At 44.5% G+C, this 57,671-nt stretch carries 51 protein-coding genes and 1 other RNA gene (1 of these 52 only partly in view); 19 read left to right on the top strand and 33 right to left on the bottom strand.

What is annotated here, in order from left to right:
* Nucleotides 1-283 precede the first annotated feature (283 nt).
* Both nagA and E5672_RS09955 read right to left on the bottom strand, forming a co-directional pair.
* On the bottom strand, nucleotides 284-1,420 hold the full coding sequence (gene nagA / locus E5672_RS09960; protein ID WP_136782279.1) for an N-acetylglucosamine-6-phosphate deacetylase: 1,137 nt from the start codon (nucleotides 1,418-1,420) through the stop codon (nucleotides 284-286).
* Nucleotides 1,421-1,556: 136 nt separating this feature from the next.
* The gene (locus E5672_RS09955; RefSeq protein ID WP_136782050.1) at nucleotides 1,557-2,471 is read right to left on the bottom strand and encodes a glucosamine kinase nucleotide-binding domain-containing protein; all 915 of its coding nucleotides are present in this window, start codon (nucleotides 2,469-2,471) and stop codon (nucleotides 1,557-1,559) included.
* 428 nt (nucleotides 2,472-2,899) lie between these two features.
* On the opposite strand from E5672_RS09955, the gene E5672_RS09950 reads away from it, so the two are divergent.
* Nucleotides 2,900-3,748, top strand: a complete 849-nt coding sequence (locus E5672_RS09950) for a LysR family transcriptional regulator (protein ID WP_131136860.1) — start codon at nucleotides 2,900-2,902, stop codon at nucleotides 3,746-3,748.
* An 89-nt stretch (nucleotides 3,749-3,837) separates the two neighbouring features.
* On the opposite strand, the gene E5672_RS09945 is transcribed toward E5672_RS09950, so the two are convergent.
* From E5672_RS09945 to E5672_RS09910, 8 genes are all read right to left on the bottom strand, one after another.
* The gene (locus tag E5672_RS09945; protein WP_136782049.1) at nucleotides 3,838-4,770 is read right to left on the bottom strand and encodes a DHH family phosphoesterase; all 933 of its coding nucleotides are present in this window, start codon (nucleotides 4,768-4,770) and stop codon (nucleotides 3,838-3,840) included.
* A gap of 165 nt (nucleotides 4,771-4,935) precedes the next feature.
* The gene (locus E5672_RS09940) at nucleotides 4,936-5,979 is read right to left on the bottom strand and encodes an MBL fold metallo-hydrolase (protein ID WP_240692204.1); all 1,044 of its coding nucleotides are present in this window, start codon (nucleotides 5,977-5,979) and stop codon (nucleotides 4,936-4,938) included.
* Between the two features lie 74 nt (nucleotides 5,980-6,053).
* The gene (locus E5672_RS09935; protein ID WP_136782047.1) at nucleotides 6,054-6,929 is read right to left on the bottom strand and encodes a DMT family transporter; all 876 of its coding nucleotides are present in this window, start codon (nucleotides 6,927-6,929) and stop codon (nucleotides 6,054-6,056) included.
* A gap of 52 nt (nucleotides 6,930-6,981) precedes the next feature.
* Nucleotides 6,982-8,532 carry a M28 family metallopeptidase gene (locus tag E5672_RS09930; protein WP_136782278.1) on the bottom strand — a complete coding sequence of 517 codons (1,551 nt, stop codon included), beginning with the start codon at nucleotides 8,530-8,532 and terminating at the stop codon, nucleotides 6,982-6,984.
* Nucleotides 8,533-8,920: 388 nt separating this feature from the next.
* The gene (locus E5672_RS09925; protein WP_136782046.1) at nucleotides 8,921-10,093 is read right to left on the bottom strand and encodes an FAD-dependent monooxygenase; all 1,173 of its coding nucleotides are present in this window, start codon (nucleotides 10,091-10,093) and stop codon (nucleotides 8,921-8,923) included.
* Nucleotides 10,080-11,510: an FAD-dependent monooxygenase gene (locus tag E5672_RS09920; RefSeq protein ID WP_136782045.1), complete on the bottom strand. Its 1,431-nt coding sequence runs from the start codon at nucleotides 11,508-11,510 to the stop codon at nucleotides 10,080-10,082. The genes E5672_RS09925 and E5672_RS09920 overlap by 14 nt, the downstream gene beginning before the upstream one ends.
* A gap of 166 nt (nucleotides 11,511-11,676) precedes the next feature.
* Nucleotides 11,677-12,996, bottom strand: a complete 1,320-nt coding sequence (pepP, locus tag E5672_RS09915) for a Xaa-Pro aminopeptidase (protein ID WP_136782044.1) — start codon at nucleotides 12,994-12,996, stop codon at nucleotides 11,677-11,679.
* A gap of 74 nt (nucleotides 12,997-13,070) precedes the next feature.
* Nucleotides 13,071-13,637, bottom strand: a complete 567-nt coding sequence (locus E5672_RS09910; RefSeq protein ID WP_136782043.1) for a UPF0149 family protein — start codon at nucleotides 13,635-13,637, stop codon at nucleotides 13,071-13,073.
* 615 nt (nucleotides 13,638-14,252) lie between these two features.
* Between E5672_RS09910 and ssrS the strand changes: the two genes are divergently transcribed.
* The 7 genes from ssrS to serA all read left to right on the top strand — a co-directional run bounded on the left by ssrS (nucleotide 14,253) and on the right by serA (nucleotide 21,021).
* Nucleotides 14,253-14,435, top strand: a non-coding RNA gene (ssrS, locus tag E5672_RS09905) — 6S RNA.
* A 21-nt stretch (nucleotides 14,436-14,456) separates the two neighbouring features.
* The gene (locus E5672_RS09900; RefSeq protein ID WP_136782042.1) at nucleotides 14,457-15,353 is read left to right on the top strand and encodes a ribokinase; all 897 of its coding nucleotides are present in this window, start codon (nucleotides 14,457-14,459) and stop codon (nucleotides 15,351-15,353) included.
* Nucleotides 15,354-15,375: 22 nt separating this feature from the next.
* Complete coding sequence (locus tag E5672_RS09895; RefSeq protein WP_014980008.1) at nucleotides 15,376-16,317, top strand: nucleoside hydrolase; 942 nt, start codon at nucleotides 15,376-15,378, stop codon at nucleotides 16,315-16,317.
* Nucleotides 16,318-16,376: 59 nt separating this feature from the next.
* A complete protein-coding gene (locus E5672_RS09890) occupies nucleotides 16,377-18,005 on the top strand; it encodes an ATP-binding protein (protein ID WP_136782041.1) in 1,629 nt (542 codons plus the stop codon).
* 33 nt (nucleotides 18,006-18,038) lie between these two features.
* Nucleotides 18,039-18,686, top strand: a complete 648-nt coding sequence (locus tag E5672_RS09885; RefSeq protein WP_240692203.1) for a 5-formyltetrahydrofolate cyclo-ligase — start codon at nucleotides 18,039-18,041, stop codon at nucleotides 18,684-18,686.
* A gap of 90 nt (nucleotides 18,687-18,776) precedes the next feature.
* On the top strand, nucleotides 18,777-19,433 hold the full coding sequence (gene rpiA, locus E5672_RS09880; RefSeq protein ID WP_136782040.1) for a ribose-5-phosphate isomerase RpiA: 657 nt from the start codon (nucleotides 18,777-18,779) through the stop codon (nucleotides 19,431-19,433).
* 358 nt (nucleotides 19,434-19,791) lie between these two features.
* Complete coding sequence (gene serA, locus E5672_RS09875; protein ID WP_136782039.1) at nucleotides 19,792-21,021, top strand: phosphoglycerate dehydrogenase; 1,230 nt, start codon at nucleotides 19,792-19,794, stop codon at nucleotides 21,019-21,021.
* A gap of 207 nt (nucleotides 21,022-21,228) precedes the next feature.
* On the opposite strand, the gene E5672_RS09870 is transcribed toward serA, so the two are convergent.
* The 6 genes from E5672_RS09870 to E5672_RS09845 form a co-directional block, all read right to left on the bottom strand.
* Nucleotides 21,229-21,975 (bottom strand): DUF481 domain-containing protein, encoded by a 747-nt coding sequence (locus tag E5672_RS09870; RefSeq protein ID WP_136782038.1) that lies wholly within the window; start codon nucleotides 21,973-21,975, stop codon nucleotides 21,229-21,231.
* A 213-nt stretch (nucleotides 21,976-22,188) separates the two neighbouring features.
* Entirely contained in the window at nucleotides 22,189-22,992 is an 804-nt protein-coding gene (locus E5672_RS09865) for a DUF481 domain-containing protein (protein ID WP_136782037.1), read from the bottom strand.
* Nucleotides 22,993-23,126: 134 nt separating this feature from the next.
* A complete protein-coding gene (locus E5672_RS09860) occupies nucleotides 23,127-23,951 on the bottom strand; it encodes an HDOD domain-containing protein (protein WP_136782036.1) in 825 nt (274 codons plus the stop codon).
* A 21-nt stretch (nucleotides 23,952-23,972) separates the two neighbouring features.
* Nucleotides 23,973-24,263 carry a DUF1289 domain-containing protein gene (locus E5672_RS09855; RefSeq protein ID WP_136782035.1) on the bottom strand — a complete coding sequence of 97 codons (291 nt, stop codon included), beginning with the start codon at nucleotides 24,261-24,263 and terminating at the stop codon, nucleotides 23,973-23,975.
* Between the two features lie 278 nt (nucleotides 24,264-24,541).
* Nucleotides 24,542-27,664 carry an efflux RND transporter permease subunit gene (locus E5672_RS09850; protein ID WP_136782034.1) on the bottom strand — a complete coding sequence of 1,041 codons (3,123 nt, stop codon included), beginning with the start codon at nucleotides 27,662-27,664 and terminating at the stop codon, nucleotides 24,542-24,544.
* On the bottom strand, nucleotides 27,664-28,941 hold the full coding sequence (locus E5672_RS09845; protein WP_136782033.1) for an efflux RND transporter periplasmic adaptor subunit: 1,278 nt from the start codon (nucleotides 28,939-28,941) through the stop codon (nucleotides 27,664-27,666). Before E5672_RS09845 ends, E5672_RS09850 begins: the two co-directional genes overlap by 1 nt.
* Before the next feature lie 216 nt (nucleotides 28,942-29,157).
* On the opposite strand from E5672_RS09845, the gene E5672_RS09840 reads away from it, so the two are divergent.
* Complete coding sequence (locus tag E5672_RS09840) at nucleotides 29,158-30,228, top strand: LysR family transcriptional regulator (protein ID WP_136782032.1); 1,071 nt, start codon at nucleotides 29,158-29,160, stop codon at nucleotides 30,226-30,228.
* Between the two features lie 7 nt (nucleotides 30,229-30,235).
* Here E5672_RS09840 and E5672_RS19985 read toward each other — a convergent pair whose 3' ends face one another.
* The 7 genes from E5672_RS19985 to ampD all read right to left on the bottom strand — a co-directional run bounded on the left by E5672_RS19985 (nucleotide 30,236) and on the right by ampD (nucleotide 39,868).
* Entirely contained in the window at nucleotides 30,236-30,673 is a 438-nt protein-coding gene (locus E5672_RS19985; RefSeq protein WP_240692202.1) for a hypothetical protein, read from the bottom strand.
* A gap of 124 nt (nucleotides 30,674-30,797) precedes the next feature.
* Nucleotides 30,798-32,219: a dihydrolipoyl dehydrogenase gene (gene lpdA, locus E5672_RS09825; RefSeq protein WP_136782031.1), complete on the bottom strand. Its 1,422-nt coding sequence runs from the start codon at nucleotides 32,217-32,219 to the stop codon at nucleotides 30,798-30,800.
* Between the two features lie 132 nt (nucleotides 32,220-32,351).
* Entirely contained in the window at nucleotides 32,352-34,379 is a 2,028-nt protein-coding gene (gene aceF, locus E5672_RS09820; protein ID WP_136782030.1) for a pyruvate dehydrogenase complex dihydrolipoyllysine-residue acetyltransferase, read from the bottom strand.
* Between the two features lie 21 nt (nucleotides 34,380-34,400).
* Nucleotides 34,401-37,076: a pyruvate dehydrogenase (acetyl-transferring), homodimeric type gene (aceE, locus tag E5672_RS09815; protein ID WP_136782029.1), complete on the bottom strand. Its 2,676-nt coding sequence runs from the start codon at nucleotides 37,074-37,076 to the stop codon at nucleotides 34,401-34,403.
* 210 nt (nucleotides 37,077-37,286) lie between these two features.
* A complete protein-coding gene (gene pdhR, locus E5672_RS09810; protein ID WP_136782028.1) occupies nucleotides 37,287-38,033 on the bottom strand; it encodes a pyruvate dehydrogenase complex transcriptional repressor PdhR in 747 nt (248 codons plus the stop codon).
* A 350-nt stretch (nucleotides 38,034-38,383) separates the two neighbouring features.
* Nucleotides 38,384-39,277 carry a beta-lactamase regulator AmpE gene (gene ampE / locus E5672_RS09805; protein WP_276606288.1) on the bottom strand — a complete coding sequence of 298 codons (894 nt, stop codon included), beginning with the start codon at nucleotides 39,275-39,277 and terminating at the stop codon, nucleotides 38,384-38,386.
* 42 nt (nucleotides 39,278-39,319) lie between these two features.
* Complete coding sequence (gene ampD / locus E5672_RS09800) at nucleotides 39,320-39,868, bottom strand: 1,6-anhydro-N-acetylmuramyl-L-alanine amidase AmpD (protein WP_136782026.1); 549 nt, start codon at nucleotides 39,866-39,868, stop codon at nucleotides 39,320-39,322.
* Between the two features lie 194 nt (nucleotides 39,869-40,062).
* Between ampD and E5672_RS09795 the strand changes: the two genes are divergently transcribed.
* The 8 genes from E5672_RS09795 (at nucleotide 40,063) to yacG (ending at nucleotide 46,748) form a co-directional block, all read left to right on the top strand.
* Nucleotides 40,063-40,581 (top strand): retropepsin-like aspartic protease family protein, encoded by a 519-nt coding sequence (locus E5672_RS09795; protein WP_071815671.1) that lies wholly within the window; start codon nucleotides 40,063-40,065, stop codon nucleotides 40,579-40,581.
* Nucleotides 40,582-40,613: 32 nt separating this feature from the next.
* Nucleotides 40,614-41,468 carry a carboxylating nicotinate-nucleotide diphosphorylase gene (nadC, locus tag E5672_RS09790; RefSeq protein ID WP_136782025.1) on the top strand — a complete coding sequence of 285 codons (855 nt, stop codon included), beginning with the start codon at nucleotides 40,614-40,616 and terminating at the stop codon, nucleotides 41,466-41,468.
* A 400-nt stretch (nucleotides 41,469-41,868) separates the two neighbouring features.
* Nucleotides 41,869-42,294: a pilin gene (locus tag E5672_RS09785; protein WP_136782024.1), complete on the top strand. Its 426-nt coding sequence runs from the start codon at nucleotides 41,869-41,871 to the stop codon at nucleotides 42,292-42,294.
* An 82-nt stretch (nucleotides 42,295-42,376) separates the two neighbouring features.
* The gene (locus E5672_RS09780; protein WP_136782023.1) at nucleotides 42,377-43,585 is read left to right on the top strand and encodes a type II secretion system F family protein; all 1,209 of its coding nucleotides are present in this window, start codon (nucleotides 42,377-42,379) and stop codon (nucleotides 43,583-43,585) included.
* Nucleotides 43,586-43,737: 152 nt separating this feature from the next.
* Nucleotides 43,738-44,655, top strand: coding sequence for a prepilin peptidase (locus E5672_RS09775; RefSeq protein ID WP_136782022.1), 918 nt, complete (start codon nucleotides 43,738-43,740; stop codon nucleotides 44,653-44,655).
* Between the two features lie 53 nt (nucleotides 44,656-44,708).
* The gene (coaE, locus tag E5672_RS09770) at nucleotides 44,709-45,320 is read left to right on the top strand and encodes a dephospho-CoA kinase (protein ID WP_136782021.1); all 612 of its coding nucleotides are present in this window, start codon (nucleotides 44,709-44,711) and stop codon (nucleotides 45,318-45,320) included.
* A gap of 361 nt (nucleotides 45,321-45,681) precedes the next feature.
* Nucleotides 45,682-46,434, top strand: coding sequence for a cell division protein ZapD (gene zapD / locus E5672_RS09765; RefSeq protein WP_136782020.1), 753 nt, complete (start codon nucleotides 45,682-45,684; stop codon nucleotides 46,432-46,434).
* A gap of 86 nt (nucleotides 46,435-46,520) precedes the next feature.
* Entirely contained in the window at nucleotides 46,521-46,748 is a 228-nt protein-coding gene (gene yacG, locus E5672_RS09760) for a DNA gyrase inhibitor YacG (RefSeq protein WP_136782019.1), read from the top strand.
* 75 nt (nucleotides 46,749-46,823) lie between these two features.
* Here the strand turns inward: yacG and E5672_RS09755 are convergent, their stop codons facing one another.
* Nucleotides 46,824-47,246, bottom strand: coding sequence for a MerR family transcriptional regulator (locus E5672_RS09755; RefSeq protein WP_136782018.1), 423 nt, complete (start codon nucleotides 47,244-47,246; stop codon nucleotides 46,824-46,826).
* Between the two features lie 85 nt (nucleotides 47,247-47,331).
* On the opposite strand from E5672_RS09755, the gene E5672_RS09750 reads away from it, so the two are divergent.
* Nucleotides 47,332-48,570: an NADH:flavin oxidoreductase/NADH oxidase family protein gene (locus E5672_RS09750; protein WP_136782017.1), complete on the top strand. Its 1,239-nt coding sequence runs from the start codon at nucleotides 47,332-47,334 to the stop codon at nucleotides 48,568-48,570.
* A gap of 93 nt (nucleotides 48,571-48,663) precedes the next feature.
* Complete coding sequence (locus E5672_RS09745; RefSeq protein ID WP_136782016.1) at nucleotides 48,664-49,536, top strand: aspartoacylase; 873 nt, start codon at nucleotides 48,664-48,666, stop codon at nucleotides 49,534-49,536.
* Nucleotides 49,537-49,767: 231 nt separating this feature from the next.
* Here the strand turns inward: E5672_RS09745 and E5672_RS09740 are convergent, their stop codons facing one another.
* The 9 genes in view from E5672_RS09740 to cheB are tightly spaced (at most 17 nt apart) and all read right to left on the bottom strand, a layout consistent with a single transcriptional unit that may run on beyond the window.
* A complete protein-coding gene (locus E5672_RS09740; RefSeq protein ID WP_136782015.1) occupies nucleotides 49,768-51,057 on the bottom strand; it encodes a methyl-accepting chemotaxis protein in 1,290 nt (429 codons plus the stop codon).
* A gap of 9 nt (nucleotides 51,058-51,066) precedes the next feature.
* Complete coding sequence (locus E5672_RS09735; protein WP_012519437.1) at nucleotides 51,067-51,435, bottom strand: response regulator; 369 nt, start codon at nucleotides 51,433-51,435, stop codon at nucleotides 51,067-51,069.
* 17 nt (nucleotides 51,436-51,452) lie between these two features.
* Entirely contained in the window at nucleotides 51,453-52,187 is a 735-nt protein-coding gene (locus E5672_RS09730) for a ParA family protein (protein WP_136782014.1), read from the bottom strand.
* The gene (locus E5672_RS09725) at nucleotides 52,184-52,438 is read right to left on the bottom strand and encodes a hypothetical protein (RefSeq protein WP_136782013.1); all 255 of its coding nucleotides are present in this window, start codon (nucleotides 52,436-52,438) and stop codon (nucleotides 52,184-52,186) included. The genes E5672_RS09730 and E5672_RS09725 overlap by 4 nt, the downstream gene beginning before the upstream one ends.
* Entirely contained in the window at nucleotides 52,429-55,131 is a 2,703-nt protein-coding gene (locus E5672_RS09720; protein ID WP_136782012.1) for a chemotaxis protein CheA, read from the bottom strand. The genes E5672_RS09725 and E5672_RS09720 overlap by 10 nt, the downstream gene beginning before the upstream one ends.
* Complete coding sequence (locus tag E5672_RS09715) at nucleotides 55,124-55,501, bottom strand: response regulator (RefSeq protein WP_136782011.1); 378 nt, start codon at nucleotides 55,499-55,501, stop codon at nucleotides 55,124-55,126. Before E5672_RS09715 ends, E5672_RS09720 begins: the two co-directional genes overlap by 8 nt.
* A 1-nt stretch (nucleotide 55,502) precedes the next feature.
* Nucleotides 55,503-56,357: a CheR family methyltransferase gene (locus tag E5672_RS09710; RefSeq protein ID WP_136782010.1), complete on the bottom strand. Its 855-nt coding sequence runs from the start codon at nucleotides 56,355-56,357 to the stop codon at nucleotides 55,503-55,505.
* Nucleotides 56,350-56,991 (bottom strand): HEAT repeat domain-containing protein, encoded by a 642-nt coding sequence (locus tag E5672_RS09705; protein ID WP_136782009.1) that lies wholly within the window; start codon nucleotides 56,989-56,991, stop codon nucleotides 56,350-56,352. Before E5672_RS09705 ends, E5672_RS09710 begins: the two co-directional genes overlap by 8 nt.
* A 14-nt stretch (nucleotides 56,992-57,005) precedes the next feature.
* On the bottom strand, nucleotides 57,006-57,671 hold the 3' portion of the coding sequence (gene cheB, locus E5672_RS09700; protein WP_136782008.1) for a chemotaxis-specific protein-glutamate methyltransferase CheB. 372 nt of this gene lie beyond the right edge of the window; 666 of the gene's 1,038 nt are visible here — the last part of the coding sequence; its start codon lies beyond the right edge, outside the window; the stop codon is at nucleotides 57,006-57,008.

Raw genomic sequence — 57,671 nt, 5'->3', positions numbered from 1 at the left:
TTATCAATACATTTAAAAAGCAAATGTATTCTTAGGAAAACATGAGAAAAGCAAATATGTAAGCGTTTACCGCGCATTGATATAGCTTAACGAAGGTTGCAGCCACGACTATCGAACCTGAAAAAACTTAATATTCAGATGGCGTTTAGAAGGGGGAATTGCAATTTAATACCAACTTTTTTGAAACGTTGCTGACTGCTTGCTGCGAAATTGGTGAGGGCGTAGTAAGGAATGTTTAAATACTGTTTAGTAGCCTGTTGTTAGTTGTTCGATAGCCAGTGTGCTAAACGCACACCTCACCATTTTGCCAAACGTTTGCAAGTGCGTTGTCTTCGCTTAGCTCTACAAAGTTCGCCCGCTGCCCCACTGCAATGCTGCCTAATGTCTCGTTAATACCCATAAACGCAGAGGGTGTCGCGCTTGCCATATAGCTCGCGTCTTCTAGCGAAATTCCGATGTCGTTAACGCAGTTGATAACAGCGCCGTGCATGTCTAAACAACTTCCTGCAAGGGTGCCATCAGGTGTAGTAAGTTTGTTTCCAACGCGAGTAATATGGGTATCGAAAAAGTCTATAACGTCTTCGTCGGCACCTACGTGGGCCATGGCATCGGTAACCAGCATTAATTGCGAAGGCCCTTTGGTTTTGAAGGCCAGCTCAACCGCTTTAGGGTGCAAATGCTGATGATCAACAATAATGCCGCAGGTGTTATTGCCTAAAAGCGCTGCGCCAACCATACCAGGTTCACGAGAGGTAAACGGCGACATGGCGTTGTATAAATGAGTAAACCCAGTCGCGCCAGCTTCAATCGCCCTTTCAACCACATCAAACGGCGCATTAGAGTGCCCTAGCGCTACAATAACGCCTTGGTTTACTAAGTCTCGAATAACATCACACGACGTATTTTCTGGCGCTACGGTAATCAATACCTTGCCAAGATCTTTTCGGGTATAAGTGGCAAGCTCTCTGTCGGTTAACGGTCGTATATATTTTGAAAGGTGTACACCTTTTTTCTCAACGCTTAAGTGCGGCCCTTCAAAATGAATTCCTTCAACGCTCGGGTGCCCGCTTTCTATTGCTTCACTTACCGCATTGGCGGCGCTTTCTATGGTTGCTATGTCATCGGTAATAAGCGTGGGAAATAATGTGGTGGTACCAAACTTACGATGGGCTTTGGCCATTATTTCTATACTTTTAAACGTTGGTGCGTGATTAAACATTACGCCCCCGCCGCCGTTCACCTGTGTATCTACATACCCAGGAATAAGCCTTTTAGACACGCGCTCAGAAATTTCTTCACGCTGCTTTTGTGAATCAGAAAGTGCTTCGATGTGAGTAATTACGCCCTCTTTGATTTTGAGTACTTGGTCTTTTTCCCAGTTACCTTTTATCAAAACGTTTTCGGCTAAAATTGTCTTCATCATTGCGCTTTCATTTTCCTAATTACGTGCGGTTGAAGCAGTGTTTTGTTTGCTGCTTATAACGTTGAGTTTTTTTCGTCGCTTGTCTCATTACTTGCATCGAAATTTGCCGCGTGATCTTATGGCTTACTTGCCGTTATTGGCCATCGTATATTGCTTTAGCGTACTTGATAGCGCCCTGCTCTGGCGATAATTCACATGCTTGTAGGCGCGTACGGATTTTCTCAGAAAAGTAAGGTACATACACATTGCTTAACCCACCAATTAAAGCAAGATTATACGTATTATCACCTAGAAGTCGCTGCGCCATACTTTCTAAATATTCGCCACCTTCGTTAAAAATGCGAACAACTTGAGGATCACCTTCACTTAAAAGTGGCAGCATACACGGCACTAAATTCGCGTAATGATGCGTACTAAACCAAGCACATTTTGCCACAATCTCATCGGCATTTGAGGTACCAAGTTCTGCACATACCTTTTTGGCGAGGTCATCAAGGCTTCGAATATTATCTATACACAGTAAAGTATGCTGAATAGCTTTTAGGCCTAGCCAAGCTCCACTGGAAAAATCACCGATTGGAAACCCGTGCCCGCCTAAGTCTGTAAATTTGCCATTAGCATATACTGCCCCTGCAGACCCCGTACCCACAATAATTACCGCTCCCGGCTTTCCATTATGAGCACCTACGCAGGCTGCATGTAAATCACTTAGTATATGAAGCGAATGAAAGGGATGTGCCCAGGTTTCAAAGCCAGCTTTTGCGGTGCTGATATTAGCGCCAGCCAGCCCGGCTGCTACCACACACTGTGATAGCGTGATAGGTGTGGCAGGGGTTTCGCTATTCTGTGAAGCCAACAAGGTATTAGCAGATTCTATAGCCTTTACTACCCCATCCAATATAGAGGTTTTAGCAAGATCTGCGTCTCGCATTATATTAGCTGGGCCGCTAATGCCCTCACCTAGCTGCGTGCCGTTTTTATCTTGTAGTATGACTTTGCACTTAGTACCGCCGCCATCTATTCCGATAAAATACAAATCAGAGTTCATTACATGCTCTCGTAGTTAACATCACTCAATACGCACCTAGCCAGCACATCGTTTTGCGCAGGTAACTCACTTTAAATGCGCAACGCTTCTTAAATCGACACGCTGATTTAAACTTTACAAAAACGCCGCTGAAGCGTAACTGTTTGCTGCTATTGGTTAATTATCGTATCGATATTTATTTGCTAGAGCCTATCACAATTGCGCGCAGCTTAACGTAATTTGCTACGTTTAATAGCCTGAATTCGTGAATTTATAAATGTGACTACGCTTACTCTACGCCGTCTTGCGGTAGTTGATGGGACGTATTCATGGATGGTTTTATACAACTAGCAACGTAAATCTTATCTAAGTTGATAATATGGGCTTTCAGTGCCATACATTTGCAAATACAATAACAAAGAGCACTTACATTAATAAACCTGATAAATATGAAGCAGCTTTCTCTAGATACCTTACGCACCTTTGTTAGCGTTATTGAGCTTGGTGGCTATGCAAAGGCGGGCGACTTTTTGGGTCGTTCTCAGCCTGCTATTAGTTTGCAAATCAAAAAACTTGAATCGCAGCTAGACCGAAAGTTGTTCACCAAAGTAGGTCAGCGCCACGTACCTAGCGCCGACGGCAACTGGCTTTACCCGAAAGCCAAAGAGCTACTAGAGCTTAACGACAACATTTTTAGAAGCCTTACTCCCGCGCCACTAAGCGGTAGATTACGTTTGGGCATTCCCAACGAGTTTGCCTCTACCCTACTGCCGGGCTTAATTGGTGAGTTTTCGAAGCGTTACCCAGATGTATCGTTAGAAGTAACGTCGGCGCTAAGTCGCGATCTACTTCACCCGTCTCAACGAGATCACTTCGATTTAATTCTGGCACTCGTAAACCCGGGCGAGCAAACCGAGGGTGAAGTGGTAATAGAAGACGATGTGGTATGGGTAGGCGACACCGCTCACCCATTAGTGGGGAATAACATTCCGCTAGTGCTAGCGCCGGATGGCTGTATGTACAGAAGCCGAGTAATTGAACAGCTAAAGCAGCAAACGTTCGCCTGGAAAATTAGCTACACCAACGCCGATTTGGGCGGGCTTGTGGCTGCTATTCAACAAGGCCTTGGCGTTACTGCATTGGCGAAATCGAGCTTACCGGCTAATTTAGCAGTACTAAACCACCCGCATTTACCTAAGTTGGGAAAGGTCAATATTTGCCTATTTAACCAAGACACCCAACACCCAGTTATCAGCAAAACCCTCGCAGAATTCTTCAAAGTGCGCCTAACCCAATAAAAAAGGGGTCAGAGTACATTTTTCTGCCCCTTGCTTTAAAAAGGGGTCAGAGTACTTTTTCTGCCCCTTCATCCGTGTGCTAATCAGCGTTAACCATCATTTGTTATGGTTTCAATAAGCTCAGCAAGCACCGTCTCTGATTTACTGGTTTCAACTTGGCAGGTACCCGCGTTCATGTGACCACCGCCGCCATACTTCAAGCACAACTCTCCCACATTGGTTTTAGAGCTACGATTAGTAATGGATTTACCAATAGCAAATACCACGTTTTGCTTTTTCAGCCCCCACATCTTGTGAATAGAAATATTACAGTCTGGGTACATGGCGTAAATAACGAAACGGTTTGTGGCGTAAATGGTTTCTTGATCTGTTAAGTCGAGCACAACTAGGTTGTCGTGTACGGTGGAGCACTTAGCAATTTGTGCCTTAGCCATTTCGTTGTGCTCATGATATAAATCTACGCGTTCGGCCACGTCTTCCATTTGAAGTATTTCTTCTATGCTGTGATCTTTGCACGCATCTATTAGCTTCATCATTAGCTGGTAGTTAGAGATTTTAAAATCTCTGAAACGGCCAAGCCCAGTTCGTGCATCCATGATGAAATTCATAAGCACCCAATCTGTAGGTTCTAAGATCTCTTCTTCGCTAAACTGCGCAGAGTCGCCTTTATCTACTGCTTCCATCATATCTACTGAGATATTGGGAAACTTATCGGCACCACCGTAATAGTCGTATACGACGCGCGCAGCAGAGGGCGCTTTGGGATCGATAATGTGGTTATCAATGTCGCCTGAATTACGCACAGTCTCACTAAGATGATGGTCGAAGGCAATGTGACACCCTGCGACATAAGGCAGGTTGGTAGTGATGTCATTCTCGGTAATATCAATTTTACCGTCTTGCATGTCTTTAGGGTGGACAAACAAAATGTCGTCTATCATGTCTAAATCTTTAAGCAAGACCGCACATACCAAGCCGTCAAAATCACTTCGTGTAACTAATCTAAATTTTCGCTCTGACATCACTTATTTCCTTTAATAACAAGTCTGAAATAAGTGTAACAGCTAGCAAAATTTTTGAGAGATTACCTATACAAATTTTAATTACAAAGTCATAAAACGCGACAAAAGTATAACTATCGACTTGATTAGTCAGCTTTTTACTTTCTTCAATTTTACTAAAGGTAATTAGAAGATAAGCGACTGACCTTGTGTGGCAATTATAAAGTTAAAGCCTAACTTGTTAGCCTGATTTAACTCTTTTGATATGACAGAGCGTGGGCTCTCTCCCGCTTTTAAGCTGTATTTAATATGGCTTATCACAATATTGATGTCTGGAACCTGGCTTTTATCTTCAACTAGTTCGTAAAAGCGAGTGAGTTCTTGCATTAACCATTTAGGCGTAAGGTGTCCGAACAACAAATTGTCAGGGCGACTGTTATCAAAAGACACTTCAATAACCATACCTCTTAGCGTTTTACTTCGCATTTGCTGTGCGAGGTAGCGCCATATTACGCTCAGCTTTCCTTCTTTTTCGACATCGTCCGGACCAGTATCACCGAAATAAACAAACATATCGTTGTCACTTTCAATAACGAAAGCGGTCGATTCTAAGGGGTGGCTTAAACTAAAAGGCGTTACCGTTAAGTTAGTGCCTTCAATGCTACTGGTATGTTGCGGTGTCAGGTCGATAACATCGTATTTGTTGAGCTTTGGTTCTAAACCTCGATTCGTAAAGTTTGCCCATGCCTGCCAATTAAAATAGGTCGCTCCCATGGTGTCGTTTACTGACTTTAAGGCATAGATGGGTTTATTGTTATCATCTGGTGAAGCAACGAGTAACCCTGCTACATGATCCAGATGGCCATGGCTAATTAAGTATGCAGCAACGTGATTATGCAGTACGTTGCCGTTAGCTCGCAGGTTATCGTCGGGCTTGCTTTTTAAAGTGTCAAAAGCCCCTTCTTTCAACGCAACATCAATACCATTAACTATGCTTCCTGCGTCTAGGGCAACGTAGCGTTCCTCTTCTAAACTTCGCAGTAAAAATGCGCTCAAGTTGCCGTCTTTGATACCGCCAGTATCGCCTAATGTAACAAGTTGAAATGCAGGCTCTGCGCTGCTTTTGCTTCTTCCAATAGCAGTGTTGTATTCCGTTTCATTGTCTTTTACTGAAACAGTGCTGCAAGCGCTTAGCGCTGAGAAAATCAAAAAGCCAAATATATATTTCAAAATTTCTTTTTACCTATTAACAATATTTGTTCCTAGCTTTTGAAAGCTGAGCAAAAAAGATAAACTACAAAATATCAGGCCCACATCACCATAATAGCGGCAGCGCCGATTAGGAGTAGCCCAATAATTTCGCGCTTTGTAACTGCGTTTTTTAGCCAGTAATGTGAAAGCACCAAAGTAAGCAAAACCTCTAGTTGCCCCAGCGTTTTCACTAGCGCCACATGCTGTAGCGCCATGGCAGTGAACCAGCATATAGAGCCCAAACAACTAACCGTGCTTATCGCCAGCACCTGATTTTTAGCGTTTACTAGTTGCTTAAACACAAAGGGCTTAGTTAGCGCAATATAGCCACTTAAACTTATTGTTTGTACACATAGCACCCATAACAAAACCCAAGCTGCGGCTACTGTATGCTGAATGTTGAGCATATGGCTAGCCTCGCGCACTAGAAGTGATGTGAGCGCAAAGCAGGTACCGCAAGCTAAACCGATAGCCATGGTTTTCAAACTAATACCATGAAGTCGGTTACCGCTGCTTAGCACGAATACGGCTATTCCGCCTATGACTATGCCAGCCCACCCAAGGGGTGTTAAGTAACTGCCAAAAAAGAGCATACCAACTACGCCAGCCACCAATGCCTCACTTTTCGCAAGGCCTGCCCCAATGGCAAAGTTCTTCTGCTTGAACAAAATCACCATTAAAGAAGTGGCTGCTATTTGAAGTAGCGATGCAAACAGCACTACTACTATGAAAGAACCTGAGAATTGAGGCAGTTGACTATCAGTACCATTATAAAGGATGAGCAGATAGGCAAGGGCAATTGGTGGAGCCAGGATAAATCGAGACAGCGTTACCCCTGAGGTATTAACGGCGCCGCTCAGTTTGCTCTGCAGCGCATTGCGCACGGTTTGCATAATAACCGCGCCCAATGTAAATAAAATCCAACTCATTCGGGTCGCTTTACCTTTAAATTCGCATTATAACCTGCCGTTCTAGCATGTTTTATTTAACGTTAGTTTCGCTACCAGACAACGCCTGAAGACGCTTTGCTTTGAAGTCACTTTCGCGCTTCCAATAGGGCCATACATCGCCTTGAGCATAATAAGTAAGCATACTTCCAATAAGAGACAGGTCTTGCTTTACGCCACCTAAAGTCCAGCTTGGAAGATAGTCATCATCGGCTTTATGGTAGCGCTTAGCGATAAAGCTTGGGTCGGTATCGCCTAAGCTCATGAACAAAATAGATGGCACCCCCTGTTTAGCAAGCGCGAAGTGATCTGAGCGGAAGAACAAACCGTTCTGAGGGCGCGGGTCCATTTTAACGGTCCGCCCTTGTAACGCCGCTGCCGTCGCCAAATCGTCTTCGATAGATAAATAACCTTCACCGTACTGCAAAATGTAATCAACATTATCGTTTACATTCATGCCGTCGATATTCAAAAAGGCCACCATGTTTGACGTAGGCACGGGAGGGTTATTGGCAAAGTAATCAGCACCCAGCAGGCCCGTTTCCTCTGCGGTAAACGCGCTAAACATTAGCGTACGCGCAAAGCCTTCTTCGCGTTTTGCAAGCGCATCTGCCAGCGTTAGCACACCAGCTGTGCCAGACGCATTATCTACTGCACCATTGTAAATAGTCGTTTTGCCATTCTTTTCAACTTTACCAAGATGATCCCAATGTGCGTGCAGCATTACCCACTCTTCTGGCTTAGCTGTCCCTTCTAAAATACCGGCAACATTCTGCGATTCAGCATGCTCAATAGAGTTAGTGAAGCTTAATGATGCTTTTGTGTTTAACAGAATTGGGGTAAATCCAGGCTTGGATGCTTTTCTTTTAAGCTCGCCGTAATCTAAGCCTGCTTTTTCAAATAATTGCCTAGCAGCATTAAGATGAAGCCACCCCATTACGCCTACTTGTGACGAATTATTGTTGTCATCGACTAGGCTAAACTTAGTATTAGAATTTGAGTTTTCGACAACGCCCCAGCCGTAGCCAGCAGGCATGGTTTCATGAACAATGAAAACAGCTTCTGCGCCCTGCCTTGCAGCCTCTTCGTATTTGTAAGTCCAACGACCATAATAGGTCATGGCGTTGCCTTGAAATAAATTTGGATCTTTAGAAGCAAAACCTGGGTCGTTTACCAGCATTACAACTGTTTTTCCCTTTACATCAAGGCCGGCGTAATCATTCCAGTTGTATTCGGGAGCGTTAATGCCATAGCCCACAAAAACTACGTCACTATCGGCGAGGGAAAATTCTTCAACAATGCGCTGAGTTCGGGCGGTAAATTCGCTGCCTGCACTAAAGTTGAGGTCGCCTATGGTCAACGATGAAATATTACTAGGTGTTATTTTGGCTAAAGGTACAGCTTGTGTATAGCTGTCACCAAAGGCAGGCTTAAGCCCTAGCTTTTTGTATTGGGTTACCAAGTAATCTACTGTTTTTTCTTCCCCTTTCGACAAAGGCCCTCGCCCTTCAAACTCATCGCTTGCCAGAGTTTTAACGTGCTGGCGATACACGTCTAAATCGATAGAGGCGTTACTCAGCGACATCTTTACGTTTTTTGCTTTAGCCGACGAAGGCTCAACCGAGGTCAAACTGGAAGTAGTAACGTCAGCATTCGCCGAACCAATAAGTAAAGTAGAAGTAAGTAGAGATGCAGCACATGAAAAGGAAAAGGCGCGATTAGGTTTGCACAAGAAAGTAAACATAAGCCATTGGTAGAAATAAAAAAGGATACCGAAGAGTATCCTTTACCGGCAACTATCTCAACGCCAAGAATGGGGTCAGAGTACATTTTTAAATAATGGGGTCAGAGTACATTACTGGCATTCTCTACTTCAAAACTAGAGAAATGTACTCTGCCCCCATTATTCATGAGAAATGTACTCTGACCCCAATTTTGAAGCTGGGAAATGTACTCTGACCCCAATTTTTGGTTTATAGGCCCATGGCGTGGCTGACGAAGGCGGTTTTAATGGTGCTGAGTTTGTCTGTGGCTGAAAGACCAATTCCTCTGACTAACTTTTTGAGGGGGTCGTCACCGTCGAATAAGAATTTGAAGCCGTCCATTGCGGCAATCATTTTCATGGCTTCGGTTTTACGGCTTCGTTCGTATCTACGAAGATGCTTGTACAAACCTATGTCTTTGCCCGACGCCTTTAAGTCATTTAGGGTTTCCGCCAGTGCGAGCGCATCTTGCATGCCCAAGTTAGCGCCCTGCCCTGCAAGCGGGTGAATGGTATGCGCAGCATCGCCCACCAGCACCACACCGTCTTTAGCCCACTGGCGTGCATAACGCATGGTAAGTGGAAAAGCAGTGCGCTTAGTTTCAAGCGCTATAGTGCCAAGAACGCTATTACTAGCCGCAGTTAATGCATTACAGAACGCAGCGTCATCCAGCGCCATTAGTGAGTTCGCTTGCTCTGGGGTTTGTGACCACACTATAGAACACACATTTGGCTCGGACATTGGCAGTAGCGCGAGTGGCCCTGTGGGTGTGAACGCTTGTCGCGCCACGTTATTATGTGGCTCAAGCGTTTTGATATTAGCGACAATCGCCGTGTGCTCGTAGTCTTTAAATGTAATCGGCAAGCCAGCTTGTTTTCTTACAAATGAGTTTGCGCCATCGGCACCGACTAATAATCTGCAGCTTAGTACTTCATCATTATCTAGCATCAGCATGGTTTGATTTGGGCCAGCTAATACTCTATCAATACCCGCAGTAATCAACTCTACATTAGGTTGCGCTTCCACAGCTTTAGACAGTGCATTGACTAAAGCTTGGTTCTCTACAATCACGCCAAGTGCATCACTACCCATTTCATCACATGAAAAACATATGTCGCCAAAACTGTCTTTGTCCCAAACATGCATATCGGTGTAAGGGTTGGCACGGTCTTGCTGCAAATGCGTCCATACTTCAAATTGTTGTAATGCTTTAATATTTGCCTGATTTATGGCACTCACTCTTGCCGTAGGCTTATCATCAAGTGCTTGATAACATGAAGCCTTATCAACAACGGCTACGCTCAGTTCGCTTCCTTTAAGCGCCGCTGCAAGGGTTAGCCCTACAATCCCGCCGCCCACTATCGCTATATCAACATGCTGCATTGTTGTCTCTATTTCTCTGTGGTGTTTCGCCGTAGCCCGTTGTGTGTTTAACAAACGCTTTTTTCGCCTGAGGCATCATGCTTAATGCCAATAACGACACATTACGCCCTATAACTGTTGGAAAATACTGGTTTGAAAAAGTACGTACTAGCGTATCGGTAAGGGCTATCGTGTTATCCCTGTCATTCTTACGCGAATTAGCGTAATGCTGAGTAATGCTGAAAGCGCCTGCATCGAAGTTAGCTGATGCGAACGCTTCACTTTGCACGGTGTTTGACTGACCTTGAGCAGAATTCGACGCAACATTTGACGATGACGTATGCCCTTCACTCGCCAAAATTCTTTTCGAATTACTCACCGCTGATTGCTGTGCGTGTTTTTCTGCTGAGTTTTTCAATATAGACACCAAAGCACTTAAATCACGTAAACCTAAATTGAAGCCTTGCCCAGCAATAGGATGTAACGCTTGCGCTGCATTGCCTACTACCACAGTGCGATGACTGGCGACCTGCTGCGCCTTAGTAAGCGCTAACGGGTAACTTGCCAACTCACTCACTCTTAGCACTTTGCCCTGTCGATAGCCAAAAGCTTCCTGTAGGGCCTTAATAAATTCGCTTTGGCTTAACGCCATTAACGACTTTGCGGCGTCGGTATCTACGGTCCATACAACCGAAAAGCCGTTTCCATTAGCCTTGATATCATCAATTTCACTGTCGAAAGGCAAAAACGCTAACGGACCACTTTGAGTAAAACGCTCATACGCTTTGTTTTCATGGGGAAGCTGAGTGTGAACGTTAAAAACAATAGCCGTTTGATGATAGTCGCTAACTGATTTTGTAATGCCAACTTGCTCAGCTAACCCTGAACGACCGCCATCAGCCAGTACCAGCAACTTTGTAGTAAGCGATTGCCCACTATCAAGCTGCACACTAACAAATTCGCGCTGCTGCTTTACCTTAGTTACTTTGGCAGGTGCAATATATTGATAGCTTGAAGTAGCAGTTGCCGCCAATCGAGTCAGCGCGCTTAAGCTTACAACTTGGCCGAACGCGTCGATGTGATAGTCGCTACTTTCAAGATTTAATAACCCCAAGTGCCCTTTGTCGCTAACTTCAATATGCTTAATTTGAGGAGGTAGCTCACCGTTATGCTGCTTAGCTACACCATCAAGGTTTAGCCCCATGCTCGACAGCTCATCCACTGTACGTCTTGCTAGAGCAATAACGCGAGTGTCGGTAAAAGGGTTAAAGTCGACTAAGCTTTTACTGGTTTGTTCGGGGTCTGCTGCATCGATAAGGGTGACAGATAAGCCACAGCTATTTGCAGGAGATACTTTCTCTGCAAGTGCTTTGGCTAATACAGTACCGACAATACCACCACCAATAATTACTACATCAACCGCTGCTGCCGATTCCACTGTTTTTATCTTCCTGTCGCCCAGCGCCTTCATTTTTAAAGCATTGATTCTGGGCTCTATTCTTTATATTAAAGGCTTGTTTTTTCGCGCGCCTTAAAATGAAGGTGTTTACTTCACATTTATCGCAGTTTTTTAAACCTTAGTAAACTCAAGTAAACCCTGGTAGTTAGTCTTTGCTTTTAGCCATAAGTGCTTCTATGGCATCAATGTCTTTTGGCACATCTGCAGTAAGAATATCTACACCTGTAGCGGTAATCACCACATCATCTTCTATGCGCACACCTATACCCTTGTACTTATCTGGCGCGTTACTGTCTTGGCTAACATACACGCCGGGCTCGACGGTTATCACCATACCTGGTTTCAAGGGGCGGTCTTCGCCGTCAATTTTGTAGTTGCCTACATCGTGCACGTCTAAACCTAAAAAGTGCCCCAAACCATGCATGTAAAACTGTCGCCACGTTTCATTTTCAAGGTTTTCAGCCACACTACCTTCAAGAACGCCAAGGTCAACTAAACCTTGAGTAATAATTTCCACGCTATGCAACATAGCCTCGGAAAGGGTAACTCCTGGGGCTAACATGTCCAGCACGCTTTTTTGAGCGTTTAATACAACAGAGTAAATATCGCGCTGGGCATCTGTGAATTTTCCATTGACTGGAAACGTTCGCGTGATATCCGCAGCATAGCCCTGATATTCTGCGCCGGCATCGATCAAGATCAAATCACCGTCATTTACCCGTGCGTTATTTTGTGTGTAGTGCAAAATACACGCATTCTCGCCACTGCCCACTATGGTACTGTATGCAGGTGAACGAGCCCCCGCCATAGCAAATTCGTGGTGAATTTCAGCTTCTAGCTGGTATTCATAACAACCAGGCACAGCAAACTGCATAGCCCGCTTGTGCGCACGGGCACTTATCTCACCTGCCGCTTTCATCATGGCTACTTCACAAGCAGACTTGAATAAACGCATTTCGTGTAAAATGGGCTGTACGTCGTGTATCGCTCTGGGTGCAAGCGACTCTTTAGGCGCATCGCGTAAGGTGTTTAACGCTTCAGAAAATAACAGGTCATTGTCTTTTTTATGACCTAACGAAAAGTACACGTTGTCTTGGCCTTGAATTGACGCTAACAAGGCTTCTTCAAGTTCTTGCAGCTCAAAAGCTTCATCTAGACTAAATCGAGCAAGTGCAGCTTCAGCCCCTAAGCGTTTGCCGTGCCAAATCTCTGCACTTTTGTCTTTCTCTTGTACCACCATTGCACGATAACTTTCACCGTAGCGAGGGTGATTGGACAAAATCAACCATGCATTAGGTTCTTCAAACCCTGTAAGGTACCAAAAGTCGCTATCTTGCCTGAACGTATACTCAGTATCGCGACTTCGGGTTACCAAACCCGCAGCAGGCACAATGCAAACACTGTTCGGCTCGCACTGTGCAAGCAATCGGTCTTGCCTGGCGATAAACTCTTGCGCACTAATCATAAAAAAGACAACCCTAAAAAAGCTCGTTAAAACAAATGGCGACCAGCGGCCATTTTGTTTATTTCAGTTTGTTATTAGTGTACGGATGGCGTGTCTTGCTGATCATCTAGAAGTGATTGACCAAGTTCACTGAAGCATAAAATTGCTGAAATTTTCACATACTCTTCAACTTCAAACAGCGCCTTTTCAGACTCTTCATCTGCATCCATCGGCTCTTCCATACGTGAAATATCAGAAAAGTCTTCAAGTGCTTCTTTTACGTCGTCAGAACATTGCATAAGGTCTTGCTGGTGTAGACCAAACCCAAGCATGAAACCTTGCACCCAATTAATAAGTGCAGCGCCGCGATCGTTGATAGGCGCTTGATCATCAGGAAGTAACAAATTGAGCGCAAATTCTGGCTCGAGAAGCTGCTGACAGGTTTGATTGAAAAGGCTATTCAAAAGGTGCTGGGTAGGGTCGCTAAACGCATCACCCTGGTTAATAGTTTCACTTAACGCTTCTAGCCATTTTTGGTCGGTAAGCGACATGCCGCCGCAAAGCATACCGCACAGAATGCCATGCACTTCTGCAGCGTCAACAATCACGCCTTGCTGAGACAATTTATTGCTTACGCTATCGTAATCGAGCTGTTTTTCCACGAATCGTTCTCTTTTATTTAGAATGAATTGAGATATTAGGGCCGCCGCTTTCTAATTGTAATTTGTATCCACTTTGGCTGCGAGTTACGGCCATATAATGGCGATTTAACGCCACTGTCATCTCTTGATGGAGTTTATAGTAGCAAAAATCAATGTGTAACGCCTCCTTTTGCCTTGTTGTTGCCCTAACGCGAAAGCATTATTGGAAGTCTTTATTAGCTACTTCTAACGAACGTCGTATACACTTTAAACACCGGTAGTTATACGTTGTTTACTCACTGTTCAAACGGTATGTTATTTGGGGTTATTCAACTAAATTTATCGCCGGACTGCTAGCAACACAATAAGAATTCATCTAAGATCGCCATTGTTGGATACGGAATTCCTCTCGCAACAGCATACAATGTTCATAAGCCTTCAATACCAAAATTAGCTGATTGGTTATTATTGAGCTTCTTTTATATGCGTGTATAATTGCTGACCAATTGGTCAAGAAAAGTAATATTTTTTTACCGCTTTTATAATCACCACGCAAAATAGTTATAAAGCGCTGTAGGTGATCCTCTTCACTGGATCTCGCGTTTGTTATACCCTGTTGCGTTATTACAACAACAATGTTTCCTGGGATGTTTGCTAGTTCATTCATGTCCCTGGCCGATGCTTTAAACCAAGGAAGTTGAAACAGCTGCTATTGTGCAAGCTCGACGCGTATCGAGAAGCCTACGGCAATTGTGATACTTCCGCCCTGAACTTTTCGGTTCACGGGCGAAACATGGACAGCGGCATTCTGGGAAGCGCCCTCTTTCGACGGAAGAAGAAATGGCAATAATAAATTTTGGCTCTATAAATATTGACCACGTTTATCAGGTAGAACACTTTGTACAACCTGGTGAGACGTTGGCTTCTACCCATTATCAAACCTTATTAGGTGGTAAGGGTGCAAACCAGTCTATTGCTTTAGCGCAAGCAGGTGCAGACGTAAGGCACGTCGGCAGCATTCACGAAAACGACGCCTCATTTAAACAAGCTCTTATTAAGAAGGGTGTAGATTGTCGTGGTGTAAAGTGCTCAGAAGTTCCTTCAGGCCACGCCATCATCCAAGTTACCCCAAGCGGTGAAAACGCCATCGTATTATTTGGCGGTGCTAACCAAACCATTACCGCAAAAACCGTAATGCAAGCGTTAGACGATACCCGCCCTTTGGACTGGGTATTAACTCAGAACGAAACCAGCAGCATTGAAGAAGTACTTCGCCAAGCGAAAGAAAAGCAGCTAAAAGTAGCCTTTAACCCTGCGCCTATGAGCGAGTCAGTTAAACAGCTTCCGTTAGACTGTGTAGATTTACTTATTGTAAATGAAACTGAAGCGGCTGCGATTACCGGTAAAGAAGAACTTGAAGATATTGTGACAGTGTTCAAAGAGCAGTGGTCACATAGCGAAGTTATTATTACACTAGGTAAAGCCGGTGTAATGATGCTGCGCAAAAACGAAGTTATAGAAGTAAAAGCATTCTCTGTAGAGGCGGTAGACACTACCGCAGCCGGTGACACCTTTATCGGTTATTTCCTGTCTGCATATAGCAACCACACCGATGCTAAACAAGCATTGCGTCGCGGATGCGCAGCTTCAGCCATTGCAGTAACTCGCGAAGGCGCGGCACAGAGTATTCCAACACAAAAAGAAGTGGATCGTTTCTTAGCGAAACACGCCAACTAGCAAGACGCACTGAGAAAATTTGATGGCACATAAGATCATATTAGATACAGATCCGGGGATTGATGATGCAATGGCGATCTTTTTCGCTTTCCAATCTCCAGACATTGAAGTACTTGGCTTAACGACCGTTTACGGTAACGTTCCGGTAACAATGGCAGCGCAAAATGCCCTAACACTTTGTGAAATTGCAGGTAAAGATATTCCTGTAACTAAAGGTGTTGGCATGCCGTGGGTTGGCCCAGAGTCAACCTATGCCCACTTCGTACACGGTGAACATGGCTTTGGTCATATTAAACCTGAAGCACCTAAAACCGAGCTTGACCCACGCAGTTCTGCGCAGTTTATCGTTGATATGGCGCGTAAGTATCCGGGTGAAATCACCATTGTTGCCATTGGACCGCTAGGTAACTTGGCCCTTGCACTTCGTCTAGAACCAGAACTACCTAAGTTGGTAAAAGGCGTTAGCATTATGGGTGGTGCCGCGTTTGTACCAGGCAACGTTACGCCTGTGGCTGAAGCAAACATTTGGAATGATGCCCACGCGGCAGAAATCGTGTTTGCAGCAGACTGGGAACTCACTATGTTCGGACTGGACGTGACAAACTTCACGCCATTCTCACCTGCCTTTGTTGAAAAGCTTGAAGAGAAAAACAATACGCTTGGCGGCTTTGTGAAGGAAAGCGCCCAGTTCTACATGGATTTCTACTCGCAAAACCGTGAAGATCGCGTGTGTTTCTTCCACGATGCGTTCCCAATTGCCCACCTTCGCCACCCTGAGCTATTTGAACTGACTGAGGGCCACGTACGCGTTGGAACAGGGACATTGGATAGAGGGCAAACCGTAGTTGCGCCTAAGGGTACAACACCTAGCCCGCTATGGAATGAAGCAAATACCATAAAGGTAGCGACTAAAGTTGACCACAAAAAGCTGGAACAACTATTCATAGACACCTACGCTCTATGATATGTTTAAGGGATTGTTAATACACAATCCCTTTTTAATGAAAGCGTCAGGTTTAAAAAATGGAATCAGCCCCAATCCCCGTTGATGAGGAAGAACGTCTTGCCGAGCTACTTAGCTATGACGTACTTGATACCGAGGCTGAGCAACTGTTTGATGACCTAACAGCGCTTGCTTCGCAAATTTGCGAAACCCCTATTGCACTTATTAGTTTAATAGACCCTGACCGCCAGTGGTTTAAATCGCGAGTGGGTTTGGATGCCGAAGAGACATCCCGTGAAATTGCCTTTTGCTCTCATGCAATTTTGCAAGAAGAGGTGTTCGAAATTTCTAACGCCACGTTAGACCCTCGATTTCATGACAACCCCTTGGTAACAGGTGCCCCTGATATTCGGTTCTATGCTGGCGCACCACTCATAACGCCTTCTGGTCACGCAATAGGTACACTTTGCGCCATTGACCGCAAACCTAAAACACTGACTGAAGCGCAGAAAGCATCACTTCAAACCCTAAGTAAATCGGTAGTAGCGCATTTAGAACTAAAGCGTAAAAACCGAGAACTAGAGCGCACCAGCCAATTTAAATCTGATTTTTTGTCTTACATAAGCCACGAAATCAGAACGCCACTTAATGCGATAAACACGTTTAGCCAGCTGCTTGAAGGCGAAGCTCAAAAGTTAAATTTACCCTCATCATTTACTTCACCACTTTCCCATGTGAGCCAAAGCGGTGAAAGGCTTTTAGAAATAGTAAATTCTGTTTTAGACATAAAGCAGATAGAAGCGGGTAAAATGCGCGTAATGCCGCGCGCTGTAAACACCAAAGATTTTTTCACCCACCTGTTTTCATTGACGAAGATCCGTGCTGAAGACAGCGGTATCATATTTTCTACAAGTATTGATGACGCCGTACCCGATACGCTATTTTTTGACGACACCAAATTTGGACAAGTCGCGCTTAATTTGCTGTCCAATGCAATTAAGTTTACTAATCACGGTAAATCAGTAAAAACGCAGGTGAAATACAAAAACGGTAAGCTCATATTTAATGTCATTGACCAAGGTATTGGTATTAGCGATGAAGACCAAAAACGTCTTTTCAAGCCTTTCGAGCGTATGGGAAATGCGCACCAAATTGATGGAACGGGTTTAGGCTTAAATATATCACGGCGCTTAATCGAGCTTATGGATGGCAGTATCAAAGTAAGCAGTAAATTAAACCAAGGCACGCGAATTAGCGTGACTTTACCTGCTGATGCTTTAAATGCTAACCAATTTGTTGAGGCTGAACCTCGCAGTTTTGTGGCCCAAGTCAACGTTAGCAAATCCACCAATGTTTTAGTGGTCGAAGACCATTATATAAACCAAGTCGTCATTCAAACCTTATTCGAAAAACTTGGCGTGTCCCTTTCTGTAGTGAGCACTGGCGAAGAAGGCGTTGAATACGCCAGGTCTAATCCTGTGGATTTAGTTCTTATGGATCTTAACCTTCCTGGCATTCAAGGCGATGAAGCCACAGCTCAAATAAAAGGTTTCAAGCCAAATTTGCCTATTGTTGCGTTAACGGCCGATGTGATAACCCAGCCAGAATATTTGCTTGAGCAAGGCCTTGATGATGTCTTGACTAAACCCATTGAGAGTAGTGAATTGGTTCGTGTACTTAATCAATATTTAGGTGAATCTGATCGTTAACTTTCTGTTTTAAAGCCACTAAGGCCTTCAATCATGCAGATAAACGTTTCACAAGAAAGCATGCAAGCTCGCGCTCAGTTACGGAAAAAGCTTCGCGACGCACGTCGTACGCTATCTTACGAACAACATGAGGATGCTGCGAAACGCGTAGCATCACAACTTAATGCCCTGCCTTTACTCGACAACAGTACAACAATTGCGGGTTATTTAGTTAATGATGGCGAGGTGAATTTAAAGTACTACATAGACCAAGTTTGGCACACTTCGGGCAAGAAGAAATTTGCACTTCCCGTACTGCACCCCGTATGCAAAGGCCACTTACTTTTCTTGTCTTATACCCAAAACTCCAAGCTTACTTTTAACAAATACAAGATTGAAGAACCCATATTGTCCTGTCAAAACGTTATCCCCGTGACGCAGTGTGACGTTATTCTTATGCCCCTTGTAGGCTTTGATAGTATGGGTAACCGTTTGGGTATGGGTGGTGGTTATTACGATCGCACATTGAGTTTCACTCAAAACAAAACTGGTTTCCATTCGCCTTCAGAAAAACGTGCCCCAAAGCTAGTTGGCATTGCTCACGATATCCAAGAGGTTGACGCTCTACCTATTGCACCGTGGGATGTTCCCCTTGACGCCATCGTGACACCTTCGCGCACTCTGCAATTTACTAAATCGTGATAGTCGCTATAACAAATTGAGCATACGAATTTGTGGGTTCATGTGCGCTTATACGTTACACTTGCGAACACGATAATTCGGAGAGTCACCATGGATCAGAACGCAAAAAAGCAAGCCGTAGCCAAAGCAGCCATCGAATATGTTGAAGCAGATAGCATTGTCGGTGTGGGTACTGGTTCTACCGTAAATTTCTTTATTGAAGAACTCGGTAACATTAAGCACAAAATTGAAGGCGCAGTATCAAGCTCAGAGGCATCTACTGAACGTTTAAAAGCGTTGGGTATAGAAGTGTTCGAATTGAATGAAGTCAGCAACCTTTCGGTTTATATCGATGGAGCTGATGAGGTCACAGAACACAAGCATATGATTAAAGGCGGTGGCGCAGCACTCACCCGCGAGAAAATTGTAGCCGGCGCTGCGACAACATTTGTTTGTATTGTTGATGAGAGCAAGCGCGTGCCTGTACTGGGCTCGTTTCCACTTCCTGTAGAAGTTATTCCCATGGCTCGCTCTTTTGTAGCCCGTGAACTGGTTAAACTTGGTGGCGACCCTGAATACAGACAAGGCGTAGTAACAGATAACGGTAACGTTATTTTAGATGTTCACAACCTTGAAATTTTAAACCCGCGTGAGCTAGAACAAAAAATTAATAATATTCCGGGTGTGGTGACTAACGGTATTTTTGCGTTAAGAGGTGCAGATATTGTGTTAAGTGCTACAGATAATGGTGTTGAAACCTTCAAGTAGTGCTTAGCTTGATTTAGGGCGGCGAAAAGCTAGGCAAAATACTGCTTTCAACTTAACCCGTTTTCTGTTAATTTCCGTTTAGACGTCTAGATGTCTTAAAAAGATATTCAGCGCCTAAAGATTTACGTTACCGAGGTTCAAAAAACCTTTTTAACTAAAGCAAACAGTGTCATTTTAAAACCGTGATAGCCGATGCTAACAAACACATTTTTAGCGGAATTATCGCAATGAAGTTGTCGCAACGAAGTTGTCGCAGCAAAATTAGCGCAACGTCAGGTGTTTTCGGCCTAGAGCTTCACGGTAAATATTGTTGGCGCTGACAGCAACCCCTATTACATCAGTGAGAGATAGCGAGTTCATGAGCAAAGTTTCATTAGAGAAGGATAAAATCCGAATTTTGTTGTTGGAAGGTGTTCACCAAAGTGCTTTGGAGACACTAAAAAGCAATGGGTATAGCAACATTGAATTTCTCAAAACCTCTCTTCCTGAAGATGAGTTAATTGAGAAGATAAAAGACGCCCACTTTGTTGGTATTCGCTCGCGTACTCAGATTACCGAGAAAGTGGTTGATGCAGCGCAAAAGCTTGTGGCTATTGGCTGTTTCTGCATTGGCACTAACCAAGTTGACCTTGCAGCTACACAACGTCGTGGTATCCCGGTATTTAACGCACCGTTTTCAAATACTCGCTCTGTGGCGGAACTGGTTCTTGGTCAAATTATTCTTCTACTTCGCCAAGTACCAAGTAAAAACGCTAAGGCCCATCGTGGTGAATGGGAAAAAACTGCGGTTGGCTCTTATGAAGCTCGCGGAAAAACGCTCGGTATCATTGGCTATGGTCACATTGGTACTCAGCTAAGTATTCTTGCTGAGCATTTAGGTATGCGCGTTCAATTCTTCGATATTGAAGACAAACTTGTATTGGGTAACTCGGCTCAGGTGAAGTCACTGGAAAAGCTACTTAGTACCTCTGATGTGGTATCGCTACATGTGCCTGAAACGCCTCAAACACAAGATATGATTGGCGAGAAAGAGCTGTCGCAAATGAAGAAAGGCAGCATTCTTATTAACGCATCTCGCGGTACTGTGGTTGATATTGACGCGCTTGCCAAAGCATTAGAAAGCGGCCACCTTAACGGCGCAGCAATTGATGTGTTCCCTGTAGAGCCTAAGTCTAATACTGAAGAGTTTGAATCACCACTTCGCGCGTTCGATAATGTTATTCTTACGCCACACGTTGGCGGAAGCACACAAGAAGCACAAGAGAACATTGGTATTGAGGTGGCTGGAAAGCTGGCAAAATACAGCGACAATGGCTCTACGCTATCAGCGGTTAACTTCCCTGAGGTTTCACTGCCAGAGCACACCGGTCGTTCGCGACTACTTCACATACATAAAAACCAACCGGGTATTCTTACCCAAATTAACCAAGCGTTTGCAGAAAAAGGCATTAACATTGAAGCCCAGTATCTACAGACTAACGCGGAAATCGGTTATGTAGTAGTAGATGTGAAAGAAGACCGCGGCTATGAAGCATTGGCTGAACTTCAACAAATTGATGGAACGATCAAGACCCGCATTCTTCACTAGAGGGCGCTTTTCTTCATCAGGCTTTTTTTGAAGAAAATGGAATAAAAAAACGCTGCAACATTGCAGCGTTTTTTGTATCTGTTCTTCTGTTATATGCTGTATTGACCTTGTGCTAGCGCCACCTCGGCGATAGCGTAACAAAGGCTCAGCAACATACAACATTGCAAGCCTAAACCCATATTAAAAGGCTTAGGCACTCAGCAAAGCTTAGAAGAAGTTGTAAACTAGGCTTACTGCTGTTTCTGTATCAAGCTTTTCTACGTCTTCATCAACGTTGGTGTTGTGGTCAAGTTTGAAAGAAAGACGCATTGATAGATTACCGCTGATGGTAGCTGTAAGGGCTGTCTCGGCACGAGATTTCGTGTTATCAGAACCTACTTCCGTACTCACGGTCTGCGTGAATTTAGCGGTATCAGAAATTTTCCAAGAATACGCCGATGATGCACGAACAATCATGCTATCAAGATTTTCATCTTCCTGCGTTTCAATAAAAGAGTAACCCGGACCGATTGAATATTCGAGGGTGTGACGTTTGTTTTCAAGAACCTTTTGGTTCCAACCCGCAGCGACAGTAGCTTGATAGTTAAAGTTGCTAAAACGGTTATCTTCATATGATGCGAAAGCGAATAGACGGTTATCAGGGTTTTCTAGCTTGTAGTTACCCTGCGCAGAACCAAAGAAACTTTGAGCAGAAGTACGCTCAACTTCTTCGCCTGACGAATCTTCAGTAGTCTCTCTTTTATAAAGACCTTCAAGTGCGTAGTCGTTGCTCCAATTTTCTAGCTCTTGGTGCGCTACTATACCTGCAGTTATTGAGGTGGTTTCAGTGTTACCTGACGTAGAGATAAAACCTAGTTCACCTTCCATTGTAAAAGGCTTAACTTCATCGTCTTGAGCGAATACAGCAGGAGAAAGGGAAATTGCAATTAAAGATGCAAGCGCTTGCTTTTTCATTGAACAATCCTATTGATTAACGGTCCATTCGTTGTACTCGATACCTTTTGAACTGCAAGGCGGTACAACACGAGTTTTAAAAGAAGTCTTTTTAGTAATGCCACAAGGAAGACGACACTACAAACGATGGTGCGCAGTGTACATTTTCAAGCCTCGCAGTCAATGCGAACGCGTTAAAAAGCCCTATTTAGACCATTAATTTACACTAATTGACTAAAAGAATTGATAGACTAAGGCTACTGACGTTTCAGTACTTAACGCCGCAACGTCTTCAGGCGTGTCGGTTTCATGGTTCAATATAAAAGATAGTTTCATCGCTAAAGAGCCAAATACGTTAGCTGAAAGCGAGGTTTCCGAGCGTGATTTAGTATTTTCTTCGCCAGCTTCAGCGCTGACAAACTGCCTAAGTTTCGCCCCAGAGTTCCAATGATACTTATATTCTGCAGAGGCACGAACGATAATGCCATCGTTCACTACGCTTTCGTTGTCTTCTTCCGCTTCAATAAAGCTGTAGCCAGGGCCAATACTGTAACGAAACTCACTGTCTTCATTTCGCCAAACCCGCTGAGACCAACCCGCTGCCAATGAAGCACGGTGCTCATAGCCGGTAAATTTATCGTCTTCATAGTCTCCATACATAAAAAGACGGCGTCCGGGAGTAAGTAGCTTGTAGTCGAATTGTGCACTCGTGAAAAAACGTTGTGCACTGACATCTCGCTCTGTCGTTGGCGTACCACTTTCCTTGTAAAGCAACTCTGCGAAATAGATACTGCTCCAATTTTCGGTTTCATGGTCGGCATTAACCGCCGCTTTCACGCTGGCAGCAGACGTGTTGCCGGTATTGAGCAGAACACCAAGCTCCCCGTCTAGTGAGAAACGAGGTATTTCGTCGTCGGCATCAGGAGTGAAATCAGCATGATAAAGCGTTTCAATGAGATCCCTCGCGTTTGCAGATAAACACATGCCAATACAAATGGCACCAACTACAACACGTGGCCGGAAGATTTTTCTGAACATAATCTGATTTTACGTTGAGCTTTATAGTTATTAGATTACGCCTGGATAAGGCGTTCGTAATACCAATCCTCTGGGAGAGCTTTTCTATATTTTACAATATAAAAAGTGCGGTGACAGAATTGTGCACTGAAAGCTCAGTGAATAAGCGACACAATTTTTGCTGTTTCTTGTTCAGCATATTCAATCGAGTTGCTAATCACTTCCATGTCGAGACTTACTGTATTGGCTATCTCTGGCGTAAAAAGTTCAATATCAGCATAACTTTCTTTTTCAAGTTGACTAAGCGTTATACGACTTGCAATTGCAAGTACACAAACATCAATATCTGATGAGTATTTTGCTTCATCATTCATGAAAGATACCGGATAGTACAAACCAATCGGTAAGTGCCATTTTTCGAGTATGATACCGCTGCAATGCGCAAACGTAAAACCGAAATGGGACAACTGCTCAATATGTGGCAACTCGTTCTTTTTCGCACTGCGGTAATCGTCATAACGCTTAGGTTCTTTTTTAGCGATTATAAGCTCACTCATATTTTGAAGAATGCCCATCACAAAAAAGCGTTCGGCGCCGCGAACGTTAAGTCTCATGGCTAGACTCTTTGCTACCATCCCGCAATAGACAGACGCGTGCCAGTGCTTATCTAACTCAATTAATAATGTATCAAAGTGTTTAAAAGCGGTGGTTGCCGTTTCAGCGATAACTAAATTATAAAGCGCTTCGCCACCAATCACGTTTATGGCTTTTGTGACCGACTCAATTTGAGAAGGAAAACGAAAAAGCGAACTGTTGGCCAAACGCAAAACCTTTGCGGTAAGAGAAGGATCGGCACTAATCAGTGCAGCGATATCTTCAATACTAGAACGAGGGTCGTCTAACGTTGAACGCAGGCGCACGCAAATATCGGGTAACGTAAACGATTTCGCAGCATACGAAACATACTTATCTAACGACATCAATAAATCTCAAACTCTTTTTTAACGACTTTCAGGCGGCTCATCGAAAAGAGAAAACTGTTGTGCCGCTTCCTCGCCTTTCTGTGCTTGTGCTTTACGTAATTTTGCCATAAACGCATTTTTACGTCGTACACATGCACTGATTATTTTTCGTTTTGTGGCATCATCAACTTTAAGCCAATAAAGGCGCTCATCACGGCTTCTATAGCACCCTTTGCAGAACCCTCTTGGCCCAGACTCACACACACCCACGCAAGGACTTGGAATTTCGAAGAATTCAAGTTGCTTAGACTGCGCTTTGAGGTCCGTCATTTCAGGCTTGCCACCCTTAATCAATGAACTTTGAGCGCTGAAGGTTACCCAGCGCCATATAAATTAAAACGTATATTGGCGAATCTAGCCAGTAGACATTAGCAGTAATCTAATACACAAAGTGCACAAGTGCGCATTTCACTTACGATTGAATACGGTTGTTAGCATAGCATGAATATTAGTTGACGAGGGTATATTCAACGTTGGTAAAAAAAGGCCACTCAAATGAGTGGCCTAAAGAGCCCCTTAAGAGGGCAACGCTTGGGTAGACGGGAGAGTTAACCTTTACGCTGTATCAGGTAATAAAATACCGGAGTTAAGATAAGCCCAAATACGGTAACACCAATCATGCCTGAGAATACCGCTACCCCCATGGCTTGACGCATTTCTGCACCCGCTCCAGTAGAGATAACCATAGGTAATACCCCCATGATAAAGGCAATTGATGTCATCAAGATTGGACGTAAACGCAAGCGACTTGCTTCTTTGATGGCCGAAAGCGCATCCATGCCGCTGTCCTGCAGCTCTTTAGCAAACTCGACAATAAGAATGGCGTTCTTCGTAGCAAGACCGACCAATACAATTAGACCAATTTGGGTAAAGATATTGTTATCACCACCGTAAATCTGAACGCCAATAAGCGCGCTCAGCAAGGTCATGGGAACAATCAATATGATTGCCAGTGGCAAACGCAGGCTTTCGTATTGCGCAGCCAATACTAAGAACACTAAAAGCACAACCAGTGGGAATACAAACGCTGATGCATTACCGGCTAATATTTGCTGGTAGGTCAACTCTGTCCACTCGTAGGTCATTCCTAGCGGCAATGTTTCAGCCAAAATCTCTTCGATGGCCGCTTTCGCTTGGTCTGACGAATAGCCAGGCGCTGGAGCACCATTAATTTCGGCGGTAACGTAGCCATTGTAGTGCATCACTCGATCTGGACCGGCACTATGTTGAACGTCTAGGAATGAACCTAGCGGTATCATTTCACCTTGGCTATTTCTTATTTTAAACTGGGTTATGTCCCCTATCTCTTGACGATATTGAGCATCAGCCTGCACGTTCACTTGATATGTACGACCAAACAAGTTGAAGTCATTTACATAAAGCGAACCTAAGTAAGCTTGCATCGTGGTAAACAAGGTATCGATGTTTACCCCTTGGCTCACTGCTTTTTCACGATTTACGTCTACATCAAGTTGTGGCACGGCTACAGTGAAGCTTGTGAATGAACCTGTTAGCGCAGGGTGGGCCCATGCTTTACCAATCACTTCTTGGGTTACACGCTCAAGTTCTTCAAAGCCTAAGTTCCCTCTGTCTTCAACCTGTAAACGGAAGCCGCCTATAGTGCCTAGTCCCATCACCGGAGGCGGCGGGAAAATAGCGACATAGGCCCCTTTAATCGAACCAAACTGCTGATTGAGTTTTGCAGCAATGGCGCCTGCAGATAACTCTGGTGACTGTCTTTCACTAAAAGGCTTAAGCGGCGTAAATAAAATTCCAGAACTTGGACTATTAGTAAAACCGTTAATATTTAAGCCAGGAAACGCTACGGCATCTGACACGCCTGGGTGTTCCATCGCAATGCGAGACATTTCTCGAACTACTTCTTCCGTTCTGTCTAAGCTCGCTGCATTAGGAAGTTGCGCGAAAGCCACCAAATATTGCTTATCTTGACCTGGAACATAGCCCGTAGGTGTAGTGGCAAACTGGTTATAAGTGAGCGCAATAAGGCCTGCATATAACACAAGTACAATGCCGCTTTTACGAATTAACCCGCCTACTGCGCCCGTGTACTGCTTTGACCCGCGCTCAAAAACACGGTTGAAAGGCGCAAAAACAAAGCGACCGAATACTTTATCCATACCGCGCGTAAGCCAATCGTTTGCTTTACCGTGAGGCTTCAAAAGCAGAGCAGATAAAGCAGGGCTCAGTGTTAACGAGTTAATTGCAGATATTACCGTTGAAATAGTGATAGTAAGTGCGAACTGTTTATAGAATTGCCCCGTTAAGCCGCTCATGAAAGCAGTTGGAATAAATACGGCAGCCAAAACCAGCGTGGTAGCAATAATCGGCCCAGTCACTTCTTTCATTGCCTGAACAGTAGCGTCAAATGGCGATTTACCCTCGGCAATATTTCGCTCTACGTTTTCCACTACAACGATGGCATCGTCTACAACGATACCAATAGCTAACACTAAGCCAAATAAAGACAGCGCATTAAGAGAAAAGCCCATTAACTGCATAAAGGCGAATGTACCTACCAGTGAAATAGGAACCGCTACTAATGGGATAATGGATGCTCGCCAAGTTTGAAGAAACAGTACAACTACAAGAACAACAAGTAATACCGCTTCTAAAAGCGTGTTTACTACGGCTTCAATCGAGCCTCTTACAAACACAGTAGGGTCGTAAACAATGTCGTACTCTAAGCCGTCGGGAAACACCTTAGATAGCTCTGCCATGCGCGAACGCACATCGTCTGATATTTGTATGGCGTTTGAGCCTGGCGCTTGGAATATTGGAATTGCCGCAGCTGGGTTATTATTTAGCAGCGATCTTAAGGCATAATTATTCGCCCCAAGCTCAACACGAGCAACATCTTTAAGACGGGTTATTTCACCATTCTCCCCCGACTTAACAATAATATTTTCAAATTCGGCTTCATCTTTTAAACGGCCGCGCACGTTAATCAATAATTGGAATTCGCTGGTACCCGTAGGCTGTGCACCTAAGCTACCTGCCGCAGCTTGCTGGTTTTGATCGGCAATAGCTGCTGCCACATCGCCAGGGTTTAATTGAAGCGCAGCAAGCTTGTTAGGGTCTAACCACACTCGCATACTGAACTCACCGGCACCGAACAAACGTACTTGCCCTACCCCATTAATACGGGCCAGTTCATCCTTCACAAACTGATCAGCATAGTTTGAAAGATACAGCATGTCATAACGATTATCAGGCGATGTTAAATGCACCACCATAGTTAAGTCTGGTGATGATTTTTCAGTTACCACGCCTAAACGCTGCACTTCCTGAGGCAAACGGGGTGTAGCGCGATTAACACGGTTCTGTACCAGTGTTGTGGCTTCATCTGGGTCGGTACCAATGGCAAACGTGATTGTTAGCGTCATACGGCCATCACTGGTTGCCTGTGATGACATATACAGCATGTTTTCAACACCGTTAATTTCTTGTTCTAGCGGCGTTGCAACTGTTTCGGCGATGACTTCAGGGTTTGCGCCTGGGTAATTTGCAGTTACCATTACAGTAGGCGGTACCACTTCTGGATATTCGGTAATAGGCAGTTGCCAAACAGCAATAGCACCACCTATAAAAATGAGTAATGAAAGCACGCCCGCGAAAATGGGGCGGCTAATGAAAAACTGCGAGATATTCATTACTTAAGACCTGCTGTTGCTGTACCTGAGGTAAATGAACCACCAGACAAAACATCTTCAACCTGCGCCATGTTTTGAGTTAGTTGTGTTGCGTTATCAACACGCGACTGCCAGCTAGATAAATTTGCCAGTGCATCTTCATCACCCATAGGCACTTGGTTAGCGGCAACTTGGGCACCAGGACGCACTCGCTGTAAGCCATCAACTATAATGGTGTCGTTTGCATTTAAGCCGCTGGTGATAATGCGCATGCTGCCTACTTTGTCACCTAGCTTAACTGCGCGATATTCCACTTTACTCTCGTCGTTCACAACCAATACAAACTTGTTGTTAAGATCTGTGCCGATAGCTTTTTCTTTAATAAGAATACCCTGTTCATCGGTGTCACCTGCTAACTTTAAATGTGCAAATAAACCAGGAATTAAACGTCCTTCTTCGTTATTAAATACGGCGCGAACGCGAAGTGTACCGGTGCTACCATTTACTTGGTTATCGATAAAGTCAATTTGACCCCAGTGGTTATAATCAGACTCGTTCGCAAGGCGCATAGCCACCGGCTGTTCATTTACCGAGGTAGACGCATCTTTATCACTGTTGACGTAGTTCAGATAAGTCTGTTCATCTATATCGAAATAAGCGTATAAACGGTCGGTAGATACTATTCGAGTCAATTCTGTTTGTCCTGCGGTAACAAAGTTACCTTCAGTGATGTTGGCTCGAGAAATGCGCCCAGAAATAGGCGCCTCAACACGAGCAAAACCACGATTTAGACGGGCCACTTCAAGCGCGGCTTGCGTTTGGTTTAAGCTAGCAAGTGCTTGGTTTTTCTCAGCTAAACGAGCATCAAGAACTTCTTCGGATACCGCTTGAGTTTTGCGTAGTTTGAAGGCTCGGTTATAGTTTTGCTCAGCCAGCTGAACGCGACTTTTGGCTTCTTCAAGTTGTGCTGTTAACCGATCAACCTCTGCTTTAAACGTGCGATTATCAATTAAGAATAACGTTTGCCCTTGTTCGACATACTCACCTTCGTCAAATGCAACAAAGTCAATATAGCCCGATACGCGGGGGCGAAGCGCTACAATGTGTGGGGACTCTAAGCGACCAGTGAAATTATCCCATTCGGTTAAACGCTGAGACACTACCGTTGCCACATCAACAGGAATACCAGCACTTGCGCCAGCGCTCATTGATTGACTTGGATCCTGCTCGTCACCACCGCATGCAGCAACTAGCGCAGTTAGGCTTACAATTGCCAATAAACGGGAAAAAGTTTTCATTGCAAGATTCTCTTAAAAAGTAAACTAAAGTTTGATGTCGCGCATTATGCACACCCTCAAACAATAAAAATAATTATCTTTTTATATGCAACACATCACATTATGTTATATATTGAGAATTAAGCTAAATAAAGAAATCCCGTTTCTAAAATTGAGAAGCGTGGCATTGTAAAGAATTCGAAAGTGAATAGTAGGTAATAGAGACCGGAGAGAGCGATGCGCCCCCATGATTTAAATTTATTGATGATTTTTGATGCCATCATGACCGAGGGTGCCATCACCCGCGCCGCTGATAGACTATCAATGACACAGCCTGCGGTATCTAACGCACTATCTCGAATGCGTACCGCGTGGAACGACGAGTTGTTTGTAAAAGACGGGCGTGGTATCCAGCCTACTTCTTTTGCTAAAAACTTATGGAGTCAAATTCAGGGCCCGCTGGGTGAGCTTGAAGTCGCCGTTAACCCTACAGACTTTAATCCCGCTACAGCTAAGCGCACTTTTCGTATCGCAGCAACTGACAGCATTGTTTCTATGGTATGGGGACCGCTGCGTAAAGTTATTGAAAGTGAAGCGCCAGGTATCAATATCCATGCAATTCCTAATTACGACATGGAAACCGATAAAATACTTAAAGATGCAGAAGCCGAACTGACCTTCTCTAAATACCAAGAGCCTGGCTCTGTTATTCGTGCCGAGCATGTATTAGATCCCAGCTGGGTGGTGGTCATGCGCCCCGATCATCCATTGGCAAAATCTCAATTGACGTTGGAAGACTTTGTCGCGGCTGATCATCTTCTGGTTTCTGTTACAGGCGATGTGACAGGCCCCACAGATCAGGTGCTGGCGAATTTAGGCCTTAAGCGTCGTGTGGCAATGTCTGTAAACCAGTTTTACAACGCCACACCGCTATTAAAAGAGAGCAACCTTATTTGTGTTGCTCCATCTTTAGTAATGGAAAAAGAGATTTTCTCGGGCGAATTGGCAGTATTCGAAACACCTGTTGAGATTGTAAGCTCGCCACTATCCATTATGTGGCATAAACGTCAAGACCAAGACGCTGGTTTACAGTGGCTTAGAGGTCTGGTTGTGAAATTCATTCGCGAGCGTGTGCAGCGCCATGAAATGCTGCTCTCTCAATGCTGCCGTAAAGCGTACTGCGCCGACACCGTTAAACGCTTTATGGATCAGCGAAATATGGACTGTGAGGAATTTACGCCCGCACACTTAAAAACACCGAGCAACGATGAAGCAGCAAAAATCATAGCAGGGAAAGAAACTGCTTAAGTTGTTGTTACTCATTATCTAACGAGCAACCAAGCGCGGCTAACCAAGCAAGCGCGTCACTTTCAGAGTCACTGAAATAGCATGCTAAGTTGGCCGCTGCATACACCCGTTCAAACTGACTTTTAACCAAAGCGGGTATATCAGCCTGGTTAGTGACAAACGCACAACCTTGCATTCCATACTGCTTTCTAAGCTGAACTGATTCAATCAAAGCTTGCTCTGCATCGGGAGTCAAGATACCAACTCCTTGTACAAAGATTAAAAATCCCCACGGTTGCCCTCCTAAAGGTAAAGCGAGTTTTTTGACATCTTCGTGATAGTGTTGAAAAAGCGCTTTTGTAACTACTCCTTTGCCATCCAGGCGAATAATGTTTCCTTTAAGTTCAACACTGTATTCCCCAAACTTCGACTGCACTTTTATTGGGTCTTTAATTTTTGCTGACATCTACCACCACTTAGTATCTCTTTTTACTTAGTTTTTATGTTTAAATCGAGCCTCAGGGTAAAAGTGTAGTACAAAAAAGCCCGCTTAGAAGCGGGCTTTCATCGTTATCTGAAAAGAAGCTAATTTACTTCTTTTTCTTCGCTTTCGGGTTTGGCAGGTCAGTAATACTTCCTTCGAAGATTTCAGACGCAAGACCAATTGATTCGTTAAGCGTTGGGTGAGCATGGATAGTCAATGCTACGTCTTCAGCGTCAGCACCCATCTCAATAGCTAGGCCGATTTCGCCAAGCATTTCGCCCGCGTTGGTACCTACCATAGCACCACCGATTACGCGGCCCGTTTCTTTTTCGAAAATCATTTTGGTCATACCGTTAGTTGCATCAGATGCAATTGCACGGCCTGAAGCAGCCCATGGGAAGGTTGCTGTTTCATAGCTTACGCCCTGCTCTTTCGCTTCTTTTTCAGTTAGACCAACCCAAGCAACTTCTGGCTCAGTGTACGCTACTGAAGGAATAGCACGTGGGTCGAAGTAGTGCTTCTGGCCAGCAATAACTTCTGCAGCAACGTGACCTTCGTGAACCGCTTTATGCGCAAGCATTGGCTGACCTACAAGGTCGCCGATTGCGAAGATGTGGTCAACATTAGTACGCATTTGCTTATCAACGTTGATGAAGCCACGCTCGTCAACGTTTACGCCAGCAGCTTCAGCGCCAACTAGCTTGCCATTTGGCTTACGACCAACAGCAACAAGTACTTTGTCGTAGCGCACTGGTTCAGCAGGTGCGTTCTTACCTTCAAATGTTACGTACAAGCCATCGTCTTTTGCTTCAACCGCAGTCACTTTGGTTTCAAGCATAATGTTAAACTTGTCTTTGTAGTCTTTCATGAATACTTTCATGATGTCTTTGTCAGCTGCTGGAATTAGCTGATCTAAGAATTCAACTACATCAATGTTCGAGCCAAGTGCTTCGTACACAGTACCCATTTCTAGACCGATGATACCACCGCCTAGAACTAGCATTTTCTCTGGAATGTCTTTCATTTCCAGCGCGCCAGTTGAGTCGATTACACGGTCATCTTCTGGGATGAACGGTAGGCTTACTGGCTCAGAACCCGCAGCGATAATCGCTTTTTCAAAAGTAATAGTAGTAACGTCGTCACCATTTTTTACTTCTAGGGTGTTTGCACCTGTAAATTTGCCGAAGCCTTGTACATGCTTGGTTTTACGCATTTTAGACATACCGCTAAGGCCGTTTGTTAACTGCTTAACAACGCCATCTTTGTATTCACGGATTTTGTCTAAATCGATGGTAGGCTCGCCGAAAGATACACCGTGGCTAGCTAGGTGTTTCGCTTCTTTCATCACTTTTGCAACGTGAAGAAGGGCTTTTGAAGGGATACAGCCAACGTTAAGACAAACACCACCGAGCGTGTCGCGTGAGTCTACGATAACTGTTTCAATACCTAAGTCAGCCGCACGGAATGCTGCTGAATAACCGCCAGGGCCGCCGCCCAGTACCACCAATTGCGTTTTAATTTCGCTCATTGTGAACCTCAATCCTGTTCTTGTAGGGTCATGCTATTACTTTTGTGTAATAGCATAACCTAAATGCCACCAAATGGGCTTATAAAATCGTCGAAAATGTTACTGATATTGTAATATTTTTCGACCTTTTATTTAAAGTATGATTCTGCGCAAGTCAGTTAGGTTTGCAGCAACCTCAGTAGAGAATCTTGCACCTACCGCACCATCGATTACTCGGTGGTCGTATGACAGGCTTAGCGGCACCATTAAGCGCGGCTCAAACTCTTTACCATTCCACTTAGGCTTCATCTCAGACTTAGACACACCTAATATGGCGACTTCCGGTGCATTTACAATAGGCGTAAACGCCGTACCACCAATACCACCTAGGCTAGAGATGGTGAACGTACCACCCTGCATGTCAGCCGCTTTCAGCTTGCCTTCACGGGCTTTCTTAGATGTTTCGATAAGCTCTTGAGACAGCTGCTCAATACCTTTCTTATTCACGTCACGAATAACAGGTACAACAAGGCCTCCCGGTGTTTCAACCGCAATACCAATGTTGATAAATTTCTTAATGATTAAGCTCTCGCCATCGTCAGACAGTGATGAGTTGAATACTTCGTATTTCTCAAGGGCTTTCGCTACCGCTTTCATTACGAATACTAGTGGCGTGATCTTAAGACCAGACTTAATTTTCGCGTGATAAGCGTTTTGCTCTTTACGGAATTCTTCAACTTCAGTGATATCTGCTTCGTCGAACTGCGTAACGTGAGGAATAGTTGCCCAGTTACGGTGTAAGAACGGACCAGAAATTTTCTGAATACGAGATAACGGCTGCTCTTCAATTTCACCAAACTTGCTGTGATCAACAGGTTTAACTGGCACGATTTGCAGTACGTTGTCGCCTACTGGTGCGCTGCCAGAAGCGGCTGCTGTGCGAGGTTTCGCAAGCTCAGCTTTCACGTAAGCTTGAACGTCTTCTTTCAAGATACGGTTTTTAGGGCCAGAGCCTCTAACTTGAGTCAGGTCTACACCGAACTCGCGAGCAATACGGCGAACCGAAGGTGAAGCATGTGCTTTACCTGTATTCTTAGCTTCTGGCGCTGGCGGCACAGGAGAACGGCCTTGAGAGGCTTCTTGCTGTGACGCTTGTTTAGGTGCTTCTTGCTTAGGCGCTTCAGCAGGCTTTTCTGCTTTAGGTGCAGATGGTGCCTGTTCAGATGAGCCACCGCTAGTTTCTAGTTTAACAACTAATGTGCCTTGCTTAACTTTATCGCCTGTTTTGATAAAGACTTCTTTAATGGTACCTGCGTGCGTTGAAGGTACATCCATGGTGGCTTTATCAGTTTCTAGCGTAATTAGGCCGTCTTCTTTTTCAACGGTATCGCCTACCGATACAAGCACGTCGATAACGTCAACTTCACCGTCTTCACCAATGTCAGGCACGGCTACTTCAATGGTTTCGCTACTTGCAGACGCCGCAGGAGCTGACTCTTGCTTTTCGCTTTCCTGCGCAGCCGGTGCAGATGCTTCAGAAGAAGCATCGCTAGAAGCCGACTCACTTGAAGACGAGCCTGAGCCCGCTACTTCAAGCTTAATTACAACTGTGCCTTCTTTCACTTTATCGCCAGTGCTGATGAACACTTCTTTCACCGTACCTGCGTGCGTTGAAGGAACGTCCATAGTCGCTTTATCGGTTTCTAGAGTAATTAGCCCATCTTCTTTTTCAATGGTGTCGCCCACTGAAACCAATACGTCAATTACGTCAACTTCATCGTCAGAACCGATATCTGGCACTGCAACTTCAATTACTTCGCTGCTGCCAGACGCAGCAGGTGCTGCCTCTGACTTGCTTTCTTCTTTTGGTGCTTCTTCTTGCTTAGGCGCTTCTTCTTGTGAAGCGTTGTCTGAAGATGATTCTTCAGCAGCGCTATCACCACCTGCAACTTTCATTTCACCAATCACATCGCCTTCTTTGATTTTATCGCCTACTGATACAGACAGGCTTACAATCTCACCTTCAAATGGTGCTGGGATGTCCATTGACGCCTTGTCACTTTCTACAGTAACAACGCCTTCATCGGCTTCGATGTTGTCGCCTACGGCAACACATAGCTCGATAACTTCAACTTCGTCACCGCCTACATCGGGTACGATAATCTTTTGAATATCTGACATATGTAAAATACCTTATCTGGCTTACGCGTAAAGTGGGTTAAGTTTTTCAGCGTTAATTTCAAAACGCTTAATGGCTTCTGCTACCACTTTCTTCTCAACGTCGCCGCGCTGAGCCAATTCGTAAAGTGATGCAACCACAATGTATGACGCATTAACTTCAAAGTGAGTACGCAAGTTTTCACGGCTATCGCTTCGACCGAAACCGTCTGTACCTAGACAGCGGTATTCAGTATCAATGAACGCACGAACTTGGTCTGAGTAGTTCTTCACATAGTCAGTGGCAGAAATCGCAGGACCTGCATCTTTCGTGATTACCTGACCAATGTAAGGTACTTTTTGCTCAGCTTCTGGATTTAGCATGTTCCAACGCGCAACGTCTTGACCTTCACGGGCTAGCTCGTTGAACGAGGTCACAGAGTAAACGTCAGAAGATACGTTGTAGTCTTCACTCAGAATCTGCGCCGCTTTACGTACTTCGTTCAAGATAGTACCCGAGCCCATTAGCTGTACGTTAAGCTTAGACTTGTCGTTTTCAACACGCTCAAGCTTGTAGATACCTTTAATGATCTGCTCAGCAACATCATCACCTTCTGGCATTGCAGGGTGCTGATAGTTCTCGTTCATCAATGTTAGGTAATAGAAGATATTTTCGTTATTACCGTACATGCGACGCAGACCGTCTTGAACGATAACCGCTACTTCATAACCGTACGTTGGATCGTAAGTAATACAGTTAGGGATTAGGTTCGCCTGAACGTGTGAATGACCGTCTTGGTGCTGTAGACCTTCACCGTTAAGCGTAGTTCTACCTGCTGTTGCACCTAATAGGAAACCACGCGCTTGGCTATCACCCGCTGCCCATGCCAAGTCACCAACACGTTGGAAACCAAACATTGAATAGTAAATGTAGAACGGAATAGTGGTAGCGTTACACGTTGAGTAAGACGTACCTGACGCTACCCACGATGCCATTGCACCTAGCTCGTTAATACCTTCCTGAAGTACCTGACCTTTCTTATCTTCGCGATAGTAAGCGACTTGGTCGGCATCTTGAGGTACGTATTTCTGGCCTTCGTTAGCATAAATACCTACCTGACGGAACAAGCCTTCCATACCAAACGTACGGGCTTCATCAGGAATAATTGGCACAATACGCTTACCAATTTTCTTATCTTTCAACAATGCGTTAAGTACACGTACAAACGTCATCGTTGACGATACTTGACGGTCACCTGAACCTTTCAAGATAGCGTCGAATGCACTTAGCTCAGGAATTTCAAGCTGTTCTTCAGCCTGTTCACGGCGAGAAGGCAAGTAACCGCCTAGTGCTTCACGACGTGCACGAAGGTACTTCATTTCTTCGCTGTCTTCGTCGAACTTGAAGTAAGGCAGGTCAGCAATTTTTTCGTCTGCTACTGGAATATTGAAACGGTCGCGGAACGCTTTGATTGAATCAACGTCCATTTTCTTAACGTTGTGCGCTACGTTTTGTGCTTCGCCTGATGCACCTAGACCAAAACCTTTAACCGTTTTAGCAAGGATTACCGTTGGACGACCTTTCGTATCAATGGCTTTTTGGTAAGCTGCGAATACTTTTACTGGATCGTGACCACCACGGTTTAAGCGCCAGATGTCGTCGTCAGACATGTTCGCTACAAGAGCCGCTGTTTCAGGATACTTGTTGAAGAAGTTTTCACGGGTGTACTTGCCGCCTTTGGCTTTACAGTTCTGGTATTCACCGTCTACCGTTTCGCCCATAAGCTGAATTAGCTTGCCAGATTTATCGCGAGCCAGTAGCTCATCCCAGTAGCTACCCCAAATAACTTTCACAACTTCCCAGCCAGCGCCGCGGAACGTACCTTCAAGTTCTTGGATAATTTTGCCGTTACCACGTACCGGGCCGTCTAAGCGCTGTAGGTTACAGTTGATAACAAACGTTAGGTTGTCTAGGCCTTCACGAGACGCAAGACCAATTGCACCCAAGCTCTCTGGCTCATCACACTCACCGTCACCCATGTAGCAGTATACGCGCTGACCTGAACAGTCTTTGATACCACGGTTAGTTAGGTATTTAAGGAAACGTGCTGTGTAAATAGCTTGAAGTGGGCCTAGACCCATAGATACCGTTGGGAACTGCCAGTAGTCTTTCATCAAGTGAGGGTGTGGGTAAGACGACAGACCATCGCCAGCACACTCTTGACGGAAGTTGTTTAACTGCTCTTCAGTTAAGTTGCCTTCCATATATGAGCGCGCATAAATACCTGGAGAAATATGGCCCTGTGCGAAAATAAAGTCGCCGCCTTGATTCTCATTCGGCGCTTTAAAGAAGTGGTTAAAGCCCACATCGTAAAGCATAGCCGATGATGCAAAGCTACCAATGTGGCCACCAAGCTCTAGGTCTTTTTTAGATGCACGCAATACAATCATCAATGCGTTCCAACGAATTGCTGCACGGATGCGCGCTTCGATGGTCAAGTCACCAGGCATTTTTGGCTCTTGCGCTGCAGGGATAGTATTGATGTAGGCAGTAGTTGCGTCATACGGTAGATGCGCTCCGCTGCGACGTGCTTTATCAATAAGTTTTTCGAGTAAATAATGAGCGCGTTCTACGCCTTCCTCTTCTAAAACCGACTCAAGCGCATCAATCCACTCTTTAGTTTCTTGAGGATCTACATCTTGGTGCATCATATCAGACATGGTGCCATCCTATTTTTTGCTTATATAGAAAATCCTCCCTTAGCACTGCCTCTATTATCAAAGGCGCTAAAAGAAGGAAAACTAAATTACGTTGTACTCACAGTGACCCAATCTGGCTCACCTGCTTTTGCAGTGGCACAGGAAAAACCTGACCGGCCTCTGCGAATGAATAGCTATCTAGCCCTTTTTGCATAGGGTAAGACTAGGTAACTAAATCTCTAATCGCCGCAATGCGCGCTGTACACGGGTATCGCGTTGATTAATGGTTAATAGCGTTTTTTCAATAAACGCCAAATGCGTGTTACATGCCTGGCGTGCAGCTTCGGGGTCGCGAGAAGCAATAGCTTCTACAATTTCACGACGCTGTTTAGCAATGTCTTCCACTGCTTCAGGGTGCGCTGCCAGCATGTCAAAGTTTCGTTCAATATTGTCCACCAGCATGCTTTGCATGGTGCTCATTACGTGTAACAGCACCATGTTGTGAGATGCTCTTGCCATAATGATATAAAACTGTCCTAGTGCCTCAGCTTGGGCTCGCTTGCTTTCGTGCGCTTTAGGCGTAGGTACATCATTCAATGCTTGTTTTAATGCCTCGTAGTCTTCAGGTTGACCACGAAGTGCTGCGTAATACGCTGCCATTCCTTCTAAGGCATGGCGAAATTCAAGTAAATCGAATTGAGTTTCAGGGCGCTGGCTGACTAAGTCCATAAGCGGATCTTTCATGGCTGAATTCAGGTTTCGATTAACGAACGTACCGCCGCCCTGCTTACGCTCTACCAGACCGCGAGCCTGCAGATTACCAATGGCTTCTCTCAATGATGGACGAGATACATCAAATTCAAGCGCAAGCTCTCTTTCTGGCGGTAATTTTTGACCAGCCAATAGCGTACCGTCGAGTATCATCGACTCGAGTTGCTCCGTAATCACATCAGAGAGTTTTTTTCGCTGCTGACGCATGCGCTCAACGTATCCTATTATTTGTACCAGCGCTGTTATAACAGCTGTGAATGTAAAAAATAATCATGGAAAATTTAAACACAAACACAATTGGTAATACCATTTTACCTATCTAGTTTAAGGCAGATCGATTTCGAGGTAAATACTCCCAAGCATAGCAAAGGCTATGCGATTTGCTGGGTGTTAAGCTTTATTGTTGAATTTGTTAAGAAAAATTATCAGCCAGCAACTGGTCTGATGAGGTAGGAGAGATGATTAAATATGGGTAAAGCGTCTGATCTACATACAATTAATAAATAGACCAAACGCCTTTCCAGGCCAAGTAGCGTAGTAAATGTTAAAAATAATGATTATGCCAGACTGCCTACAAGCGTAAGTACTGACGTTATTACAAGAAGAAAAATAACATTACGTTTTGCTAACTTTACCAGCACCTTTGGTTCTACTGCTGCATTTTCAGCCTGTAACTTATGCTCATCTGGGGTTAGCACCTCGGCTTTCGATGAAATTTGTGTAAGTACGTCGTAAGCAGGTACGTCGAATTGAAGCGCGTATTTTAACCATTCAGGCAACGCTCGCGAGAAATGCCCCATCATCAACATGCCAAAGGCGGTCACGCGGACAGGAATATAGTCTAGAGCAAACATTAGTCTTCCCGCAGCTACGTTCAAAGGGTGATTAGCGTCACATAGGGCTTCGGTGGTACTTCGGCTTAAGGTATAAAACAATGCGCCTGGTGCACCAAATGCAATAAACCACAGCATAACAGCAGCATAGTGCTGGTAGTTAAGCCAAGTAAGATGTTGACCGAAGCTTTTCCCTTCTGCACCTGCGCTTCCATCACTATCTGTTTGACTTGCACAATGCCCTAATTGATCTGTATACATGCTACAAGCTTGTAGGTCGCCTCTGTCGGCGGCATTTAAAAAGTTTTTATAAATACTTCTTAACACCGGACAGCCAATACAAACGAACAACACCAAACTTTGCTCTATAAAGGTAAGGAATGCGCCAAGCACCCAGTATTCAATAACTCCCAATACGACCGCAGGTAGTAAAAGATAGCAATAAAGCGCTATGGGTGAGCTTTTTTTACTCTCCTTATCACCCGTATTTTCTTCTTGAAACTTAAGTAACCCCTTGTTTTGAAGAAAAGCACGGTACTGAGCAGCATATTTTTCGACATGCCAATTAGGTGTTTTTGTCATCAACCGCTCGAGGCTGAGAATTAATAGTAGGCTCATTAACATCATAGATATTGTGTTTCCCTTTTCCAGCGACCTAGATTAATCAGAATACTTCAACCCAATTACGCGCATTCTGTATCTTGCCCAATCAAAAGCAACACCGGGGTCAGTCTTACGCCCCGGCGCTATATCATTATGACCTACGATACGCCCTAAAGTGATCCGAGGATAGTGTTGTGTAATAAAATCAGTGAGTTCCCCTAGCGCCTTATACTGCGCTTCGGTAAAGGGCAGCGTATCAGTGCCTTCCAGTTCAATGCCAATTGCATAGTCGTTACAGCGACTGCGGCCTTGAAAGGTTGAAACGCCTGCATGCCACGCCCTTTGTTCAAAAGGTACAAATTGTTCTATTTCACCAGTTCGATAAATCACACAATGGGCAGAGACCCTTAATCCGTCAATTTCCTTATAAAAAGGATGGTCATCTGGATTAAGTGTACCGGTAAACAATTGACGAATGCCCGGCGTACCAAATTGTGAAGGCGGCAGTGAAATATTATGTATCACCAACAGGCTGACATCTTTATCGTCAGGACGGGCATCATAATGTGGACTTGGGGTGTACTTTGCTTCGTTGTAAAGCACCATAGTATTTGCTTCGGTAATTGATTTTCTGGGTAATAGCCTACATTGTAAGTTGATATAAGTGTATAGGGCTATTGGTTGTGATCTATCACTTGATTCAGCACTTTGGCCCAGTGCTTAACCAATTACTGAACGATTACGCTGGGTAATAGGCTACACGAGCATTAGTGCACCACTATTATAAGAAAGGTAAAAGCATGAATGAACAACAAGACCCGACAGCATCAACGGGTAAATGGATGGTTGCCCTTGCTTGGATTTGCGGTTTTGGTCTACTGGTTTTTGTTTTCTCAGATCTTCTAGAAAAACAAATCAACCCGAATAGCGAACCCACATCAGAGCGTATTGGTTCACAAACCGAAGTCCGTTTAAAGCAGAACCGCCAAGGGCATTATGTAACAACAGGCTATATCAATGGTGAGGAAGTGGTCTTTCTTGTTGATACGGGTGCCACTGATGTAGCAGTCCCCGCACACTTAGCGAACAGACTTAAACTAAAAGCCGGACGTGAGGGTTTAGCCAGTACTGCTAATGGCGTAGTGAGGGTTGCCGAGTCAACCATTGATACCTTGCGCATTGGCGAAATAGTAGTGCGTAATGTAGACGCAAACTTGAACCCCGGTATGCAAGATGACCATATACTGCTTGGAATGAGTGTTCTTCGCCAATTAGAGTTTACTCAGCGCGGAGATTGGTTAATATTGCGTACCCTTTAAATATATAAATAGCATAGATAAAAGCGATGAAAATGACATCACCAGATATGCAGTCGATCCGAGAGCAAGTATCAAACGCGCTTGTAGAAGATCTTGGCGGCGAATTAAATGCTGCAAACGATATTACCGCAAACCTGATAGATGAAAGCGTTACAGCAAAAGCGACCATTATTACTCGCGAGCCTTGCGTTGTTTGTGGAATAGCTTGGGCAAATCAAGCATTTGCGCTTATTGACGAGTCAGTGTCGCTAACCTGGCATGTAAAAGATGGCGACAAGGTTGAGGCTGATACGGTATTAGTTAGCTTGGAAGGCTCTGCTCGCGCTATATTAACAGCCGAACGTACAGCGCTTAATTTTTTACAGACCCTTTCGGCAACCGCATCGATGACGGCTTTCTACGCAAAATTTCTAGCCGGCTCTAATACTAAAATTTTAGACACCCGCAAAACTTTACCGGGACTGCGCTATGCACAGAAATACGCGGTGCGTTGCGGTGGTGGTCAAAACCATCGCGTGGGGTTGTTCGATGCCTTTTTAATTAAAGAAAATCACATCTTTTCTTGCGGAAATATCGAAAAAGCTGTGAGCCGAGCGAAAACCATGATGCCTGGCAAGCCAGTTGAAGTAGAGGTAGAGAACCTAGCTGAGTTTAAACAAGCCCTTTCGGCGGGTGCCGACATTGTCATGCTGGATAACTTTTCTAACGAACAGATCCAACAGGCAGTAGCGCTTAATAAAGGTCAATGTAAACTGGAAGTATCAGGGAACATTACTGATGAACGACTGGCATCACTTGCACAACTAGGTGTAGATTACATTTCATCTGGCGCGTTAACCAAACATGTTCAGGCAATTGATTTGTCGCTGCGCATTACGCTGTCTTAGTAAGGTGGTTTCAAAGCGTGCATTTATTAGCTAATTGAGTGTCAACACCTTAGTTTACCGCGAATCAAAAAGCGTGAGTTGTAGTATGATCAAAAATACTAGAACTCACGAAGATCCCCAGTCATTTCTCGTTATATTCTTCTGTGTATAGATAGATATACGTAGGTAAGTCATTAACTTTTATACGAAAGTACAAGTGATCACGCCTGCCATAGCGCAGCTATCCATGTCATACTGCAAAAGCTAGACATACGTATATTTGCCTATACTTGTCAGTGACAAATAAAATTCTATACTGAGTATCAAGTACCAGGGGCGTTGAAAAGGACGACTCGGGTATAAACGTCAATTTGAATTAGATTTTAAACTTTACGTGTTATACACGTCCCGGAGAAAAACCATGATGAACATGAATAACAAAAACCAAAAAGGTTTCACCCTAATCGAACTAATGATTGTTGTTGCAATCATCGGTATTCTTGCAGCAATCGCATTGCCTGCTTATCAGAACTACACGCAGAAAGCGAAGTTCACTGAAGTAACAAACGCAACTGCTGCTGCAAAGACTGCTGTTGAGATTTGTGCGCAAACTGTAGACGCAACATTGGCAGCATGTGACGGTGGTACTAGCGGCGTTCCTGCTGACGTAACACAATCTGCTACAGTCGTTGGTGTTACAACATTGAACGGTGTTATTAAGGCTGAAGCTTCTGGCAACTCTGGTGTTACTGACGGTACAAACCCTGCTACATATACACTCACTCCTACAGTAACTGACGGTCGTGTAACATGGGCCGCTGCATGTGTACCAACAACACTTTGCTAATTAAAAGCGCGTAGAGCTAAGAAATAAAAACCCAGTGTTGCAACTGGGTTTTTTTGTTTAACTTAAACTTGGATATTGCAAAATGGCTAAGGCGGCATCGGTATTTACATGGCAAGGAAAAGACCGACATGGTCAAGCTCGTAAAGGCGAGATTTCTGCTACATCCTTATCAGAGGCTAAGAACCTTCTGCGCCGGCAAGGTATCTCTGCAAATAAAGTAAAAAGACTCGCTAAGCCACTTTTCGGCGGAGCACAGAAGATAAAGCCCGCGGATATATCGGTAATTTCACGGCAGATAGCCACCATGCTAGCCGCTGGCGTTACGCTTATCCAATCTCTAGAGATGATAGCACAAGGCCATGCAAACCCTTCAATGCGAAAATTGCTGGGTGAAATAACCGAAGAAGTAAAATCGGGTAATCCGCTTTCTTCAGCACTAAGAAAACATCCTCTTTATTTCGATGATCTATACTGTGATTTGGTTTATACCGGCGAGCAGTCTGGTGCCCTTGAAACCATTTACGATCGTATAGCCACCTATAAAGAAAAGGCTGAAGCACTAAAATCAAAGATCAAGAAAGCGATGTTCTACCCTATCGCAGTTTTGGTTGTTGCTTTTATTGTTACGACTATCCTTCTTATTTTCGTTGTACCTCAGTTTGAAGAAATCTTTAGCAGCTTTGGCGCTGAACTCCCTGCCTTTACTGTTTTTGTGTTGGGAATTTCCCGGTTTGTGCAAGACTACGGTATTTTTATCGCCATGGGTGTTGCCGCCGCAGGCTTTATGTTTGTGCGAGCACACAGACGTAGCCAGAAGCTGCGCGATAGCGTAGACCGTAATATTTTAAAAATTCCTGTTATTGGTGAAATACTTAAAAAAGCCAGTATTGCCCGCTTTACTCGTACTCTTGCGACTACCTTTGCAGCAGGTGTTCCGCTTATCGGCGCATTAGAATCTGCTGCGGGTGCCTCCGGTAACGCGGTCTACCGAGAAGCCATTTTATATATACGAAAAGAAGTGGCAGGCGGTATGCCAATGCATGTTGCCATGCGCGCTACCCAAGTATTCCCTGATATGGTGACGCAAATGATTGCCATTGGTGAGGAATCGGGCGCGGTCGACGAAATGCTGAGTAAAATAGCGACTATTTACGAAGCAGAAGTTGATGACATGGTAGACGGTTTAACCAGTTTACTTGAACCTATGATCATGGCCGTATTAGGTGTTGTTATTGGCGGCTTGATTGTGGCTATGTACTTACCTATATTCGAAATGGGTAACGTGGTATAACTTGCACATATTGCTAGCTTTGTGATTATTAGTTTTACTATTGTTAGCTCTATATATGTGAACGATTTGGGCGACGCTTTTTAGTGGCGCCCATCCAAGTTTAACACCCGACTTTTTCCAACCACTATTAAAACTAAAAAGAATTGCACTTCATGGATGCCATAATTACGCTTAGTCAGCTCTACCCTGCTGTATTTTATTCTCTTATTTTCTTTGTAAGCTTAATGGTGGGCAGCTTCCTAAACGTAGTGATTTACCGCCTACCAATTATGATGGAGCGCAGCTGGCAGCAAGAGTACGAAAGCTATTTTAGTGATGGCGCAAGTGGCGGTGAAAATGACGGCGCCACTATCTCTGCCGATGACAAGTCCCCCGTGTCTACAGATACCTTCAATCTGGTAAAGCCTGACAGTACCTGCCCAAGCTGCGGTCACAAAATTCGCGCTTGGGAGAATATTCCTGTTATCAGCTATCTATTGCTTAAAGGCAAATGTGCTAAATGCAAAGTCGGTATTTCAATACGCTATCCACTTGTTGAACTTTTCACAGCCATTGCCTGTACCTTCGCTGCGTATCAGTTTGGTGTTACGTCACAGGCACTATGGGCGGTCATCTTCACTTATGTGCTTGTTGCACTGCTGTTTATTGACTTAGATAAAATGTTATTACCAGACCAGTTAACACTGCCTCTGCTTTGGCTAGGTTTACTGCTGAGTACACAAAACATATTCGTAGGCACTACCGATGCCATTATCGGTGCAGCGGCAGGCTATTTAAGTTTATGGTCTGTTTACTGGCTATTTAAGTTAGTAACAGGCAAGGAAGGCATGGGCTATGGTGATTTTAAACTGCTCGCGGCACTTGGGGCATTTACTGGCTGGCAAGGCTTGCCTGTCATTATTTTGTTGTCTTCTTTTGTGGGTGCCATTGCAGGCATTCTCATAATGGTCATTCAGAATAAAGGCAAATCGTTAGCAATTCCTTTTGGCCCCTATTTGGCTGTGGCAGGCTGGCTGACACTCCTGTACAAAGAAGAAATCATTACTGCCTATCTTAATGCAGTGCTATAAACCCAAGTGTTACTCAATCTCAAGTAACGCTTTAACTTCAAGGCTTAATGATTATGAATAAACAACACGTGTTCGTAGTAGGCCTTACCGGCGGTATAGGCAGCGGTAAATCGGCTGCAACCGCCATTTTTGAAAACCTTGGTATTGATATTGTTGATGCTGACGAAGTCGCACGTGACGTTGTTGAAGTAGGTTCAGAGGGCTTACGGCAAATTGCCGAGCATTTTGGCGAAACGATTCTGCTAGAAGATGGAAGCCTTAATCGCGCGGCCCTTCGCGAAAAGGTCTTTGCCGCCGAAGAAGAAAAACATTGGTTAAATGGTTTGCTGCACCCCCTTATTCGCTCTCGAATGCAACAGCTAATCAGCGAGTCGACATCACCCTATTGTATTTTATCTGTGCCCTTACTTGTTGAAAACAAACTAACTGAGATGTGCAACCATGTTGTGGTGGTAGATTGCCCAGAAACAATGCAGCTTGAACGAGCGTTAAAACGGGACGGCAGTACTGAGCAAACTATAAAAAGTATCATGGCTTCGCAGGCTACACGTAAAGAACGTGTTGATGCGGCAAACGACGTACTGGATAACAGCACGACCTTGGAAGCGCTTGCTAGTCAAATATCAACTTTACACCAAAAACTACTAAGCCTTGCTTCAGCATAAGTGGTTTACAAAGTAGTAAACCCCTTTTACATCTATCTTAGTTAGTTACCTACCTTCCCTGTCTATCGTTCCTATTTCGCTTTTCTATCTCGTTCTTCTGTTTTCCTTCGAGCTTTACGTTCCTTTTTATTTGCCTTTCTTTTGTTAACCTTCCTTTTGTTAACCTTTTTTTGTTACAAAAAGGGCTTTTCGGCCAACAGCCCTGCTTTTTGAAACTTTTTTAACCAATTAGCGTCAAACTTAGCATTTGTCGAACAAGTAGACTTGGCTTAAATGCCTTGATGCTTTAGGCTTGCTGTTATTCGCCGCACTACAACTTCGTAGTGCAGTTTCTCTAAGTCTATGTGTTTTAAGGGGTTCCATGGGTAGCGCTGTATTCGAGTTTCCACTAAAGGAAAAAGTACGTAACTATTTACGTGTTGAGCAGCTGCTTGGGCAACTTAAAATTACGGCTAAATCAGAACATACTCATCTTCAGCTGGTGTTCTTTGAACAACTTTTTGAACTACTCGATCTCATTGAAAGACTGGATCTTCGCTCAGATTTAACGAAAGATCTTGAAGCCCACGAAAAGAATCTCGTGTACTGGTCAAAACACCCCAAAATAGACAGTACGGCGCTAGAGCAAGCGCTAAAAACGGTGCTTACACTAAAGCAAAAGCTGAAGACAGATCGCCGTTTTGGTAGCGCACTTAAAGATGACAAACTGCTTAGCGCTATAAGACAAAGATTTGCCATACCCGGCGGCGCATGTAGCTTTGACCTGCCTAATCTGCACTTTTGGTTACAACAGCCGCTTGAACAGCGTCAAAACGAAATTGCACAATGGTTAGAGACTTTAGGGCTTCTTGACGATGCAATTGCGGTTAGCCTGTCGTTTATCCGCGAGCGAGGTCAGTTTGTAAATGTGGTGGCCGAGAACGGCTTTTACCAAGGCGCTGCAGAAGATAAAAACGAACTGATACGCGTAAAGTGCAGTGTAGATGATGGCTACTACCCAACCTTAAGTGGCAACAAATACCGTTACGCACTGCGCTTTATGTTATTTTCCCCCCAAGAAGGCCAAAATAGCGCAGTGGAAAACGATATTCAGTTTCGGTTAGCGGCCTGCTAAACTTTAGTTCTCTTTATTACTTAGCGTCTTAGGCTCGGTTAACTTTTCAATCTGTGCCGTTAAGACGTATTTCACTGGAGTCGATTATGGAAGTGAAATGTCCTATTTGCGCCAAACAGGTTGTTTGGGCCCCAACAAGCGAATACCGCCCTTTTTGTAGCAAAAAATGTCAACTTATCGATTTAGGTGAATGGGCCGCAGAAGACAGAAAAATTGCCGGCAAGCCTGCAGAGGATGCCACGCCAAAACATATAGATGTAGAAGAAATTGAAGCGATGCTTGCACAGCAACAAGAAGACTTTTTCAAGCATTGATCCACTGTGCTCAATAGTACTGAGTCTTTATTCTGACGAGGTCGCAATTATAACGCATCAAGAATCAGCCATGCTTTAGACCTCTTGCACATTGTCCATATTAAGTCCCTCAAGTAAGCCATCAAGTTCACAGGCAGTCATACAATGGCCCGCTTTCCACAACTCCTCGAGCCGATGCATTAGATACACCATCTGTGACTTTTGACGTTCCAGCTTTGCCAAAAGTTCATCAATATCTTGCTTTCGCTCGCGCAAGTGCACCATAACTTGCTGGTGGTCCAAGCCTTCACCACTGGCAAATAGTCCCGGCAGGTCGTCTAGGGAAAACCCTAAGCTGGTGGCAAACTTGATCATCTTTAATCGCTCAATTGCGTGAGTATCGTATTGTCGATAACCCTTTGCGGTGCGCGCAGCAGGTGGCAATAACCCTTTTTGTTCATAGAATCGAATGGTACTTGTCGGTAAACCAATGGCTTGTGCTAGTTGTCCAATGCGCATGGTATTCTCTTAAAAAATAACCTTGACCTTAAAGTTAACTTAAAGCTTATAGTGACGTCAATGCACAGTAACGAGAGAGCAAACCATGTCATCAAATGTTTTTACCCCGTTTACCTTGCCCAATGGGCAAACCATTAAAAACCGCCTCGCAAAGGCCGCTATGGAAGAAAACATGGCCCAGCCTAATCAATTGCCAGGAGACGCACTTTTTCGATTATATCGCGCGTGGGCTGAAGGCGGTGTCGGCCTTGTCATTACCGGCAACGTTATGGTCGATCACTTAGCGATGACCGGCCCAGGAGGACTTGCACTTGAAACCCACACACCGCTAGCACCATTTCAGCAGTTAGCGAAGGAGGCCAAGCGCAACAATACGCGTTTGTGGATGCAGATAAACCATCCGGGCCGGCAGGTATTTGCCAAAATGGGAGGTAAGGTACTTTCTCCTTCTGACATTCCACTCAATATGGGTAAGCATTCTCACCTATTCGGTCAACCAAAAGCTATGACAGAAACCGAAATTAATGATGTGGTCAGTCGATTTGTTACTACAGCGTTACTGGCAAAACAAGCGGGTTATGACGGCGTTCAAATACATGCAGCACACGGATACTTACTCGCGCAATTTTTGTCTCCTCTGACAAACAAACGTAAAGATGAATGGGGTGGCAGTCTTGAAAACCGTGCTCGTCTGCTGCTCACCATTGTTCAGCGAGTGCGCGAGCAATGCGGCAAAGACTTTGATGTGGCTGTAAAGTTAAACTCAGCAGATTTTCAACGTGGCGGGTTTGACGTAGATGATGCGCGTGACGTTGTTGGCATGCTGGCACAGCACAATGTAGATCTTGTTGAGCTGTCAGGTGGAAGCTATGAGGCACCAGCGATGCAAGGAAGAACAGCTGATGATAGAACACTCGCGCGAGAAGCGTATTTTTTAACTTTTGCTGAGCAAATAGCAAGTACCACGTCCATTCCCATTATGACTACAGGAGGCATTCGTAAGCTCGCAGTAGCACAGCGGGTGATTCAAAGTGGTGTAGATATGGTTGGTATTGCCTCCGCACTGGCACTAACCCCTGATCTACCTAACCAATGGCGAGCTTCGCCAGATACATTGGGTGTTATACCGGTTGTAAATTGGAAAGACAAAACACTTTCAGGCCTTGCGACTATGGCACAAGTAAAGCGCCAACTACGCCGTATTGGAAAGGGAAAGCAGCCCTCTCAAAATACAAACCCAATAATTTCATTGATACTCGATCAGTTGCGAAGTGCCTCACTTACCAAGCGATACCGCAAACAGTACACCGATGAAGTACAATAAATGTATTCTCGGCAGTTGTAGACTGTTGTACTATCAAGCTAATTTCTCTTATGGCGATTAGCTCGTCGTATTCTGCAGCACAAAGGAAAGTTCATGATTCAATCAATCGCATTTGTTGGTGGTACCCACGGTAACGAAACCAGCGGTATTCAGTTAGTTAAAAACTGGCAAAAACACGGACTACCCTCACGCTTTGATGCCTTAAATGTTTCACTTCACATTGCTAATCAAGCGGCACTAGAGGCTAATGTCCGCTTTATTGAAGAAGACTTAAACAGACAATTTACCTTTGAGCGCTTATCAAACGACAACACCGCTAAAGAAGCAGTGCTTGCTAAATCATTGAATGAAAAATTCGGTCCGAAAGGTAACTCAAATACCGATTTTGTTATTGATATTCACAATACCACCAGCGAGATGGGCGCCACGCTAATTATTCTAGAAGCGGATGAATTTCACGTTCAGTTAGCACGATTTGTTAAACAACAAATGCCCGAAGCGAATATTTTGGTGGAAGACGAAAAGCCTTATCTTGAACACGGTTATTTGTGTACTACCGGTAAGAAAGGGGCAATGATTGAAGTGGGCGGTCAGCCTCAAGGCGTATTAAGAGAAGATGTTTATCTTTTAACACAAACTATGGCCGAGGCCATTTTAGATTTTTGTGTAGCCTATAATAACCAAAAGATAGAAACAGACGCACTGCCTGCGTGTGAAGCTTTTCGCCTAGGTGAAAACGTCGGCTTTCCTTTAGATGAAAATGGCGCGCGTACCGCGATGATCCACCACTCATTGCAAGACAATGATTTTAAGCCTCTATTACCCGGTTCTCCCATGTTTAGAACTTTTGACGGAAAAGATATTCTCTGGGACGGTGAGAAAGAAACCTACCCTCATTTCATTAATGAAGCAGCGTACTTCAAGCTGGACGTTGCGTTCGCTACGGCCCAGCGCATTACTCTGTAAGGATAAGGCGTTAGTTTCGTTAGCCCCTCGGAAACTTGCCACAGTATTTGAATGCGTCTTCACGGGAAACCGAGCTTAGACTCATTAGATACTTGGTTTTGAAATTGCCAGTCAGTGTAGCTGACTGGCAATTTTACAGTAGTGATATCGCTTACCTACGTCCCCGTATTAACTCTCATAGCTTCTAACCATTGTTACTTTCAGCTCTGTCCTAATTTCTTGAAATTCTTATTAAAAAAGCTCTATTTTAGGCTCTCGGGCCTCTTCAAACTCATTTTTCTCTTCAGATGAAGACTCATTAATATCAAAATGTATTTTACGCTGATCTTCCATCACATATTTTTCAAACATTTCTTTGGTACTTAAATTAAACGACTCATCAAAATGCTCGCGGTTATTAATGTAAGAAGAAAACTGTCCAAACAGACTAACAATGGCGTCTTGCTCTAGTTTCACGTGTTCGGTGCGCTGGCGAATAATATCTTGGAATTGAATTTTTGCGATTGCACCACTGACTTTAAATGCAACCTCTGTTGCACTTTGCGAGAAGCAGGCCAGCATCTTGGGGTTAAGCTCTTCTAGTACACGATAGTGTGCCGTTATATTTTCCAGCGACTCAGAAAACCCTGTTAGTAATTCGCACGTATCATTTGCTCGTGTTGAGTTTAGCATTTTTTCGCCCTGCAGATGCGCTGCATCAAGGGCAGATTTAATACCCGTTTCAATTTTTTCTGCTGCTTCTGAAGACTGAGACGATAGAATGCGCACTTGTTCAGCTACCACGGCAAACCCCCGTCCGTATTCGCCAGCTCGCGCCGCTTCAATTGCAGCATTAAGGGCTAATAAATTGGTTTGCGAAGCAATATTTTTAACTAATTCGGTGAGTTCCTTTAGGTTTTCAACCTCACGCATTACCCCTTGAATGGCTTCAGTATCTGCAATCTGTTGCGCGCGCTGTGTATTAATCATTTCTTTTATATTAGACAGGCGCTGCGCCGCCAACTCAAACTCGTCTGCGCTTTTCTCCTTACAATTAAGAGCATTCTTCTGACCCAATTCAACGTTGTCTATACTATCTTGAATACTGCTTTCAATCTCATACAGCGCTTTCATTAGCTCCATTGAGGCGTCTTCAGTTATTGCACTTATGCCATCCATTTGCCCTTTTAATATGGCTACGTAATCATTAACCTGAGCATGGGTTTCGCTTAACTGCGATGAAGTTTCTTGCAAATAGCTTTCTTGACGACTTAACTTGGCAGCAAACATGCGATTCTGTCGGTTTGCATACCAAGGCACAAAGGTCAACATTGCTAAAATAGTTACATAGACTCCCCCATGTAGGCCCATTATCTCTATAGGTATACTCAGCGACCCCACTACGCCTACTACTGTTACGGTTAAAAGCCCGCCCCAAAGTAAAAGCGAATCCTGCATGTTACCTGTCTTTTCCTTAAGCACTTTTATTTTCTCAGCGAGCACTGTTTCGTAATACTGCTTTGCTTTTTCAAGTACTTTCATGTTTTTACCTTATGCAGCTGGTACCAACTGCTTTACTACACCTAACAATTGCTCTGGCTCGACGGGTTTGACAAGCCAGCCTGTAGCACCAGCAGCTTTCGCTTCTTCTCGACGACTTTGCTGCGACTCCGTGGTTAACATCAACATGGGGGTAAACCTAAATTTAGATTGCTGCTTTAGTGTTTTTATTAGTTCTATACCATTCATACCCGGCATGTTTAAATCCGTTATTATTAATTTGGGCGATATGGACTCAAGTGCCGCCATCGCTGCCTCTGCACTTTCTGATTTTGTTACTGTATAGCCTGCCCGTTTAAGCAGCATTTCCATACTCATTAGCATTGTTGCTGAATCATCTACTAAGTGTATTGCGCTCATTGCATTACCTCTTTTTTCTAGCCGATTAATTGTTTACATAATTCAGTATAGTCGTGTGCGCCACGACTGTGAGGTGCATAAGCAAAAACGGGTTTGTTTTGAGCAAATGCCTCGGCTAATTTGATACTCTTTCTTATGGGAACCAGCACCTTGTTACGCCCGTAGCGTTCATACCAGCCGCTAAGTTCCTGCCGGTGAAGCTTTAAATTTTGTTCAACCATTACGGGTAAAATGGTAAGCCTAGTCGCTCTGAACTTTCGCTCCGCCATAGCGTTTCTGCAGGCCGTTAATAATTTTTGCACGCCGTCAGTGGCAAGCGGTAAAGGCGTAGCGGGAATAATAATGTCGGTAGCGGCTGATAGCGCGGCCATCAGTTGCGGACTCAGGGTCGGTGGTGTATCGATTAACACAATGTCGAAATGTGTTGTAACAGGAACTGAGTCGCACCAATTGCGTAAAGTGTCTAAAGTAATGTTATCGTTCGTATTGGCCTTGTTCGTATCGACATTGGTTGCGTAAATGTTTTCTGAGCATTTCACTACTGACGTGAAAAAGTGGCTAATTGGTAATTCGGTAATCTCGTTTTGTGGTGCACATCCAAGCGCTTTTAAGCCATGCATCACGTGCCCTTGATTATCAAGGTCTATGACCATAACTCGTTTACCCGCTTGGGCGAAACCATAAGCAAGGTTTACTACCGTTGTAGTTTTTGCTGTACCGCCTTTGCGATTAGCCACCGTGATCACTTTCATTCGCACCACACATTACTTTTGTTATTCATCATTTTAGTGAGCCAAATCAGCTTTTCAGATTCTGGCCACACACTGACTTTTGGCTTTTTTGCGAGCAGTACCTGATATACCGCAGTGTGCGCACTGACTAAGGCCTTTAAGTTAACTTGCCGAGAGACTTCTTCGTTTAGCCAGGCAAACAGACTTTCTGCCTCTTCAATTTCGCAATGTCCGGTCATCACCGCCACTTTCTTTTTGAACGCTATAGGCATTGGGCTAACACCTCTTGTACATTGATGATTAACAGCACACGCCCGTCACCAAGCAACGCTGTTCCCGAAAAGTGCGCGTATCCCGCTAGCACCCCTTCAAGAGGTTTTTGAATAACATCAATACCCTCATGAAATTTATCGATGATTAATCCGAACTCTCCCTGTGGTGTTGCTACCACCAAAATTGAGTGCTCTTCTTTTTCCTCTGCATCTTCAAAACCCAATGCGTCGCGCAGATTACACAGTGGTATTAGCTTTTCTCGAATAACAAGAACCTGTTCGTTGCGAATGCGCTGAATGTCTGAGGTGGGCACTTTCACAGTTTCCACCACCGCATCCATTCCCACACCAAACATTTGGTCGTTTACTTCAAACATCATTACACGGTTAACCGACATAGTTTGAGGTAGCAGCAATTTGAAAGTAGTACCTACGCCTACTTCGCTGTGCATTTCGATAGTGCCGCCTGCTTGGCTTACCATTGTTTTTACCGCATCCATACCGACGCCGCGTCCAGACAAATCTGAGACTTGTTCTGAGGTAGAAAAACCAGCAGCAAATATAAGCTGTAGGGCTTCGTTATCGTCTAGGCTCTCTAGTTGAGCTTCGCTGATGACCCCTTTTTGAAAGGCGAGTAGTTTAATTTTTTGTGGGTCTATCCCTTTACCATCATCGCGGATTTCAATAATTACGCTGTCATCAAGAGGCGTAGCAATAAGGTCAATACGCCCCATTTCTGACTTGCCCGCTGCAATCCGTTCAGACGGTGACTCAATACCGTGATCGATGCTGTTTCTCAATAAATGAATAAGCGGCTCTGAAAGTGATTCAATTAAGTTTTTATCGAACTCGGTGTCTTCCCCCTGCATACAAAGCTCAATTTTTTTATCGAGCTTCCTCGCTAAGTCCCTCACTAAGCGAGGATAGCGTTGGAATACATGAGAGACAGGTACCATGCGTATTTGCAATACTGCACTTTGCAGCGACTCAGTTAAGCGATTAACAATAGAAAAATGTGCTTTAATTTGCTTACTAAGCTTTCTGCTTCCTCCTTCCTCCTCGGCTTGTTTGGCCAGATAAGGCAATGAGTTTTTCGCCACCGTGAGTTCGCCAACAATATCCATTAAGTAGTCGATTTTAGCTTGGTCGACTTTTAGCATCTTAACTGCTTGGCGCTCGGTTTTTACTGGCTGTGCATTGTCTTCTGCGCTGCTTAAGGGTTTAGTGTCGCTCACAGCTTCAGCGCTCTCTGCCGTATGCTCGGTCTGCGATGCTTCTACTGATGTTTCTTCTGCGCTTTGTTGCTTTTGTACTTCATCGGCTTGCTCCTTAATTGTTTCGTCATCTAGCGCATTACAAATGGCAACGGCCACGGCGTCTTCGTCGCTAAAGTTTTCGCCTAAGATATTTCCTACCAGCCCTGCGATAGAGGGGAACATGAACTCTGACTTATAGCTGTCTGAATTCAAAAGCGTGAGCTGTTGTGTAAGGATTGCTTTTTCATGGGGCGCTAACGTTTTTCCACACAGCACAGAAGCATGTGGTGAATTTCCTCCAGCTTCCTGTGGGCTATCGTCGCCAAGTTTGCCAGCCGTGCTGTCGGTAGAAGTACTTTCTGCGCTAAATGCAGTACTGTCCTTATCAATATGAGTATCTTCACTACCACTTTCATTGGCTTGCGCGTCCCGATTCAGAAAGTCGAGTTCGCCTGCTGTCGATAAGCATTTCAGCACCGCGCGCTTCGCATCATCAAAAGAAGCATCACTTACGTCCTGGGAAGCAAGCAACAGCCCTGCACTCGCGTGCACCTGCTCAAGATCATTCTCTTTCAGTGCATCCGATAACGTTTGATCAGCAATGAGGGCAACATTATCTTTGATTTTATCTACGCAACTTGCTCTTAAAGCGTGGCTAGTAAATACCGTAAGGGAATATTGCCCTTCGTAATAAGCCATGTGCTGCTTAATTGCGTCTGCATCTGCACAACCAAGTGCTTCGATATTGGTCACACAGTTGTAAATATCGGCATCATGGTTAAGTTCGGGCATATCTATGTTGAACGCTTTAAGACCCGGTAAAGCAAGCGCCACATTTATAGGGTCTTCACCCCGAAAAAAACAACCTTCATCTGGCGTGTATTTAATATGGTAACAAAATGGCCCTTCGACCTGACTTAAAAGCTTAAGGTCAGCGTTATCACTGAAAGCCGCCAACATGTCTCTTTGTTCGTCAGTGAGGGCTTTATCATCTGATGATGTCAAATCATTATGTGCAGCGTTATTTTCGTTACCAGGCGAGTCTAAACCATTAGGGTCGATAAAATGCCTTAACTGTGCCCCTAGGTTAACCGAGATGGGTTGCCACTGCTCTAGGTCTTGTGAGCCCACCTCTAGTTCGTCAAACCATATCGAAATTTGATCTAAGGCTTCAAGCAGTAGGTCGCCTATATCGTCACTAAAAGCAACTTCGTTAGCTCTTACACTATCGAGCAAGTCCTCTGCTGCATGGGCTAACCGAGTTAAAGGTTTAATATCAAATAAGTCAGACGACCCTTTAATGGTGTGTAAGTCCCGGAAGATTTTATCTACGCGTTCTGATGCTGGTCCAGACGATTGAATTGCTAACAGCTCTTGGCTTGCCGATTCTAAGTTTTCTCGCGACTCTCCTATGAAGACATCAAGTAATTCACTCATTGGCACTCTCTCCAATCACTGCACTCACCACCGACTTCAGCATGTCTGCATCGACAGGTTTGGTCATGTAGTAATTTGCACCGCACTGATAAGCGCGCTCAGCATCTTGATTAGCCGACTCTGTGCTGATCATGATTATAGGCACTGCGCGTAAGGCATCGTTGCGGCGAATCTCTTTACACAGTCGATAGCCATCCATTTTTGGCATATTCACATCAACGAGAAACAAGTCGACCTGCGTACCTATGGCTTTTTCTAACGCCTCGACACCGTTTTCGGCTTCTTCAATGATCCTGTCAGGAGTAGATACCAGCATTTTATGGAACATTCTTACCGTAGAGGCATCATCAACAATCATTACTGTTTTCATGTTAAGCCCCTCCTGCAAGTGGCTTTTGATAGGCAATCACATCGCCAAACTTGCGAACCTTAAACATTGACGAAATTCGACTCATCGACTCGCTGTGCCCCAAAAAGATATAGCCGCCAGGCTTCATGGCGTCGTAAAGCACGTGTGCCGCTTTCTTTCGAGATTCATCATCAAAATAAATAAGCAGGTTGCGACAAAAAATAAGGTCAAAATGCCGAAACTGTTTCATGTTGCTGCCCGACAAAATATTAGCCAACGTGAATGACACCGACTCACGAATATCTTCACTTAGCTGGTACTGTCCATTGACTTCTTTGAAGTATTTTTTGACGAGAGGCAGCGGGATATTCTGTACAGAACGTTTTGAATAGAGCCCTTTCTTTGCTGAAGCCAGCACGTTGCTGTCGATATCAGATGAAACCAACTCTACATCTCTGTGTGCTAGGCCTTTCCAATACTCAATAAGGTATATTGCAATGGAGTATGGCTCCTCTCCCGTGCTTGAGGGAACTGACCAAATTCTCAAATCTTCTCCTGGCGCACGGTAACCATCTAGCTCATCCATGATGTCTCGTACCATTGCCTCAAACTGGTATTCTTCGCGAAAGAAATAGGTTTCATTCACCGTCATCGAATTCACAAGATTTTGGAACTCTTCACCCGATGCTTGAAAACGCATATAGGTAAAATAGCCTTTAAACGTTGTGTGGCCCGTGGCTTTCATCCGCTCATGAAGACGCTTATCAACGAAGTAGCGCTTTGAATCTTCAAAGTGAATGCCCGTTTTTCGATAAAACATAGAGCGGAACCGTTCAAAGTCGGCAGCATCTATTTTTTCTAGCACTGCGTTACTCATCACCGCCCCTTACTTGGTTTCGTATCAATGAAATAACAAATTGGATATAGCTATGATTTGGGAATCGACTTTCTACGGTTTGCAATATCTCTAACGTAGATACGTCGGCAATTTCGGCGAGTTTATCTAGTGCTGTACCGACTACATTTTCATTGTCATCGTTAAGTGCAAACTGATGTAGCCAGTTTACTGCCTCAATGTGCGCCACTGCGCCAATAATATCCACACAGAAAATACGTGTATCGGGGTCGTCGTCATGCATCAACATATTCACGTTAGCGGCGAATATATCTGGATTTTGCTGCATGAGTTCTATAGCCCCGTTTCGAAGCTGTACATGTTCGCTCTTGAGCATAGTAAGCACTTGTGACGCGTGACTTTCTGATATGTCATGTTCAAGAGCACTAAAAAGTGCCTCGATGACAGTAGGGTCGTCTTCGTGTGGCAGTCTGCTGAGAAACACATCGTGGGCGTCTTTCTGACCACTCAAATCTCTTACCGCCCATCGGCGAACGTCACAGTCGTCTGAATTTAAGTCGCTAACCAATTGTTCTGTAGTTCTGGGGTGTTCGCGCTTTTCTTCAAAGTCTTCAGAAATATTGGCAACAGGCTCCACTTTCTTTTTCAAACCCATTTTTACTACTCCTATTAACGACAAAGCGCATTTAATTTCGATGCGACCTTTGGACTGTCTAGTACAAAACTGGCGCAGCCTGCTTCGATAAGCTCTTTGGGCATACCGAACACGACCGACGTGGCTTCGCTCTCCGCGATAGTTGTTGCTCCTTCTTTGAATGCTTTACTCATTGCGGCAACCCCATCACAGCCCATCCCAGTTAGTTGAACACACAGCATGGAAAGCGGCTTGTAGCAGTTGAGTGCGCTATCTACCATTCGATCTACACTGGGGTGCCACAAAAAGCTGGGGCTAGATGGTACAGGGCGCGCCGACACTTCACTGCCTACTTTTGAAAACGCTAGGTCCGCGTCCCCTTTGGCCAAGTAAACAGTGCCCGGTTGAATAGGCATTTTTCTATTCACTTCAACGACATTGAGTGGGCTAAGTCCATCTAAACGCTTTGCCAGCGCACTGGTAAAAGACGCGGGCATATGTTGAGAAATAACAACTGGAACAGGAAGGGCCGGACTCAGGTTTGCGACCAAATGTTCCAGCTTTTTCGGTCCCCCCGTTGAGACACCCACTAGTACTATTTCATAGGCCGCACTGCTCGTGTTTCGCACAACCCTTTGTTTGACAACGGGCGGCGCTTTAATGGTGGGACGCTGGGGTTTACCGGTTTTCGCTAACGCGTT

Source organism: Alteromonas portus, assembly GCF_005117025.1.
GTDB classification, from domain to species: Bacteria; Pseudomonadota; Gammaproteobacteria; order Enterobacterales; family Alteromonadaceae; genus Alteromonas; species Alteromonas portus.
The sequence above is the reverse complement of the archived record's forward strand: the minus strand, read 5'-3'. Positions and strand labels throughout refer to the sequence as shown.

Coding starts and splice junctions, on each gene's coding strand:
- nagA (WP_136782279.1), bottom strand. CDS start 1,420: ATGAAGACAATTTTAGCCGAAAACGTTTTGATAAAAGGTAACTGGGAA.
- E5672_RS09955 (WP_136782050.1), bottom strand. CDS start 2,471: ATGAACTCTGATTTGTATTTTATCGGAATAGATGGCGGCGGTACTAAG.
- E5672_RS09950 (WP_131136860.1), top strand. CDS start 2,900: ATGAAGCAGCTTTCTCTAGATACCTTACGCACCTTTGTTAGCGTTATT.
- E5672_RS09945 (WP_136782049.1), bottom strand. CDS start 4,770: ATGTCAGAGCGAAAATTTAGATTAGTTACACGAAGTGATTTTGACGGC.
- E5672_RS09935 (WP_136782047.1), bottom strand. CDS start 6,929: ATGAGTTGGATTTTATTTACATTGGGCGCGGTTATTATGCAAACCGTG.
- E5672_RS09930 (WP_136782278.1), bottom strand. CDS start 8,532: ATGTCGCTGAGTAACGCCTCTATCGATTTAGACGTGTATCGCCAGCAC.
- E5672_RS09925 (WP_136782046.1), bottom strand. CDS start 10,093: ATGCAGCATGTTGATATAGCGATAGTGGGCGGCGGGATTGTAGGGCTA.
- pepP (WP_136782044.1), bottom strand. CDS start 12,996: ATGATTAGTGCGCAAGAGTTTATCGCCAGGCAAGACCGATTGCTTGCA.
- E5672_RS09900 (WP_136782042.1), top strand. CDS start 14,457: ATGGCAATAATAAATTTTGGCTCTATAAATATTGACCACGTTTATCAG.
- E5672_RS09895 (WP_014980008.1), top strand. CDS start 15,376: ATGGCACATAAGATCATATTAGATACAGATCCGGGGATTGATGATGCA.
- E5672_RS09890 (WP_136782041.1), top strand. CDS start 16,377: ATGGAATCAGCCCCAATCCCCGTTGATGAGGAAGAACGTCTTGCCGAG.
- E5672_RS09885 (WP_240692203.1), top strand. CDS start 18,039: ATGCAGATAAACGTTTCACAAGAAAGCATGCAAGCTCGCGCTCAGTTA.
- rpiA (WP_136782040.1), top strand. CDS start 18,777: ATGGATCAGAACGCAAAAAAGCAAGCCGTAGCCAAAGCAGCCATCGAA.
- serA (WP_136782039.1), top strand. CDS start 19,792: ATGAGCAAAGTTTCATTAGAGAAGGATAAAATCCGAATTTTGTTGTTG.
- E5672_RS09870 (WP_136782038.1), bottom strand. CDS start 21,975: ATGAAAAAGCAAGCGCTTGCATCTTTAATTGCAATTTCCCTTTCTCCT.
- E5672_RS09865 (WP_136782037.1), bottom strand. CDS start 22,992: ATGTTCAGAAAAATCTTCCGGCCACGTGTTGTAGTTGGTGCCATTTGT.
- E5672_RS09860 (WP_136782036.1), bottom strand. CDS start 23,951: ATGTCGTTAGATAAGTATGTTTCGTATGCTGCGAAATCGTTTACGTTA.
- E5672_RS09855 (WP_136782035.1), bottom strand. CDS start 24,263: ATGACGGACCTCAAAGCGCAGTCTAAGCAACTTGAATTCTTCGAAATT.
- E5672_RS09850 (WP_136782034.1), bottom strand. CDS start 27,664: ATGAATATCTCGCAGTTTTTCATTAGCCGCCCCATTTTCGCGGGCGTG.
- E5672_RS09845 (WP_136782033.1), bottom strand. CDS start 28,941: ATGAAAACTTTTTCCCGTTTATTGGCAATTGTAAGCCTAACTGCGCTA.
- E5672_RS09840 (WP_136782032.1), top strand. CDS start 29,158: ATGCGCCCCCATGATTTAAATTTATTGATGATTTTTGATGCCATCATG.
- E5672_RS19985 (WP_240692202.1), bottom strand. CDS start 30,673: ATGTCAGCAAAAATTAAAGACCCAATAAAAGTGCAGTCGAAGTTTGGG.
- lpdA (WP_136782031.1), bottom strand. CDS start 32,219: ATGAGCGAAATTAAAACGCAATTGGTGGTACTGGGCGGCGGCCCTGGC.
- aceF (WP_136782030.1), bottom strand. CDS start 34,379: ATGTCAGATATTCAAAAGATTATCGTACCCGATGTAGGCGGTGACGAA.
- aceE (WP_136782029.1), bottom strand. CDS start 37,076: ATGTCTGATATGATGCACCAAGATGTAGATCCTCAAGAAACTAAAGAG.
- pdhR (WP_136782028.1), bottom strand. CDS start 38,033: ATGCGTCAGCAGCGAAAAAAACTCTCTGATGTGATTACGGAGCAACTC.
- ampE (WP_276606288.1), bottom strand. CDS start 39,277: ATGAGCCTACTATTAATTCTCAGCCTCGAGCGGTTGATGACAAAAACA.
- ampD (WP_136782026.1), bottom strand. CDS start 39,868: ATGGTGCTTTACAACGAAGCAAAGTACACCCCAAGTCCACATTATGAT.
- E5672_RS09795 (WP_071815671.1), top strand. CDS start 40,063: ATGAATGAACAACAAGACCCGACAGCATCAACGGGTAAATGGATGGTT.
- nadC (WP_136782025.1), top strand. CDS start 40,614: ATGACATCACCAGATATGCAGTCGATCCGAGAGCAAGTATCAAACGCG.
- E5672_RS09785 (WP_136782024.1), top strand. CDS start 41,869: ATGATGAACATGAATAACAAAAACCAAAAAGGTTTCACCCTAATCGAA.
- E5672_RS09780 (WP_136782023.1), top strand. CDS start 42,377: ATGGCTAAGGCGGCATCGGTATTTACATGGCAAGGAAAAGACCGACAT.
- E5672_RS09775 (WP_136782022.1), top strand. CDS start 43,738: ATGGATGCCATAATTACGCTTAGTCAGCTCTACCCTGCTGTATTTTAT.
- coaE (WP_136782021.1), top strand. CDS start 44,709: ATGAATAAACAACACGTGTTCGTAGTAGGCCTTACCGGCGGTATAGGC.
- zapD (WP_136782020.1), top strand. CDS start 45,682: ATGGGTAGCGCTGTATTCGAGTTTCCACTAAAGGAAAAAGTACGTAAC.
- yacG (WP_136782019.1), top strand. CDS start 46,521: ATGGAAGTGAAATGTCCTATTTGCGCCAAACAGGTTGTTTGGGCCCCA.
- E5672_RS09755 (WP_136782018.1), bottom strand. CDS start 47,246: ATGCGCATTGGACAACTAGCACAAGCCATTGGTTTACCGACAAGTACC.
- E5672_RS09750 (WP_136782017.1), top strand. CDS start 47,332: ATGTCATCAAATGTTTTTACCCCGTTTACCTTGCCCAATGGGCAAACC.
- E5672_RS09745 (WP_136782016.1), top strand. CDS start 48,664: ATGATTCAATCAATCGCATTTGTTGGTGGTACCCACGGTAACGAAACC.
- E5672_RS09740 (WP_136782015.1), bottom strand. CDS start 51,057: ATGAAAGTACTTGAAAAAGCAAAGCAGTATTACGAAACAGTGCTCGCT.
- E5672_RS09735 (WP_012519437.1), bottom strand. CDS start 51,435: ATGAGCGCAATACACTTAGTAGATGATTCAGCAACAATGCTAATGAGT.
- E5672_RS09730 (WP_136782014.1), bottom strand. CDS start 52,187: ATGAAAGTGATCACGGTGGCTAATCGCAAAGGCGGTACAGCAAAAACT.
- E5672_RS09725 (WP_136782013.1), bottom strand. CDS start 52,438: ATGCCTATAGCGTTCAAAAAGAAAGTGGCGGTGATGACCGGACATTGC.
- E5672_RS09720 (WP_136782012.1), bottom strand. CDS start 55,131: ATGAGTGAATTACTTGATGTCTTCATAGGAGAGTCGCGAGAAAACTTA.
- E5672_RS09715 (WP_136782011.1), bottom strand. CDS start 55,501: ATGAAAACAGTAATGATTGTTGATGATGCCTCTACGGTAAGAATGTTC.
- E5672_RS09710 (WP_136782010.1), bottom strand. CDS start 56,357: ATGAGTAACGCAGTGCTAGAAAAAATAGATGCTGCCGACTTTGAACGG.
- E5672_RS09705 (WP_136782009.1), bottom strand. CDS start 56,991: ATGGGTTTGAAAAAGAAAGTGGAGCCTGTTGCCAATATTTCTGAAGAC.